The sequence below is a fragment of the Pararhizobium antarcticum genome (assembly GCF_001885585.1).
GTDB lineage: Bacteria > Pseudomonadota > Alphaproteobacteria > Rhizobiales > Rhizobiaceae > Pararhizobium > Pararhizobium antarcticum.
The window spans coordinates 55,264-111,927 of the sequence record NZ_LSRP01000074.1 but is presented as its reverse complement, the minus strand read 5'-3'; the positions used below and the strand labels follow the sequence as shown (position 1 = coordinate 111,927).

Below are 56,664 nucleotides of genomic sequence, written 5' to 3'. Positions count from 1 at the left end.
CCGGCAGACCCTGGATCGCCACGTCGTGCACCACCTGGTCGTAGCCGCGCTGCAGGAAGGTCGAGTAAAGCGCACAGAAGGGCTTGTAGCCTTCGGAGGCGAGGCCGGCGGCAAACGTCACCGCGTGCTGTTCGGCAATGCCGACATCAAAGCAGCGCGAGGGGTGGGCGAGCGCAAACTTGTCGAGCCCCGTGCCGGACGGCATGGCCGCGGTGACCGCGACGATCTTGTCGTCGAAGCCGCCTTCCTGCGTCAGCGCTTCGGCAAAAACCGAAGTATAGGCGGGTGCGTTCGGCTTGGCCTTGGCCTGCGCACCGGTGATCACGTCGAACGTATTGACGCCGTGATACTTGTCAGCCGCAGCTTCCGCCGGTGGATAACCCTTGCCCTTTTGCGTCACGACATGGATCAGCACCGGGCCCTTGGAATTGTCGCGGACATTGCGCAGGACCGGCAGCAGGTGTTCGAAGGAATGCCCGTCGATCGGGCCGATATGGTAGAAACCCAGTTCTTCGAACAGGGTACCGCCGGTGACGTAGCCGCGCGCATGTTCGACGGCGCGGGTGATCGCCCGGTCCACCGTCTTGCCGAGATAGGCGGTCAGCTTTTTGCCGAGATCGCGGAAGCCCATATAGGTCCGGCCGGAGGCAAGCCGCGCCAGATAGGCGCTCATCGCACCGGTCGGCGGCGCGATCGACATGTCGTTGTCGTTGAGGATGACGATCAGCCGTGCATCGAGCGCGCCGGCATTGTTCAGCGCCTCATAGGCCATGCCGGCCGACATCGCACCGTCGCCGATGACGGCAATGACGTTGCGATGCTCACCCGACAGGTCGGCTGCCACCGCCATGCCGAGGCCAGCGGAAATCGATGTCGACGAATGGGCGGCACCGAAGGGATCGTATTCGCTCTCGGCGCGGCGGGTAAATCCGGACAGGCCGTTTTCCTGGCGCAACGTGCGGATCCGGTCGCGGCGACCGGTCAGGATCTTGTGTGGATAACACTGGTGGCCGACATCGAAGATCAGCCGGTCATGCGGCGTGTTGAACACCTTGTGGATGGCGATTGTCAGTTCGACGACGCCAAGCCCGGCGCCCAGATGCCCGCCGGTGCGCGACACCGCATCGACCATTTCGGCGCGCAGTTCCGTCGCCAGCTGCGGCAGATCCTTGTCGTCGATTTTCTTGAGATCATCAGGAATGTGCACCTGATCGAGCAGAGGGGTCGCCGGCATCGGATTGACTGGCAGTTGTGTCACGCTGAAAGGCCTTCATTCCCGCGCCTTTCATGAGACGCGTTTCCTGATGAATATCCGCAAAAAGCGTCTTTAAACACAATCACCATCGATTGCAAAAGCGGTTTTTTGTCGCGATACAAACAGGGAGTTTAACGAATATTACCGTTCGGGCAAAGGGATAAACTCGTCTTCGTCTCCGGGCACGATGTCGAAGCGGCCGCTGCGCCACTCTTCCTTGGCCTGCTCGATCCTCTCCTTGGAGGAAGAAACGAAATTCCACCAGACATGCCGGGCCGAGCCCATGGCCGCGCCACCGAACAGCATGATGTGACACCCCTGCGCACCAGCGGTGACGGTAATCTCGTCGCCCGGGCGAAAGACGAGAAGCTGGTTGCTGGCGAAATGGTCGCCGGCAATGATCGCCTCGCCCTCGAGAATATAGAGCGCACGTTCCTCCCACTGTGCAGCAAACGGCGCGCTCCGGCCGGCTTCGATGGTCAGATCGACATAGAGGGTATCGGAAAACACCGAGACCGGCGATCCCATGCCCTCGAAGGAACCGATGACGATGCGGCCCTGCAGACCCCTGTCGGAAAACGCCGGCAGATCGCGTTTCTCTGTATGCGCGAAAATTGGGGCGATCTCTTCATACTGGTCGGGCAGGGCAAGCCAGGTCTGCAGGCCCGAAATCGATTGCGGTTTTCCGCGCAGGTTTTCCGGGGAGCGTTCCGAATGCACGATGCCGCGCCCGGCGGTCATCAGGTTGAGGTCGCCCGGCGCGATAACCATTTCCGTGCCGAGACTGTCGCGATGCTTGATCTCGCCGTCGAAGAGATAGGTGACTGTGGACAGCCCGATATGCGGATGCGGTCGCACGTCCAGCGCTTCGCCCGCTTTAAGAAGGGCCGGGCCCATGCGATCGAAGAAGATGAACGGCCCGACCAGCCGGCGCTTGGCCGTTGGCAGCGCCCGGCGCACCTGAAGATTGCCGATGTCGCTGGTGCGCGGAATGATCAGATGCTCGATCGCATCGCAGGCCGGTGCATCGCCGACGCTCGGATCGTTTCCGGGGAAGAAGGACATGGGTTACAACTCCTATTTTCCATTCGCAGCCATGGCCGTCTCTATATCGGTCAACAATGGTTGCAGTCGTTGACTGATCGTCTCCCAGATCATCGGGCGGCTGATCCGATCATAATCATGCCGAAGCATGTTGCCGATGCCTCATATTTGCGCGCCCGGCGTCTATCCCGCCGCCTTTTCCGTTCGCCGCATGATGCCGAGCGTCGCCAGCCAGAGAACGACGCCGAGCCCGATCAGGCAGGCGGCAATGAAATATTGCACCGGCTCGCGCCCTGTCCAGGGCCCGGCGAGGAACGCGCAGGTGATCGCACCGAGGATCGGCACGATCGTTGGCGTGCGAAAATGCTTGTGCTCGACCGTGTCCCTGCGCAGCACCAGCACGGCGATGTTGACCACAGCAAAGACGCAGAGCAGCAAAAGCGCCGTTGTGCCGCCGAGTTCCGGCACGCCGCCAGCAAGGGTGATCAGCGCAATGGCCAGCGCCGTCGTGAACAGGATCGCGATATAGGGCGAATGGCGGCTTTTGTGGACCCGCCCGAGCACTGCCGGAATGACGCCCTCGCGGCCCATGCCGTAAAGCAGGCGGCTTGCCATCATCATGTTGATGAGTGCCGAATTGGCGACGGCGAGCATGGTGATCAGGCCGAAAATGCTGATCGGAAAGCCGGGTGCCCCGGCCTGAACCACCTTCAGCAACGGCGTTTCGCCTTCGCCAAGATCTTCAGCCGAAACCAGCGTGATCGCCGAGATCGAGACAAGCATGTAGATCGCACCGGTGATCAGCAGACCGCCCAGCAGCACCTTCGGGAAGATCTTGCTGGGGTTCTTGCACTCCTCCGCCATGTTGACGGAGTCCTCGAAGCCCACCATGGCGAAAAAGGCGAGCGTGGTTGCCGCGACGACGGGCCAGAAGACGCCGCTGCTGCCTTCCGGCGGCACGAAGGTCCAGATCCGCGAGACATCGCCCTGGCCATGGCCGATCGCCCAGAAGCCGATGGCGATGATCAGCAAAAGCCCGCTCAACTCGATCACGGTCAGCACGACATTGAGCTTAACGCTCTCGCCGACGCCGCGAAAGTTGATCGCCGCAACAAGCGCGATGAAAAGCACCGCAACCGCAATGACACCGGCTTCGCCCATGTCCATTCCAAGGCCGGCAGAGAAATTTGCGGCAAAGGCCCGCGATGCGGTCGCAGCCGATGTGATGCCGGACGACATCACGGCAAAGGCGACGATGAAGGTCAGGAAATGGACGCCGAAGGCCTTGTGCGTATAGAGCGCTGCACCGGCTGCCTGCGGGTATTTCGTCACCAGTTCGAGATAGCTGAAGGCCGTCAGAAGGGCGACGACAAAGGCCACCAGAAAGGGCAGCCAGACGACACCGCCGACTTCGGCAGCAACCTGTCCCGTCAGGGCATAGATGCCGGTGCCGAGAATGTCGCCGATGATGAACAGCAGCAACAGCCCCGGGCCCATCACCCGTTTCAACTCAGGTTGTTTTCCCGCTGTGCCCGATTCCGTCGTTGCCATTTGTATCTCCCTTCACATGCCGATCATGACCGGCACGGCTGCTCACCTGATGGGAACTAGCCTTTTGAAATGCAAAGTGAAGGAGGCATTCGAACAGAGGTCCGGGATTTTCCCGGACCGCCCCTTAGGCCCCGTCGAGCGGTTCCACTCCAGCAGGTTTGCCGGCCCTGTCGAGGCGGATCTTCTCGATGCGGTTTTCGGCAGCGTTCAGCAGGGCCTCGCAATGTTTCTTCAGCGCTTCGCCGCGCTCGTAGATCTCGATGGATTTGTCGAGCGCCACGTCGCCGCGCTCGAGCGCCGAGACGATCGCCTCAAGTTCCTCGACGGCCTTTTCGAACGAGAGGGTGGAAACATCGATTTGCGGTGCGGTGGTCATGATTACCCTCTCATCAGGCGCAGGATGTGGATGGCGGCCGATTCGGCCAGTCCCTCGAGGTCATAGCCGCCTTCGAGCAGGCTGACGACCCGGTTTCCGGCCGTGCGATCGGCCAGTTCCATCAGCCGCGCCGTGACCCAGTCGAAGTCGTCGGCCACCAGATTGATCTGTGCCAGCGGATCGCGGTGGTGGGCGTCGAAGCCGGCCGAGATCAAAATGAAATCGGGCTTGAAGTCCGTGAGCGAACTCAGCACCCGCGATTTGAACGCCTCGCGGAAATGGTCGCTGCCGGTATTGGCCGACAAAGGCGCGTTGACGATGTTCCCGGCGCCGGTCTCGTGCTTGGCCCCGGTGCCGGGATAAAGCGGCATCTGGTGCGTCGAGCAGAACAGCACCGACGGATCGTCCCAGAAGATATCTTGCGTGCCGTTGCCGTGATGCACGTCCCAGTCGACGATGGCGACACGCTCGGCGCCGTGTTTCTGCTGGGCGTGGCGGGCGGCAATCGCCACATTGTTGAAGAAGCAGAAGCCCATGGCCTTGTTCTTCTCGGCATGGTGGCCAGGCGGGCGCGACGCGACGAAGGCGTTGTCGGCCTTGCCGGAAAACACCGCATCCACGGCGGCGATCGCTCCGCCGATACCGGTCAGTGCCGCCTGCAGGCTGGCGGGGCTTGCATGGGTGTCTGCCTCGAAAGAATTGATGCCCTCTTCCGGAATGACCGACATGACGGTGCGCAGGTGCGCTTCGGGGTGCGCCAGAAGCACATAGTCCTCGTTCGCCTGCGGCGCTTGAAGGCGCGTCAGGGGCTGGAAATTCTCGTGCTCCAGCGCAAGATTGAGCGCCTTCAGCCGGTCCGGCCGCTCCGGATGGCCGTCCGGCACCTTGTGTTCCAGGAAGATCGGGTTTTCGTAGAGGATGGTTGTCATGGGGGAAACCTAGGCGCTGGGGGTTTCAAGGTCCATGGGATAGGTAGAACGGCCGGCTGTTTTCAACAGGGGAAGACGACAAACCTGCATTCTGTGCGCCGCAATGTCTGGTGATTGGAAAAGAGACATTCTCCAATCTCCGTCATTCCTGTGCTCGTCACAGGAATCCAGTCGCCCCAGTCTTTGGGCGAAAAGAGTCTTTTGACCCGACAGACGTCGGGTCGCTGGATCCCGGAACAAGTCCGGGATGACGGAAAGCAAGGCCGCCAAACATCGACCATCAAGCCCGGTGAGGAAGCAACGGATAGCCGGCCAGAACCGCGCGGGCGGCGAGCGCGGCGATGCCCGCCTTGAGGATATCGCCCGGAACGAAGGCCAGCGTACCGATCGTTGCCTTGGTGAGGCCGAGACCTGTCGGGCCGTAGGCGAGCCAGAGCACACCCATGAGATGGTCCACCAGAATGCCGCCGACGACCGCGGCCAGAAAAAAGCCGCTGATCTGCGCAAACCCCGACTGGCGGGCGTTAACGAAGCGCTCCGACAGGAACCCCGCGACGAATGCAGCAAACGCGAAGCCGACGAGATAGCCGGCCGGAGGAGCCACGAAGACGCCAAGCCCGCCCCGTCCGCCTGCAAGAACCGGCAGCCCGATCGCAGCCAGAAGCAGGAACAGGAGAACGGCGGCTGTTCCGCGCTTGGCGCCGAGGATCAGCCCCGCCAGCATGACGCCGAGCGATTGCGCATGGATCGGCACGGGCACCAGCGACACGCTGACCGGAGGCACGAGGCCGAGAGCGACGATGATGGCGGTGAAAAGGGCGGTCAGAACGAGGTCTCTCGTGCTCATAAAAGCGATTCCTTACGTTGCAGGTCTATGCCTTTTGATTTCTTATGCCCCGCGCGTCAATGGCGCCCGCCACCTCATCGGCACTCTTCAGGGTCAGAATGATTAGCGGAACCACCACCGTCAACGGCCGTAGCTTGATGCCCCGCGCCAGATGGGCGTCGCGGACCGACTGGTAATGACCCGTGATATCCGGCACGAAGCGGATCACCAGCCCGATCGCAAGGCCGATATCGGCCGCGTTGACGAGACCCATGCGTTCCAGCGGCCGCGCGGCCTCCGTCGCAACCTCGATAAAGGCGCTGACCGTCGTCGTCGCGGTCACGGATGCGGCCAAAAGCATCAGCACGCTCAGCCGCAGCAGCGCGACGGTGGCTTCTTCGGCGGACTGGACGAGAAAACTGAACAGCGCGACCACGGCGATCGTCCACAACACCGGACGTAGTCGATGCAGCGACACTTTGAACCCGAGCGGCAGCATGGCGTAGAGATAAATCGCAAGCGCCAGCGCCGTGCCGAGCGCAAGCGGCGAGCGTGTCAGGAACAGAAGGATGCTGGCCAGCATCAGCCCGGCGAGTTTCACCCGCGGCGACAGCCTGTGCAGGGCGGTGTTGCCGTCCACGTAAAGTGTCTTCATGCCGCGATCTCGCGATAAAGTTCAACCATCTTCGCCGGCGGCCCGTCCCCGCACAGCCGGCCCTCGTGAAACAAAAGCACCCTGTCGAAATCGGCGATCAGGTCGAGATCGTGGCTGATGACGATGACATGCTCGTCCAGCCCGTCAATGGTTCTGCCAACCAGAGCGCGGTTGCGGATGTCGAGCTGGTTGGTCGGCTCGTCCATGATCAGGATATCCGGTGCAGTCACAAGAACGGACGCCAGCGCGGCAAGCTGGAGCTCGCCGCCGGACAACTCATGCACCCGCCGCGACCCGAGATGGCCGATGCCGAACCGCAGGAGAACGGCTTGCGTCCGCGCTTCGATCTCCGCCTTTGAAAGCCCGCGTCCCTTGAGCCCGAGTGCAATGTCCTCGGAAACGATCGGCAGGATGAGCTGGTTCTGCGGGTTCTGGAAGATGAAACCGGCCTGTCCGAGCACCGCCTTGTCGTCCGTGACGGTATCCAGTCCGTTGACCGTGACCGAGCCGGAAGTCGGCTTCACGAGACCGTTGATCAGCCGGGCAAAGGTTGTCTTGCCGGAACCGTTGAGACCGATGATGCCGATGCGCCGCTCGCGCAATGTCAGCGTCAGCGGATGGAGCGCGATGCGATCCCCGAAACGGACCGTGGAATCGGCAAAGCATATGTCCAACCGTGATCTCCCGCGCGATATCGGGGCTCTATAGGACGAATTTTCACCGAATGGAAATCGGCCATGCATCTTGCCGTAAACCGATATGTCTTGCTCTTGAACAAAAAGTGAACATCTGCGTAGATTGCACATATGTCGATTCTCGTCTCCAACCGCGATGCGCGCCTGATCTTCCTCAACCGCCAGGGGCTTGCGGCCGCGCCCAACCGTGCGCTTGGCAAGCAGGGCCTGCTGGCGCTCATCCAGGATCTTGGTTTCGTCCAGGTCGACAGCATCCAGACGATCGAGCGAGCCCATCACCAGATCCTGTTTTCCCGCAACCAGACCTATCGCCGCGAGGACCTGAGCGAGCTTCTGGAAAAGGACGGTGCGCTTTTCGAACACTGGACGCATGATGCCTCGATCATCCCGAGCGCCTTTTTCGCCTATTGGAAACATCGCTTTGTCCGCCGCGAACTGGTTCTGCGGGAGCGCTGGCGCAAGTGGCACGGCGAGGGTTTTGACGCGGCCTTCGAGGAGACCTTGCAGCGCATCACGGACAACGGACCCACCATGTCGCGCGATATCAAGGTCGCCGACCACAAGTCCGGCGGCTGGTGGAACTGGCACCCCAACAAGACGGCGCTTGAATTCTACTGGCACACCGGCAAGCTCGCCATCGCCGGCCGCCGCAATTTCCAGAAGGTCTATGACCTTGCCGAGCGCGTTCTGCCCGCCCATCACTATGCGCCGGAAGTCAGCGAAGCCGCCTTCATCGACTGGTGCTGCCGCGCAGCGTTGACCCGTCTCGGTTTTGCCACCCATGGCGAGATCGCGGCATTTTTTGCGCTTGTGTCGCCCGAAGAGGCCAAGGACTGGGTGGTGGCCCATCGCGACGAACTCTGCGAGGTGCTGATTGCGCCGGCCGACGGCGGCAAGCCGCGCCCGTCCTATGCCTTCCTGGGGTTCCCGGACACGCTCGGCACGCTGGTCGATCCGCCCGCCCGGATCCGCGTTCTCAGCCCCTTCGATCCCCTGATCCGGGACCGGAACCGCACCGAACGCCTGTTCGGGTTTTTCTATCGCATCGAGGTCTTCGTGCCAGAGGCCAAGCGCGAATACGGTTATTACGTCTTTCCGCTGCTTGAAGCCGACCGCCTCGTTGGCCGCATCGACATGAAAGCCGATCGCAAGGCCGGCACGCTGGATGTCAAGCGCCTCTGGTGGGAGCCCGGCGTCAAGCCATCCACCGGGCGCCTGGATCGGCTCGCGGCAGAGCTGGCGCGGCTGGCAAAATTCACCGGCGTCGAGAGCGTTCGCTTTCTCGACGGCTGGCAGGGGTAGCATGTTCTACAGGAACGGCTGCAATGCCTCTTCCACCCGGCCGTAATCCGTGGACGACAGCGGCAATACGGGACGCGGCGGCGCGCACCGACACAGATCGAGACAGGCGGCGATCGCATACATCACCCGGAAGCTGCCGAATTCCCTGAACAAGGACCAGAGCGGCTCGAAGGTCGCGTTCAGGCGCTGTGTTTCCGCAGCATTGCCGGCCTGTGCGGCGCGCGTCAATTGCAGCGCAGGCGTGGGAAGCAGACCGGCCACGACGCTGTACCAGGCGTCGGCGCCGGACAACAGGGCGTCTGCGGCCCCCCAGTCGCCGCTGTAGCCGATGCTGAAATCCGGCCGGGTTTGCGCGCGCAGCAGGGCCAGTTCGCCGGAAAAATCCGCGTCGGCCGGCAAGGGCATTTTCACGGCAGCAATGCCGGGAATGGCCGCGAGACGGGCGATCAACGCCGGGCGGAAGGTGAATTTCGTTGTGCCCGGATTGTTGTAGATGCAGATCGGCAGGCTGGTGACGCCAGCGACGGCGCAAAAGTGCTGGAACACCTCTTCCTCGGTGAGCGGCGTGTAGGACATGGGCGCAAGCAGCAGACCGTCTGCGCCGGCCGCGCCGGCATCCCGTGCCAGCGCCTGAACCGCGTCGGTCCTCAAAGCCCCGATGCCGACGATGACAGGCTTGCGGCCGGCAACGCAATCGACGGCGGCCTGAACGGCGCGGCTGCGTTCGTCGCGCGACAGATAGGCATAACCGCCGGTGCTGCCGAGGAGGCCGATCGAATCCGCGCCGGACGTGTAGATTCGGTCCAAGAGACCGTGCAGCGGTTCGATCTCGACCCGCCCTTCTGTATCGGTCGGCGTCGGTGGAAAGGCGCAGAGGCCATGAAACAGTTTCAAGATCTACTCTCCATGATGGTCGCTGGCATGTCGGCGGAAAGCCGGAGCCGATCTCCGATGACGGCATGCCGCTTTTACTTGCCCGCCGCATAGAGGCTTCGGCTGATCCCGTGGCGCTGCAGCTTGTCATAGAAGGTCTTGCGCGGAATGCCCAGCGCCTCGAGGGTGCGGCGCACGTCGCCATCATGGGCCGACAGGGCCTCGCGCAGCATGTCGGCCTCGTAGCGTTCGAGCCGTTCCGGCAGGGTTCCTGCGGATGGTTCGGGCGCGGCGGGTGCAGCTTTGCCGCCCTCCAGCCCCAGCACGACGCGATCAGCGAAATGCGAGAGTTCACGGACATTGCCCGGCCAGGCATGCGTCATCAGATGCTGGCGCACGGCATTGGAGACGTCCGGGATATCCCGGTTGAAGCGGGCGGCGGCGCGGCCGGCGAAATGCAGGAAGAGCAACGGTATATCCTCGCGCCGTTCGCGCAGCGGCGGGATGGAGATCGTCACGACATTCAGCCGGTAGTAGAGATCCTCGCGGAAATCGCCGCGCAGGGCCGGATTGCCGAGATCGATCTTGGCGGCTGCGACGACACGCAGGTCGACCGGCCGCACCTCGTTGACGCCGAGTGGCGAGATCTCGCGCATTTCCAGCACGCGTAGCATCTTCACCTGTGTCGCGGCCGGCATGCTTTCGATCTCGTCGAGAAACAGCGTGCCGCCGCTGGCATGCTCGATCCGGCCGATGCGCCTTTTCTGCGCACCGGTGAAGGCGCCGGCCTCATGGCCGAAAAGCTCGCTCTCGATCACTGTCTCGGGCAGCGCGCCGCAGTTGAGGGCTACGAAATGGCCGCGCCGGCGCCGGCTCCACTGATGCAGCGTCTGGGCAACGACCTCCTTGCCGCTGCCGGTTTCGCCGGCCACGAGCACGTCGACATCGGTATCGGCAATGTGGCGCAGGATGCTGCGCAGGTTTTCCATCGCCGGCGTCTGGCCGATCAGCGGCAGGCCATCCTGCGCAGCCTCGGCCGCATGGCGCAGCGCCCGGTTTTCCAGGACGAGCCGCCGCTTCTCGGCCGCCCGTCGCACGCTCTGCACCAGCCGTTCGGCCGGAAACGGCTTGGCGATGAAATCATAGGCCCCGGCCTGCAGCGCCTGCACGGCCATCGGAATATCGCCATGTCCGGTCATCAGGATTACAGGCAGATCCGCATCCATGGCCTTCAGTCTGGCAAAGAGCTGCAGCCCGTCGATTTCAGGCATGCGGATATCGCTGACGACGGGCCCCTCGAAATCCGGCGACAGCATCTCTAAGGCTGCCTTGGCGCTGGCAAAGGACGAAACCGAGAACCCGGCGAGTTCCAGCGTCTGCATGGTGGCGCGGCGCAGGTCCCGGTCATCGTCGATCAGCGCAACGGGAATTGGCGTGTCCATGGTATCAGGCCCTCTTCAGATGAATGGCAAAGCGGCTGCCGTCGCTGTCGCTCGAAACGTCGATCCGGCCGCCATAGTCCTCGACAATGTCCTTGGCGATCACCAGCCCGAGCCCCAGCCCGCTTTCCTTGGAGGTGTTGAACGGCGTGAACAGGTTGTCGCGGATGGTGGCCGCGATGCCGGGGCCATTGTCGGATACCGTCACGGTCACGCTGTCCCCGTCCTCGTCGACGGTGATGGCGACCCGCCCGTCGGCTGCCTTGGGCGCCACCGCTTCCAGCGCGTTCTGGACGAGATTGATCAGCACCTGCTCCAGGCGAATGCGGTTGCCCATCACTTTCAAATCGGGCGAGGGCCGCGCGATGTCGAGCCTGTCCATGCGCCCGGCAAAGCGGCTGCGCAGCAGCATCAGGGCGCCATCGATGATGTTGCCGATGTCGGTCGGCGCAGCGGCGATGCGTCCCTTGCGGGCAAAGGTCTTGAGATCGTCGGTGATCGTACCGATCCGCTCGGTCAGCGCTGCTATGCTTTCGAGATTGTCCACGGCCGGTGTCAACTGGCCGCGATCGATAAAGGTCCGTGCATTGTCGGCAAAGGCGCGGATCGTCGCCACCGGCTGGTTGATCTCATGCGCGACGCCAGCCGCGACCTGACCAAGGATTGACAGGCGGTTGGCCTGGACGAGATCCTGCTGCACCGCCTGCAGGCGGCTTTCGGTGCTGCGATGGTCGTTGATTTCCGCTTGCAGCCGGTCGCGCGCCCGGCTGAGATCGATCGTCCGTTCTTCGACGCGACGTTCGAGTTCAGCCCGCGTCCGTTCTTCCCTGTCGAGGCGCAGCGCGGTGGCATGGCGCCGGCGCAAAAGCAGGGCAGCCCCCGCCACAACAGGCAGAAGGGCCAGCATCGCCAACAGGCGCGCCTCGCGCATGCCGGCGTCGATGGTCGGTCCGAGCGGCGCCAGGTGCTGCAACTGCCAGGGCGTTTCCGCCACGGGCAGGCCGACCTCGAGAAAGCGGGTCTTTCCAGTATCGCCGGGCATAACGATGCGCACGCGCTCGGCTTTGCCGGTATCGCCGGGCATGACGATGCGCACGCGCTCGGCCCGCTCGTCTAGAGACCCATCCGTGTCGAATGGCAGCGGCTGCAGCGGCGCATCGCCGAACTGCAGGCTTTCGCGGATCGCCACGAGACGCGTGTTGGGGATCTTGCCGATGGTCATAAAGCGCCAGGAGGGAATGCTGGTGATCAGCACGATGCCGCGATCGTCGATCACATAGCTTGGCGTGCCGGATGCGGCCCAGTCGGCCTCGACGGCATCGAACTCGACCTTGACGACGACGACGCCGAGCGGCGTTTTTTTACCCTCGCGTTCCCCGTCGATGCGCTGCGAGATGTAGAGCCCGGGTTTCTTGCTGACGCTGCCCAACGCGAAATGCTCTGCCCGGCCGTCGTTCAGGGCGCCCTGGAAATAGGCCCGGAAGCGATAGTCATTGCCGACGAAGCTCGTCGGTTCGCGCCAGTTGCTGGCCGACATCGCGATGCCATCCGGCCCGATGACATAGATGACGGACTCCTGCGTTCCCGCCGACAGCGTTTCGAGCTTGCGGTTGAGCTGATCGCGCTCGCCTGCGCTGCCGCCGGCAAGGGTCGCCGCAAGGTCCTTGTCCCTGGACAGGACGAAGGGCAGGGCCCGGTATTTTTCGAGCACCGTCCGCAACAAAGCGGCATTCAGGCTTGCATCGATCCGCGCCTGCTGCGCCACCGATGTCTCGGCGCGGCGCTTTCCGATCTCGCCGCTGACCGCAAGGCTCGCGACGACGGCCACCAGGCAGACAAGGCCGAAGATGATCCACGAACGGCGAATGCCTGTGCGCAAGGGATCGGGTGGCGAGAGCCGGGCGGGGAGGGAAAAAAACATGGGAGATTTGTGCATATTTCTGCACGGACTGTAAATAGTCGTGTGCGGATTTCCGCACGAATGAGCTCATCGGAGATTTCGATGTCTGGTTAAAGCATTTATTTTCAGATGCTTAGAGGATCTGCAGAAACTGGCACGGCGCTTGCGAATGGTTTTGCCAACAACGGCTTCGTCGTTGGATTTGAAGCAAATGGCCCGGGAGGCCGGAATTCGTTCCGGACGGGTCTCATGGAGGACATCATGATTGCAGCATTCGATGCGGCCGCAAAGCCGGCAGAAAAGACACCCTTCTACCGCCATCTCTATGTGCAGGTTCTGGTCGCGATCGCCGCCGGCATTCTGCTTGGCCATTTCTATCCGGAATTCGGCACGCAGCTGAAGCCGCTCGGCGATGCCTTCATCAAGCTGGTGAAGATGATCATCGCGCCGGTCATCTTTCTCACGGTCGCCACCGGCATCGCCGGCATGAGCGACCTGCAGAAGGTCGGCCGCGTCGCTGGCAAGGCCATGCTGTACTTCCTGACCTTCTCGACGCTTGCGCTGATCATCGGTCTGATCGTCGCCAATGTAGTGCAGCCCGGCGCCGGCATGAACATCGATCCGGCCTCGCTCGATCCTTCGGCGGTCGCGACCTATACCGAAAAGGCCCATGAGCAGAGCATTGTCGGCTTCCTCACCCATATCATCCCGACAACGATCGTCGGCGCCTTCGCCGATGGCGACATCCTGCAGGTGCTGTTCTTCTCCGTCCTGTTTGGCCTGTCGCTGGCCATGGTCGGCGAGAAGGGCGAGCCCGTCGTCAACTTCCTCAACGCGCTGACGGCGCCGGTGTTCAAGCTGGTCGCCATTCTGATGAAGGCCGCCCCGATCGGTGCCTTCGGCGCCATGGCCTTCACCATCGGCAAATACGGCGTCGGCTCGATCGCCAACCTTGCCATGCTGATCGGCACCTTCTACGTGACGGCGCTTCTGTTCGTCTTCGTCGTGCTCGGCGCGGTTGCCCGTTACAACGGCTTCTCGATCGTCGCCCTCCTGCGCTACATCAAGGAGGAACTGCTTCTGGTGCTCGGCACGTCGTCGTCGGAAGCGGCCTTGCCGGGCCTGATGGACAAGATGGAAAAGGCCGGCTGCAAGCGCTCGGTTGTCGGTCTGGTCATACCGACCGGCTATTCCTTCAATCTCGACGGCACCAATATCTACATGACGCTGGCGGCCCTGTTCATCGCCCAGGCAACCGGCATCGAGCTGTCCTGGGGCGATCAGATCCTGCTGCTGCTGGTGGCCATGCTCAGCTCCAAGGGCGCTGCCGGTATCACCGGCGCTGGCTTCATCACGCTGGCCGCCACGCTTTCGGTCGTGCCGGCCGTGCCGGTCGCCGGCATGGCGCTGATCCTCGGCATTGATCGCTTCATGTCGGAATGCCGGGCGCTGACCAATCTCGTCGGCAATGCGGTTGCAACCATCGTCGTCGCCCGCTGGGAAAACGAACTCGACACGGTGCAGCTGGCAGCAGCCCTGGGCGGCACGCGCGAGGACGAGGTGCCGCTGGCAGGCCTTCAACCGGCCGAATAACGCCACGTTTCGATAAAAGGGGGCGGCTTGAGTCTGTTCAGGCAGACCAGCCGCCCTTTGCTGTTTTCGACAATAGCGGCGTTGAAAATGCGCCAAGGGTGCGGTCCGGCCAATGCGCGCCCCGCTCTGCAAGCCGCGCCCGCCAGCGGTCCGATTGCAGCATGGCGGCGCCGATGCCGACAGGCTCGATGCCGGCGATCGCCAGAAGCGAAAGCCCGGCGACGATCGAGCTGCCACTCGAAATCACGTCGTCGACCAGAACCACGCGGCGGCCCTGCAAGAGCGGCAGCATGCGCGGATCGATATAGAGCCGCTTGACCTGGTCCGGCGTGGTGATCGACGACATCGGCACCGAAAGGTCCGCGTCGTACCAGAACTTCTTCGACGTGCCGAGCGGTACGTAGCGGCTGTGGCCGAGCGCGCGGGCAACGCCGCTGGCAAGCGTCAGCCCCAGCGTCGGAAGCCCGACGATCACGTCCGGCCGAAACGCGGTGAGCCTGTCCGCGAGTTGCTCCGACAGCGCATCCTGTACGGCAAAGCTCGCCTGGTTGATGATCAGCGATGCCAGCGCATGATGGCCATCCGCAAGCGGCCGGATCGGCAGGCGCAAGTGCCGCCCGTCGCCAAGCGTTGCGGGATAGAAATCCCGATGCTCGGCCAGCGGATCGACGGTCGCGGGCGGATGCAGTTCCTGCCAGAAGTCATGCGGCTGCATGGTATTTCCCCTTTTCAGCGAAGGCCACGAATATCCATGCGATAACAGCAGGATCGGCCTTCGATTCCGGCTGGTTTTCCACTATACCGGCAGGGCGTCAAGTCGAAGCATGCGCTCAGTGTCCGGGTATACGGGCAAGGCGCCCGTTCCAGCCTCCAAGAGTGACAGCCCTTCAAGGAATTGCCCGACCGATGAACCTGCCTGACCTTTTGTCCGCCGACCTGCCGTTCCTGACCGCGCTGCGCCGTGACCTGCACGCCCATCCCGAGCTTGGCTTCGAAGAGGTCCGCACCGGCGGCATCGTCGCCGATATCCTCGAAGATGCAGGCATAACAGTGCATCGCGGCCTTGGCGGCACCGGCGTGGTCGGCACGCTCACGGTCGGCAAGGGGCCGCGGACCATCGGCCTTCGCGCCGATATGGATGCGCTCGCAATGCCGGAAACAGCCGATCGCCCCCATAAGTCCACGGTTGATGGCCGGATGCACGCCTGCGGCCATGACGGCCACACGGTGCTGTTGCTGGGCGCCGCCCGCTATCTGGCGCAGACGCGGAATTTTTCCGGCACGGTGCATTTCATCTTCCAGCCGGCGGAGGAGGGGCGTGGCGGCGCGCGGCGCATGGTCGAGGACGGCCTGTTCGATCGTTTCCCCTGCGATGCCGTCTATGGCCTGCACAACATGCCGGGCCTTGATCCCGACGAAATCGCCGTGGTCGAGGGGCCGCAGCTGGCCTCGTCCGACAGCTGGCGCGTCACCTTTCGCGGCACTGGCACGCATGGCGCCAAGCCGCATCTCGGCCGCGACCCGATCACTGCCGCCGGCACGTTTCTGGCATCGCTGCAGACGATCGTCGGCCGCGTCGTCGACCCGCTGCAGCCCGCTGTCGTCAGCGCCTGCTCGGTCCAGGCCGGCAACCGCGAGGCGCTCAACGTCATTCCGGATAAGGTCGAGATCGGCGGCACGGCCCGCGCCTATGCACCGGAGGTGCGCGACCAGCTCGAAACCGAAATCGGCCGTCTGGCCAAGGGCACTGCCGCCATGTTCGGCATCCAGGCCGACTATGCCTTCGAGCGCCGGATTCCGCCCGTCATCAATGATCCGGACGCGACTGCAAGGGCGTGCAAGGCTGCCTCGACGGTCTTTGGCGGACGCGTCCGCACGAAGTTCCCGCCGTCGACAGCCGGCGACGACTTTTCCTTTTTCGCGGACAAGGCACCCGGCTGCTATGTCTGGCTCGGCAATGGCCCGGCCATCGACGGCGCGCTGCATCACAATACGGCCTATGACTTCAACGACGCAGCACTCGGCCCCGGCATCGCCTTCTGGACGGCATTGGTCGAGCAGGAGCTGCAGCCGGAATGATCAGGCTTTCGCAAGCATTGTGGCGGATGCCGCCCTATATAGGGGCGGATGGGCAATGGCCCTTTGTAATGCGCCGCTTTCGGCGCGCCGGAATGGAGTTTTGAAGTGAGTGTCGCCTTCACCAAGGAAGAAAGTTCGGAAACGGCTGCGGAAACCATGCTGCCTGACCGTCCCGTCTCACCGCACCCGAACCTTGTCACCGAGGCCGGGTTGAAGGCGCTTCAGCAGCAGCTGGGCGAGGCCAAAACGCTCTATGACGCGTCGAGCACGATCGAGGATGTCAACGAGCGGCGACGACAGGTTGCCGGCCCGCTGCGGGACGTGCGCTATTTTGCAGCACGGGTTCACACCGCCCAGCTGATGGCCGATCCGGCATCGACCGACATTGTCGCCTTCGGCAGCACGGTGACCTTCAGCCGCGACGACGGCCGCGTCCAGACCTATCGCATCGTCGGCGAGGACGAGGCGGATCCGAAGGCCGGCTCGATTTCCCACATGTCCCCGGTCGCCCGCGCGCTCCTCGGCAAAACCGTCGGCGATGAAGTCGAAACCGGCGGCCACGACATCGAGATCGTTGCAATCGGATAGAGCCTGGCGCGTGTGACAGCGCGCAGCCCTTGCCGCGTTGGGAAATGCGGCGGTCGCGGGTTGAGATGTGCGTCGGCAAAGACTATCTGAGGGGACATTGTAAAAAGCGGCGCCCGCGAACACAAAGGCACATCCCGGCATGACCCCAGATTTTCTCGTGACCCATTCCGGCGGGTTCCATGCCGACGAACTGCTGTCGAGCGTAATCCTCACCCGGCTGTTTCCACAGGCCCGGATCATGCGCAGCCGCGCGCCGGAGTGGATCACCCCTGCTGCAGACCGCATCATCTATGATGTCGGCGGCGCCTATGATGCGGACCGGCAGATCTTCGATCACCACCAGCGCGGTGCGCCGCTGCGCGCCGATGGCCAGCCCTATAGCTCGTTCGGACTGATCTGGAACCATTATGGCCGCGCCTATCTTGCAGCGACCGGTCTGCCGGAGGCGCATATTGACGCCGTGCATGCGTCGTTCGATGCTGGCTTCGTGCTGCCGATCGATCTGATGGACAATGGCGCGCTCAATCCAGCCATTGCCGGCCCGCTCGCCGGCCTGACGCTGCCGGTGCTCCTGGAAACTCTGAAGCCGGTTTTCGATGCCACCGATCCGGAAGCCGAAAACAGCGCCTTTCACATGGCGCTCGCCATCGCGCGCAGTTTCGTCGAGGCGAAGCTCGCCCAGAGTGCTGCCAAACTGCGGGCTGAGGGCCTCGTCCATAAGGCGATCGAGACGGCAGGCGAGGGGCGCATTCTGGAGCTGCCGCTCGGCATGCCCTTCCGGGCCGCTGTCGTCAAGGCCGGCGCCGATCACCTGCTGTTCGTCGTCCATCCCCGTGAAAAAGACTGGTGTCTGACAACGATCCGCCGCGCCGACGAGGGGTTCGAGGTGCGGGCCGACCTGCCGGCCGCATGGGCCGGACTGACCGGCGCAGATCTCGAGACCGCGTCCGGTGTGGACGGCGCAAGCTTCTGCCACAATGGACGCTTTGTCGCAGCAGCAAAAACCCGTGTGGCCGTTCTGGCCATGGCGGAACTTGCCGTCGCGGACGCGCTCGCCGGCGGTGCCGGCAACTCATAGCGGGCGAATAACGCTTCGAAAAACGGATCAGATCGCGGCGAGCACGGGGCTTTCCAGCAGGCGCCCCGTCACAGCATCCGCTAGGCCGCGATCGGTCTGGTGCGGCCCGGCATTGCAGGCCAGTGTCGCCCCGAAACAGGCCTTGAAGATCAGATAGGGCGGATGCCAGTCGACGATCCTGCCGGTGGCGCTGCGCAGCGCGGCAAAATTGCGGGCAACCACGTCAAGCGGTTCCCCGGAAACAAGGCCCGACAGCGGCAGCGGCAGCAACGCATCGATCTTGCCGCTTGAAGCAACGGCCATGCCGCCGCCAGCGGCAATCACGGCATTGGCCGCGACCGCCATGTCTTCGGGCTCGCTGCCGAAGATCGTCAGGTTGTGGCTGTCATGGGAGACCGTGGTCGCGAAAGCGCCCCGCCACGCGCCCCAACCCGTCAAAAAGCCAAGGCGTGGCCGGCTGTCGGCCCGACCATGACGGTGGGCAACGGCAATCATCGTCGTGCCCTCCGGCGGCACCACGAAGCCATCGCGCACATCCGCATCCATCTGCCCCCATCGCGTAAAGCGCGGCTGGTCGATCGTCGCGATGCGAATGCTTTGTGCTGCCGAGGCGATCCGAAAATCATCGGCCGACAGCGGTGCGATCTTCATCGAGCCGAGCAGCGGCGTGGCGTCGATCGTCGGCAGGGCCTGCAGCATCCGCCCATCACGGGCGACGGTTTCGCCATTGGCAATCACCAGACGGGTCCGAAACGCTATCAGGTCCTCGAAGACGACGATATCGGCGCGGCGACCCGCAGCAATCAGGCCGAGATCGCTGCGGCGCAGGCGCTGCGCGGCATTCAGCGTCGCGGCCCGCAGCGCCCATTGCGGCGGCAAGCCATAACGCACCAGCCGGCGGACCACGTCGTCGAGACCGCCACCATGAGCGAGATCGTCGGGAAAGATATCGTCGGTGCACAGCGTCACGGTCTGCGGCAGGTGGCCAAGACCCTTCAGGGCCGCGACGAAATCCGGCAGGAGATGGTCATGCGAGCCGCGCAGCTCGATGGTCAGGCCGGCGCGCAGCTTGGCAATCAGGTCGTCGCCGGAGATGAGTTCGTGATCGGAGGAGACGCCGGCCGCCATGAAGGCGGCAAGCTCGCCATCCTCAAGCCCGCGCGCATGGCCGCAGACGGGTTTTCCGGAGACAAGGCCGGCCTGCAGGATGGCAGCCATGCGCGGGTCGCGGTCGATGACGCCGCGCATGTTCATGACCTCGGCAATGCCGCCGATCTCCGGCCAGGACAGAAGCCCGGCGATCACGCCAGCGTCGAAATCGGCACCTGAAAGCTCCAGTCCGGGCGCCGAGGGCACGCAGGATGGCGCCAGCAGGATCATGCGCAAGGGCAGGCCGCGCGCAGCGTCGGCGGCATAACGAACACCGGCCAGACCATGCACATTGCCGAATTCGTGCGGATCCCAGACCACGGTGGTGACACCGCGCGGCAAGACGGCGCAGGCGTAGTTCGCCGGCGTCACCATCGAGCTTTCGATGTGCATATGGGTGTCGATCAGCCCCGGTGAGACAAAGCCGCCGTCAGCATCAATGATCTTAGCCGCGTCGCGCCGTGTGCCGGCCGCATGCACGCTGGCAATCAGCGGGCCGACCAGCCCGATATCGGCAGCCCGAAGCTCGCCTGTCACCATGTCGACCAGCGTGCCGTTGACGATCAATGTGTCGAAGGGGGCCTTGCCGCCGGCGGCAGAAACTGCGCGGCTGCGCAGGTCGGGATCATCCAGGTCTGGCATGTCTGCGCCGTTCATTTTCGCGCTTCCCATGCCAGCGCCTCGAAGATCACGCGCTTGATCGCTGAAGTATCACCATCGGCCGCGAAGCTGGCGTTGAAAGCACCTTGCGTCGGCCGCGTTTCGACAATGGTGCGGCCGCGCGTCAGCGATCCCGCGCATTCCATGTCGATGCGGGCGGGCTGGAAGCGGACGAGATCGGGTCGGACGAAGGCGACCGCCGCCGAGGGATCGTAGACCGCCATGGCCGGCCGGCCGCGACTGGTGCCGATGGCAATGTAGCCGGCCATCATATCGGCCCGCAGTTCGGCATTGTCTCCGCCCGCTGCCCGGATCGGGGCGGCATCCTCGGGCATCGCCAGGATCGTCCGGCAGAAATCGAGATCGACCATACGCAGCTTCAGGCCGTGGGCGAGAATGATGGCGACGGCTTCCGGATCGGCAAGAGCATTAAATTCCGCAGACGCCGTGTGGTTGCCGCGCGTCAGCCCGCCGCCCATCCAGGTCAGGTCATCGATCCTGTCCGCCAGATCCGGACGGGCAAGCGCAAGCGCCGCGATATTGCTCAGCGGGCCGAGCGCCAGGATTCGACGCGGCGAAGGGCTCGTCTCCAGCCAGCGGCAAAGGGCTGTGAACGCATCGTCCTTGAAATGTTCGTCCGCCTCGGGAAGCGTGCGGCTTGCCGTCGGGATGCCGGTTTCGCCGAGGATCGCCTGCGCCGTTTCGAGCGCCCCCATCACCGGTCGCGCCCGGCCGGCATGGATCGGAAAGGTCCAGCCGAAGGCTTTCGTCGCACCCGCTGCATTGCGGCGGACCTGGTCGATCGGCGTGTTGCCGAAGACAAGTGAAACGCCATCGATTTCAAGCTCCGCATGGCGCACGACCAGAATGGCGGCGATGTCGTCAAAGCCCATGTCGGTATCGATCCAGACACCCATGATGATCACCCGAACCGTCTGAGGGAAGCGGCACCGGCCACCGGCAGGTCGAAGGCGACGGTTTGTCCAAGTCCATGGGCAGGCAGGGCGGCATCGACCTCCGCCTTGATCGTGCCGAGCGGTGTTTCCAGCACATATTCGCGCGTGCCGCCTGCAAAGGAGACACCGCGCACCGTGCCGGACAGCGGACCTGAGCCGAGCGACACGGAGCGTGGCCGCCAGGCAAGCCCGGCCACATCGGGAAGCGCGCCCGACAGCATGACACCTCCGGCCGCCGTCACCAGCCTGCCATGGCGCACGGCAAAGATGTTTTCAAAGCCGACGAAATCGGCAACAAAAGCGGAGACCGGGTGATTGTAGATCGCCTCGGGCGTGCCGATCTGTTCGATGGCGCCGTTCTTCATCACCACGATCCGGTCGGCCAGCGCCAGCGCCTCGACCTGGTCATGGGTGACGAAGATCATCGTCACGCCGCTTTCCTTCTGAACGCGCTGCAGTTCGGTGCGCATTTCCAGCCGCAGCCGGGCATCGAGATTGGAAAGCGGTTCGTCGAGCAAAAGCACTTTCGGTTCCATGACCATCGAGCGGGCCAGCGCCACGCGCTGCTGCTGGCCACCGGACAGCTCCGGCGTCTTGCGGTTGGCAAAAGAGGACAGCCCGACGGATTTCAGGCCGTTTGTGACCCTGGTTTCCAGCTCCGTGCCGCGCATTCCCTTCAGCTTCAGGCCAAAGGCAACGTTTTCGAACACGCTCAGATGCGGAAACAGCGCGTAGGACTGGAACACCAGCCCGACAGCGCGTTTGTTGGCCGGCATGCGGGTAATGTCGGTGCCATCGAGATGGATGCGCCCCCCTACCGGGGTCATCAGGCCGGCGATCGAGCGCATGGTCGTGGTCTTGCCGCAGCCGGACGGGCCAAGCAGCGCCAGAAGCTCGCCCTTGCGGATCTCAAGGTCGAGATCCCGAACGGCAACCGTGTTGCCATAGGCGAGCGAAAGTTTGTCGAGGGCGAGGAAACGATCAGACATAACGGGAGAACCCCAGGAAACGTTCGGCGGCAAAGACGATGCCGATGGACAGGAAGGCGAGAAGCGAGGAGAGGGCGGCGATCGACGGGTCGAAGACGATCTCCATATAGCCGAGCATGTCGATCGGCAGCGTACGCACGCCGGGGCCGGAGAGAAACAGCGACACCGGCACCTGGTTGAAGCTGGTGACGAAGCCGAGGATGAAAGCCGACAGGATGCCGCCGCGGATATTGGGCAGAACCACCCGGAAAAAGGCCCCGAGCCGCGAGGAACCCAGCAGCACGGCGGCTTCCTCGATGTCCGGGCGCAGATTGTTGAGGCTGGCGGACACGACGCGCACGGCATAGGGCAGCACCAGCGCCGTATGGGCGAGAAATAGGGCCAGCGTGATCGGCACCCCGATCGGCACGACGAAATAGCGCAAAAGCGCCAGCCCGACGATGATGCCGGGCACGATGATCGGCGCCGAAACCACGGTGCGCACCGTCTCCGAAAACGGCAGCCTGTATCGCGACATCGCATAGGATGCCGGAATGCCCATGATTAGTGCTGCAAACGTGCCGCCGATGGCCAGAAACATCGACATCACGAAGCTGTCGCGAAAACTCTCGACCGTGAAGACCTTGAGGATCCACTTGAACGAGAGGCCCTGCGGCGGAAAAGCCAGCGTGTCGCCCGCCGAAAACGAGGCGGCGACGATGATCAAAAACGGGCCGATCAGGAAGACCAGCACCAGAAGCAGGGTCAGCGGTGCAAACAGTCTCCGGGTCATGACCGGTTCCTCGCCGTTGCGATGCGTTTCAAGAGGATGTTGGCGGCAAAGCTCATGACAACAAGGATGAAGGCGATGACGCTGGCGGCAACGAAATTGTTGGCGACGGTCACCTGCTGGTACATCAGCGTTTCCAGCATCAGCACCTTCGAGCCGCCGAGAATGGCCGGCGTGATATAGGCGGTCATCGAGCCGGTGAAGACCAGCGTGCCACCGACGACCAGGCCCTCGCGGGTGAGCGGCAGGATGATTTTCCAGAACACCTGCAGCCAGTTGGCACCGAGCACGCGGGCGGCCGGCACCACATCCTTCGGCAGGTTTTCAAGCGCGCTGACCAGCGAGATGATCATCAGCGGCAGGAACAGCTGCAACAGGCCGATGAACACGGCTGTCTCGCTGAACAGGATGCGGATCGGCGCGTCGCTGAGGCCGACCGCCATCAACGCGTGGTTGACGATGCCGGTGCGGCCGAGGATGACGATCCAGGCATAGGTGCGGGCGACCGGCGAAATCATCAGCGGCAGCACGACGAGACCGATCATCCGCCCCTTGGTTCCCGCCGGCAGGCTGACGATGGCATAGGCGGCGGCATAGCCGATGATGGCAGCCACCAGTGTCACCAGTGCGCCCAGTTTCAGCGTGCGCAGGAAGACCGTGCGGTTGAGCGGCTGCGCGAAGAAGTCGGCATAGGCGGAAAACGTCCAGCTGTCGGCGACCCGAAACCCCTCGGAAAGCAGCAGGATGACCGGCACGAGAAAGACCAGCGCCGCAAAGATCGCGGCCGGCAAGGCAAGCGCCAGTGCTTCTGTCCGGTTCTGGAACATAAAACGTCGTCTCCGTGATTCTCAAGGATCAGTCGGGACGCGGCGGTCGCCATTCGGCTCTGCGCCGCGTCCCTTGCCTTGGGAGGCATTCGTGTTACTGGCCGACCCGGGCGTTCCACTCCGACAGCCAGCCATCGCGGTTGTCGAGCGCTATGGCGGAGGGAATAAGCTTCAGGCTCCTGGCTGTGTCCTCGCCATAGGTGATGTCGGCAGCGACCGCATCGGACACCTGCACATCCTTGTTGGCGGGGCTGTCGATCAGCTTTTCGGCGAGTTTGGTCTGGATTTCGGTCGACAGCCAGAAATCCATGAACTGCAGCGCCAGGTCGTGGTTTTTCGAGCCCTTGGTCAGAACCATGACGTTCATGCCGCCGGTCTGGCCTTCCTTCGGCGTCGCCCAGCCGAGCGGCAGGTCGAGCTTGGTGAATGGCGCCCAGGAGAAGCGGCCGATCGGTGCGGCCCAGATTTCCTCCTGCTGCATCAGCTGCACGAGTTGCGAGGACTTGACGTAGAATGTGACGATATCGTCCTTGGCGGCACCGACCGCCTCGATCGCGCCCTTGAGATCCGGCGTATCCTTGCCCAGCGCCTGGCCGAGCATGTAGAGCGCCGGCGGCCCCTGGTTGGTGGTGACGTTCGGGAAGGCGACGTGACCGGCATATTCCGGCTTCAGCAGGTCGGCCCAGCTGTCGATCGTCATCTTGTCGGTGCGGTAGACGATCGAGGTCGCATAGAAGGTATAGCCGACGCTCATGCCGTCGCCGTTCGGATCCTTGGCAATGTCGTAGAGCTTGTCGAAGCTTGTCAGCTTGCTCGTGTCGATCTTTTCAATCAGGCCGCTGCGCGCAGCCGACAGCGCATCGGCCATCGAGACAACCGCCATGTCGATAACAGGGCTTGCCTTGTTGGCCTCGATCTTTGCCAGCCGTTCGACGCTGTTGCCGGTCTCGACGACCAGCGTGCAGCCGCAGAGCGCTTCGAAGGGATCGTAGACGATCGCCTTGAAGTCGTCCTGCGCAAAGGCATAGACGGAAATGGTCAGGGTCTTGTCCTGCGCCTGGGCAAAGCCCGCTGTCAGCATCAGGGCCGTGGTGGAAATCAAGAGCATCTTGGTCATCTGCGTTCTCCTTCAGGCGGTGTTTCTGGTTCCGAATTGGAAACGGTGCCGGCCGAGGCCGCCATCCGGGCAGTGGTCTGGCGGATCACCAGTGTCATCGGCACGCTTGGGCGGTCGGCTGCCACCGCCGTTCCGGCTGCATCGGTTTCGATGACACGCACCAGCGCCTTGATGGCGATGTCGGCGATCGTCGCCATGTCCATGCGCAGCGTCGTCAGGCCCGGCGTAATCACCGACGACCAGACGAGATCGTCAAAGCCGGTGACACTGGCGGCCTCCGGCACGGCGATGCCGGCGCGCTGCAGTTCGGTGAGCGCTCGCAGCGCCTGCAGGTCGGAAACGGCGCAGAAGGCGGTAAAGCCATCCGCCACCCTTTCGGCAAGCCCGAGCAGGCCGCCCTTGCCGAACTGCGCCTCATGTCTTTCGATCCACATCACCTCGGCATGGCCACCCTGCGGAAGCCGGGATTTCATGCCGCCGATGCGATCGTTCTGGACGTTGGAGGCGGCGTTGTTGCCGATCAGCAGGAACCTGCGATGCCCAAGCCCGGCCAGGTGCTCGACGACGGCCTGTCCGCCCTGCCAGTGATCGGCCGAAACCGTATTGCCCGGCGTCGACGGGCTGTCGATGACGGCGACCGGGCAGCCGATGTCGGTGATCCGCGTGCCGCGGCGCGGAACGATGACGATGCCGTCGACGTCGCGCTCGACCAACCTGCTGATCGCGTCCGTCTGCATGGCAACGCTGCCGCGCGAATCGGCGATCAGCACGCCATATCCGGCGCTGCTGGCGGCAAATTCAATGGCCTGGGCGATCTGCGGAAACAGGGGATTGGCTATATCGGGCAGGACCAGTCCAAGCACGCCGGTGCGGCCGGTCCGCAATGCCCGTCCCGTGAGGCTCGGCACATACCCGATCTCCGCCGCCGTCGCGCGGATCTTGTCGACAAGCTCTGCGGAGACGCGACCCTTGCCGGACAGCGCGTTTGACACCGTCGCTGCGGAGACGCCGAGCAGGGCGGCGATCTGGCTGAGGTTCGATCCCGAGCGGACAAAGGCCATGAAATCCGACACCAATGATTAAACGATTAATCATTGGTAGTACGACGCTGCGCCTTTGTCTATCGCCCTTTCGGTCAAAAACGGAAAAGACGGGTCCTGGTATCTGGACATCCGCGCCGGCACGGCAGGCTGGCGAAGGAGGGACTAGGCCGCAGCAGGGGTGCCGCCGAAGGCCTTGTCCTTGATCTCGCGAAACTTCTCGGAGGCGGAAGACAGTTTCGCATCCCACTCCGCATTGGGCACCTGTCCCTCGATCACCTTGAAATAGACGCTCATCAGCGCGGCAATCGCGAAGGGTTCAAGCACGGCGGCCTTGAATGACCAGGCAAAGACGATGGCGAGCACGAAGGCATAGCCGGCCCATTCGCCGGGGAAGACGTAGAGAATGGCCGCAGCCGGGGCGAGCGCCAGCACGAAGACGATGATGGCGAGCAGATAGAGGAAGATCGACAGCCAGACGGCGTTGCGGATCATCGTCTTGCCGTTCTGGGCGTAGAGGACAAGGCCCTGCCGCGAGCTTTCCCAGGGGTTGCGGCTGTCGATGCGGATATTGTAGCCGAGGATGATCTCGTCGACATAGGTCAACGAAATGCGGATCACCGTGTTTGCAAATCGCGCAAGGGTATCCAGTCCCGGGATCGGCAGGAAGGCCGCAATGCCGCCGATCAGCCCGGTCGCCACCGAGATCACGCCCTTGATCAACTGGTCGAGCGCAAACAGCACGTTCGTTTCGCCGAACCGCGCGGCCACGGTCTCGCGCCCATGGGTGATCTGGCTTTTGCCATCAGGCATCGGCTGGCCATCGATCAGCTTGACCATGACGGCGATATGGGCGGCCTTGACCATGTAGAGCAGCCATTCCCGCACCCAGTAGATCGCACCGGCAACGAGGCCGAAGCCGAAAATGCCACCCCAGACGGTGAAGGATTCCGCATCATTGCTCCAGGCGCCGAGCCCGTATCCGATGCCCGCGCCGGTCCCGGTCGACAGGATGAAGGCGATGGTGATGCCGAAATAGATCGCCATGCGCATCAGGATGAAGGGCATTGTGCGCAGGAGTATGCCGATGGTCCTGCAGATTTCGAAATCCCACATGCGCCATTTCCCTCCCCGGAGTGCCATCCGAATGCCGGTTCGACCGTTGTCGTCGTGCCGAAATCCGATGCCGCATGCCGGCATGATAGGAAAGCGCCGGCATTTGTCCACAGGGGACGCGCGAGACGCGGGATCTATTCACCGCCTCCACGCGTGTCCTTGCGAGACAGGCATGGCAATGGTCCGGCCATGGCTGGCGCGGGCTTTGGGGCAGGGCAGGGACAGGACAGGCAGGACAGGGCAGGGACAAGGGGCGTCGATTAAAGCCCTAGGCGTTCAAATACCCGGCGACCGGTCAGGCCGCCATATCCTCGATTTCCCGCGCCTGGAACATCCGGCTCAGATTGAGAAAGCAGATCATCCCGTGATCATGGGTGATGATGCCGTCGGCAATGCTCTTTTCATACGCCGACGTCACCTCCGGAACCGGCTGGATCTGTTCGCCGCGCACCGTCAGAATGTCCGACACGCTGTCGACCAGAAGGCCGATCACCATGGAGTGGACTTCGGCCACCACGATGGCGCTGCGCTCGTTGGCCTGCGTGCGCGGCATGCCGAGTTTGGTGGCGAGATCGATGATCGGGATGACGGAGCCGCGCAGGTTCATCACGCCCAGGACATCATGCGGTGCGTGCGGGATTGGCGTTGCAGGTCCCCATCCGCGAATTTCGCGGATGGTTGTCGTCCGGACGCAGAATTCCTGATCATGCAGGCGGAACGCAATGATCTCGAACGATGTATTCTCAAAACGCGGCTGTGTGTCGGCAAGGCTCATCAGAACTCCTCCCATGTATCCTGCGACGGTGCCGTCGCGGCATTTCCAGAAAAGGCACGGCTGACCTGGCTGGCCATCTTGCGGGCCGGGGATGCGACAGGTCTTGAATCATGTCGTGCTTCGGCGATCCGTGGCGAGGGCGAATGGTTGCCGACCTTGAATTGTCCGATCAACTCGAAGAGCGATTCCGCTTCGCGGGCCAGCCCATGGCTGGCGGCGGTCGATTCCTCGACCATGGCCGCATTCTGCTGCGTGCCCTGGTCCATGGTGTTGACCGCCTTGTTGATCTCCTTCAGGCCGACGGCCTGTTCCTTTGCGCCTTCGACGATGGCGGCGACATTGGTGTTGATCTCCAGCACCTGGCCAACGATTTCTTCCAGCGCGACGCCGCTTTTCACCTGTTCGCTCGAGGTGTTGATCAGCGCCTTGATCTCTTTTGCCGCCTTGGCGGAGCGCTGTGCCAGTTCGCGCACTTCCTGGGCAACGACGGCAAAGCCCTTGCCCGCATCGCCCGCCCGTGCCGCCTCGACACCGGCATTCAGCGCCAGCAGGTTGGTCTGGAAGGCGATTTCGTCGATGACGCTGATGATATTGGAAATCTCGCGCGACGAATTTTCGATCTGCCCCATGGCTGATACGGCAGACTGGACGATCACACCGGACTGTTCGGCGTTCTGCCGCGTCTTGCGGACGAGATTGCCTGCTTCTTCGGCGCGTCGGCTGGAATCGGAGACGGTCGTGGTGATCTGTTCGAGTGCCGCAGCGGTCTCCTCGATCGAGGCGGCCTGCTGCTCGGTGCGCCGGGCCAGTTCATCGGAGGCGGTGCGGATCTCCTTCGATCCTGCGGTAATCGCCTGTGCATTGGTGGCAACGGTGGTCATGGCCGACTGAAGCTTGCCGACCGCCGAATTGAAATCCTGCCGGATCTTTTCCAGCGCGGGAATGAACGGCCGCTCGATGCGGTGTTGCAGATCGCCGTCAGACAGACCCTGAAGCGACGTTGCCAGCTCCTCCACGGCCCGCACCCGTTCGGTGACGTCGGTCGCGAACTTGACGACCTTGATGACGTTTCCGTTCATGTCGAAGATCGGATTGTACGATGCCTGGATGAAGACCCGCTTGCCGCCCTTGCCGATCCGCAGGAATTCGTCGGCAATGAACTCGCCTTGCGAAAGCTTCTGCCAGAAGGACCGATAGTCTTCGGTTCGGACGAATGCCGGATCGCAGAATATCGAATGATGTTTGCCCTGGATCTCCGCAAGCTGGTAGCCAAGCGCGGACAGGAAATTCTCGTTTGCGGTCAGAATTTCGCCCTTTGGCGTAAATTCGATCATCGCCTGTGCCCGCGACAGGGCGCTCAGCTTGCCAGCATCCTCGGCCGCCTTCAGCTTGCTCGCTGTTACGTCCGTCGCAAACTTGACGACCTTGTAGGGTTTCGACCCTCTGAAGATAGGATTGTAGGAGGCCTCGATCCAGATCTCCCTGCCGCCCTTGCCGATGCGCCTGTATTGCCGCTGGTCGAGCTCGCCCTTATTCAGTCTTTCCCAGAAGGCGCGATAATCCGGGCTCGCGGCATCCGCTGGATCGATGAACAGGCTGTGATGCTGCCCCTGGATTTCAGAGAGCTCGTATCCCATGGCGCGACAGAAATTCGCGTTCGCCGTCAGGATCTTGCCCTTCATGTCAAATTCGATGATTGCCTGCGACTTGTTCAGGGCGGCCTGAATAGCGCTGGAATCGGATGTTAGTGAAAAAATGCTCATGAGCCTTCCCATCTGATTGCCGGGATATTAGGCGTCAACGGGTATCCGGACGCTTCGGGTTCGGCACAATGCCAAACAGACAATCCGGCCGCCTGATCGATGGTGAAAATCGGCGCGGATTTTCTCGAAAGCGGACTTCCAATCAGCTGAGCATGTGCTCCGAAGCCTTCGTCATGTCGGCAATGGCATAACCATGCCCATCGGATACCCGAAAAATAGCAGGTTTCAGTTTAGAAAGTGTGAATGTATGAAGGGGTTGACGACGATTGTTCGCCTATCGATGCACGTGGCGTGTATGGCCATGTCGCCGCCATTCACCGTATTTTCGGCAGCGCTCTGATGGGGCGGGCGTGGCATGTGTTGCCGGTCAGTCATGCCAAGGCGGATATGGAAATATCAACAAATTGAAACAGTTAGAGACAGGCGCCTGTAGTCTGCGCGCAGCCTACAGGATATCCGTCGAGGTGATTGCGATGCCGAAGCCCTCCAGCCCGACATAGTGGCGCTCGCGCGAGGCGATGAGCTTGATCGAGGCGATGCCGAGGTCTTTCAGGATCTGGGCGCCGAGACCGATTTCCAGCCATTCGCTTTCGCGCGCCTGCGCTTCGCCATGGCCTTCGCGCTCGTGTTTGGCGGGGCGGGCCGTCGTGGAAACGCCAACGCCGACCGAGCCCTCGCGCAGGTAGACGATCACGCCGCGGCCCTGATCGGAAATGCGTTTCATGATCTGGTCGACCTGGCAGTCCTTGCCGAACACGTCGGCACCGACATTTTCCAGATGCAGCCGCACCGGAATATCGACCCCGTCTCGGATATCGCCGAAGACGACGGCCAGATGCTGCATCGGATCCCAGGGCAGCGAATAGGCATGGCCCTTGGCCTTGCCATAGGGTGTTTCGATGTCGAAGCTGTTTTCCAGCTCGATCAATTTGTCCTTGCGCTGCCGGTAGGCGATGAGATCGGCAACGGAAACCTGCCTCAGGCCGTGCGTCTCGGCAAAACCGGCCACCTGCGGCCCGCGCATCACGGTGCCGTCGTCGTTGACCAGTTCGCAGATCACGCCGATCGGCGGCAGGCTGGCGAGCCGGCAGAGATCGACGGCGGCTTCGGTGTGGCCCGAACGCATCAGCACGCCGCCTTCGCGGGCAATCAGCGGAAAGATATGCCCGGGGCGGGTGAAGTCGGAAGCGCCGACATTCGGATTGGCAAGGTTGCGCACCGTCAGCGTCCGGTCTTCGGCAGAAATCCCCGTTGTGGTTCCATGCTTGAAATCGACGGTGACGGTAAAGGCGGTGGTGTGGGCGGAATCATTGTCCGCGACCATGGCATTGAGGTTGAGGCGTTTTGCCTCTTCCCTCGGCATCGGCGTGCAGACGATCCCGGACGTGTGGCGCACGATGAAGGCCATTTTTTCCGGGGTGCAATGCACGGCTGCGACGATCAGGTCGCCTTCGTTCTCGCGGCCGTCATCATCGGTGACAACGACGATTTCGCCGGCTTCGAAAGCCCTGATGGCATCGGCAACGCGCTTCTGGTCGAACATAAGGCTGTTTCCTCTGTTATTTCAGACGACCGGTCATTTCAGGCGACCTGTCTGGCCGCGGTCGCGCAGATAATGGTCGGCAATGGTGCAGGCCAGCATGGCTTCGCCGATCGGCACGGCGCGGATGCCGACACAGGGATCGTGGCGGCCCTTGGTGCGCACGTCGACCTCCTGTCCGTCGCTGTCGATCGAGCGGCGCTCGGTGAGGATCGAGGAGGTCGGCTTGATGGCAAAGCGCGCCACGACCGGCTGGCCGGTAGCGATGCCGCCCAGAATGCCGCCGGCATTGTTGGACAGAAAGATCGGATCGCCGGACGCGCTGACGCGCATCTCGTCGGCATTTTCCTCGCCGGTGATTTCCGCAGCTTCAAAGCCGTTGCCGATCTCGACGCCTTTGACGGCATTGATCGACATCAGGTTGGAGGCGATGTCCTGGTCGAGCTTGGCATAGATCGGCGCGCCGATGCCGGCCGGCACGCCGTCGGCAACCACTTCGACGACGGCACCGATGGACGAGCCCGCCTTGCGGATGCCGTCGAGATAGTCTTCCCAGATGGGCACCATTTTCGGGTCAGGGCAGAAGAACGGATTGTTGCCGACCTCGTTCCAGTCCCAGTTGTCGCGGTTGACCTTGTGCTTGCCGATCTGCACCAGCGCGCCGCGGACCAGAAGACCGGGCACCACCTTGCGCGCCAGACCGCCGGCAGCGACCCGGGCCGCAGTCTCGCGAGCCGACGATCGCCCGCCGCCGCGATAGTCGCGAATGCCGTATTTGACGTCATAGGTATAGTCGGCATGGCCGGGACGGTAGCGCTTGGAAATCTCCGAATAGTCCTTGGAGCGCTGGTCGGTGTTCTCGATCATCATCGAGATCGGCGTTCCCGTCGAAATCATCGTCTCGCCGTCGTCATCGAGCATGACGCCCGAGAGGATGCGAACCAGATCATCTTCCCGCCGCTGCGTCACGAAACGCGACTGGCCGGGCTTGCGCTTGTCGAGCCAGGACTGAAGCTCGGCGAGCGTGAAGCGAATGCCGGGGGGGCAGCCATCGACGACGCAGCCAAGCGCGATCCCGTGGCTTTCGCCCCAGGTGGTGACGCGGAAGAGGTGACCGAAGGTGTTGTGCGACATGGCGAGCAGGACCGACTGTTGAAACGCTGCGGGCAGATGGCGGCAAGCGGCCATCGCCTTCGGTCGTGACTACTAGAGCGTTTCGTCTCCGAACGGAAGCCATTCTGTTGGCGCAAACGGCCGTTTGAAGACGAACCGCTCCCGAGTGCGCGCGGTAAAAGTAAAATCGGTTTCGTTGCCACACCGCGTTAAACGGTCTGTGTCAGAGGCAGCCTGCTGCTCAGGATGCCAGTTGCAGGAGCTGGTTGCGGGCGAAATGTGCGAAGTCGTCGGCGCTCAGCGGCTTGGCAAATGCGTAGCCCTGCAAGAGGTCGCAGCCGAACAGGCCGAGCATCTCGGCATGTTCCATGGTCTCGACGCCTTCGGCCACCGTCTCGATGCCGAGCGAACGGCCGATCTCGATGATCGAGCGGATCAGGGCCTGTTCGCTGCGGGCGCGCAGAATCGGTGCCACGAGCTGCCGGTCGATCTTCAGGCGTTTCGGCTTGATCTTCAAAAGGCTGACGATGGAGGTGTGGCCCGTGCCGAAATCGTCGATTTCGATGTCGATACCGAGTTTCTTGATGCCTTCGATATTGGCAAGGACGATATCGTCGCTTTCGTCGAGGAAGATCGATTCCACCAGTTCGAAGGAAATCTGTCCGGGACGCAGGCTCAGTCCCTTCAGCGAATTGACCAGCGTTTCGTCACGCAGGCGCTTGGCCGAGACATTGACCGAGATCTTCGGCACGATGATGCCTTCGGCGGCCCAGCGCATGCCGTCGATCAGCGCCCGGTCGAGCACGATGCGGTCGAGCGTCGCCATGGCGTTCATTTCCTCGGCGATCTTCAGGAACTTGTCAGGCGTCAAAAGCCCCTCGCGGGGGTGGTTCCAGCGGATCAGCGCCTCGACGCCGGCGAGCTTCAGGGTGCCGGCTTCCAGCTGCGGCTGGTACCAGGCGACAAACTCGTTTTTTTCGATACCCTCGAGGATCTCGTCGGCGATCCGCTTGGTCTTGATGATCTCCGCCTGCAGAACCTCGGTGAAGAATTCGTGGCGGTTGCGGCCATTCTCTTTCGCGCGGTACAGCGCGATGTCGGCATTGACCAGGAGCTTGTGCTCGTCGACGGCCTTTTCGCGGGCAACGGCGATGCCGATGCTGACGCCGAACCGGCAGGGAAAACCGTTGTAATCGACGGGCTGGCGCATCTGGCTGATGATCCGCTCGCACAGTTGCGACAGGAAGACATTGCCCGGTGGATTGCTGACGACAATGACGAATTCATCGCCGCCGATGCGCGCGACTATGTCGTTGTCGCGGATGTTGGAGCGCAGGATTTCCGATGCGTGGACCAGCATCGCGTCGCCGGCAGCGTGGCCAAGAGTGTCATTGATCTGCTTGAAGCGGTCGAGATCGATGTGCAGGATGGCGATGTCGACGAGGCCGGCGTCGCCGGACAGCCCCTTCAGCTCCTTGTCGAGCATGCGCCGGTTGCCCAGGCCCGTCAGCGGATCATGCAGGGCGTTGTGCTCGATGCGATCCTTCGCCTGCGCCAGTTCGTCATTCTTGAGGTCGGCCAGGGCCTTGGCGGCGCGCAGCTCCTCGGTCATCAGCACGTCATCGGTGACATCCCAGCTGATACCCGTGATCTTGGCCTTGCCGTCCGGCCCTTCATGGGTGGAACCGACATTGCGGATGTGCCGGAAGGTCCCGTCAGGCAGGGCGACGCGGTATTGCGAACGGTATTCAAGGCCCTCATCCAGCGTCTTGAACAGGGAAAGCGAGGCCGACCTGATGTCATCGGGATGGACGGTCCTGCGCCATGTTTCATAGGTCGGCTGGCTCGCCTGCGCCGACATGCCGTGCAGATGGGACATGCGTTCGTCCCAGGTGCGGGACTGTGTTTCAAGGTCGATTTCCCAGATGCCGATCTTGGAGGATTCGAGCGCAAGGTTGAGCCGGTGCGACACGGTCAGCAATTCGTTTTCGCGGGCCCGGATCTTGGCACGGTTGCGCTGGCGTTCACTGACGAGGCCGCCGGTGAGGAAGATCGGGATGATCACCACGGCGGCGGCAACCAGAATGGTGATGCGCAGGCCGTTGCTGTTGCCCGGCTCCTGTGCCCAGCCCTTGGCCGGGATCGCCGCCAGTTCCCAGACGCCGCCGGGAAGGGCCAGTCTGCGGATCACCGGCTCTTCCTTGAAGATTTCAAAGTCCCCGAAGAAAGGATCCTGAATGCTGTTGGCGACAGAAATATCCCGGATCGCCAGGTGCAGATCGATGTGGCGATGGTCTGACGACACGCCACCTTCATTCTCGGTCTTCTCTATCAGGCTGGCATTCGCATAGAGTTTCTTCTCGTCGACGATCGCTTCGATAAAGCCCCAGAAGCCGGTATGGCCGCCGACCTTGGAGAACACCGGAAAAAACAGGTTAAAGCCGGTCTTGCCGCTGGGAAGCCGGACGGGACCGGCGATAATTGGCTTGGCCTTCGATTGTGCCCGGTCCGTCGCCAGCCGCGACGAGCCGAACCGCTTGAAATCGGTGCCGATCAGGCGTTCGTTGCCCTGCCGCGGGTAGGTCATTTTCACGACAGCATCGGGTGCCGCGCTGACACGCACCATCTGCGGATTCTGCAGCAGCATCTTGGCTGCCAGGCGGTCGAAATTTTCGACACTCATGTCGGGGGCAACGGACACGCTGTTTGCAAGACCGCGCAGTGCGGCGATGGTGGTGTTGATCTCGCCCTGCAGGCGGGTTGAAATCAGATTGAGTTCGTTCTGGACGCTGATCTCAAGATCGCTGCCGAAATTCTCGCGGTTCTGCTGCTCGAAGAAATAACCACCGGTAAACACGACTGCCGCTGCGATGAAGGCTGGCACGAGAGACGGTTTTGCCAGACGGGCAATGGTGCTGGCGTGGCGACGGATTGTGACGATCATACTCAATGTTCATGCACCCCAAAGCCCCCGCGGCCACAGTAGGACCGGAGTCTTAATATTGGCTTTAGAGCCTGTTCCTGTTATGAAATTCGTCATTTCCGCAGGGGCGGTTGTTAGGCCTTGAGACGGCGCAGCCACAGGCTGTGTTTTCTCAAGATCCGGAAATCACGCAGGCACGGGCAATTTTTGCCACAATCGGGGATCAAATGATCGGAACAACAAAATTGATCGAGTCGTTGAAGAGGGCAGGACAGATGCGTTTCGTCGTTGTGGCACTTTTGGCCGCTGCCGGGTTGTTCTCACCGCTGAGTGCGTTTGCCGAGAGCGCCGATGTCGAGGCCGTTATCACAGGCGTCGATACCGAGAGCCTGAGCCTCTCCCTGGATGATGGCAAGAACTATCAGGCACCGGAAGAATTCAACTTCGATGGCCTCAAGGAAGGCGTCAAGGTCCTGGTCTTCTATACGGAAGTCGACGGCAAGCGCGTCATCAACGATCTCGAGATCGTGCAGTAATCCACCCCTGCAGACTGGCAGCGGCCCACACAGGCCCTGCCGACCCTATAGCCAGTCGATCATGCCATTTTCCAGCTTGAGGATCCGGTCCTGCGGAATGGGGCCGACCGACGCCTCATCCTGCGTCATCACACCGCAAATCCTGAACAGCACCCGGATGACCCCGCCATGGGCAACGCAGACCGTCGGTGTCGTCACATCTTTCAGCCATGCCGAGACGCGCCAGGACAGGATCTCGTAGCTTTCCGCGGTTTCGCCCGGCGGGATAAAATCCCATTTAGAGACCTCGCGCTCCGCCACACGCTCCGGCACCTGCTGTTCCAGCTCGGCCATGGTGTGGCCTTCCCAGTCGCCGAAAGAGACTTCCATCAGGCGTTCGTCGGTTCGGTAGGCGGAGGGTTCGAGCGCCATGGCGAGACGCATGCGCTCCATGGTTTCGCGTGTCCGGTGAAGCGGGCTCGAGACGAAATCGAAGTGCCTGGCCTTTGCGCCGAGACGGGCGGCCAGCGCCTGGCCGTTTCCGGTCGCCTGCTGGCGGCCGGTGTCGTTGAGCGGAATGTCCTTTTGCCCCTGCAGGCGGAGTTCGGCATTCCAGTCGGTCTGGCCGTGGCGGATCACATAGATGAGCACGGGAAACCCCTGTAAGTCCGTCAGTCCTTGACGACGGAAATATCCGGCGCGTCGACGGCCTTCATGCCGATGACATGATAGCCGCTGTCGGCGTGGTGGATTTCGCCGGTTACCGAGCGCGACAGGTCGGACAGCATGTACATGCCGACATCGCCGACCTCTTCGATCGTCACGGTGCGGCGCAGCGGTGCGTTGTACTCGTTCCACTTCAGAATATAGCGGAAGTCGCCGATGCCGGAGGCGGCCAGCGTCTTGATCGGGCCGGCCGAGATCGCATTGACGCGGATGTTCTTCGGGCCGAGATCGACCGCCAGATATTTCACGCTCGCCTCGAGTGCTGCCTTTGCAACGCCCATGACATTGTAGTTCGGCATGACCTTTTCGGCGCCGTAATAGGTCAGCGTCAGCATTGAACCGCCATCCGTCATCAGCTTTTCGGCACGCCGTGCAACCGATGTGAAGGAATAGACGGAAATCTGCATGGTCTTGGCGAAATTGTCGGCGGATGTGTCGACATAGCGGCCGGTCAGTTCGTCCTTGTCGGAAAAGCCGATGGCGTGAACGATGAAATCGATCTTGCCCCAGGTTTTTTCCAGTCCGTCGAACACGGCATCGATGGTTGCTTCATCGCTGACGTCGCAATGGCCGGCAAGAAGGCCGCCGACTTCCGCGACGAGAGGCTCGACACGCTTTTTCAGCGCCTCGCCCTGATAGGTGAAGGCGATCTCGCCGCCTTGCGCATGGATCGCCTTGGCGATGCCCCAGGCGATGGAACGGTTGTTTGCGACGCCCATGATGAGGCCGCGCTTACCCTTCATCAATCCGGATGTTTGCGACATGGTATGCCCCCGCTATTGCCTGTGCTTTTCGTCAGCCAGGGCCGATCGGAAAGTCCGCATGTGTTGAACCTGCTGCGAGCGCCATTGTGACTGTCAAATCACGGCGGCCCGTCTTTTGGAGCATTGCCTATGGCATAGCCACCCCGGTGGTTCAAGCACGGCGCGGATCAGGAACTGTTAGTCCCCGTAATAATGGGTCAGACCGTCAAGAATCCGTTACAGGAACAGGCCCTGCTGGCGGCTGCGCATCAGGTCGGTGATCTTCTCGTCCGGGTTCTCCCAGAGCATCAGCCGAAGTTCGACGAGAAGGTCGGCGCGCTTGCCGTCGGCATCGGCAAGGCCGTGCCCGGCAAGCCGGATGACCCTGTCGGACCCGGACCAGGCCGGCACGGTAACATCGACGGGACCGGTCAGGGTCATGACCTTTGTTTCCCAACCGAGCACGGCATTCTGGATGTCGATCGGCAGCGTCGTGCGCAGGTCGAGGCCCTCGGTGCGCATAGCCCCGTCCTGGCGGACCCGCACGGTCACGACGATATCGCCGCGCAGCATGCCGTTGAGGCGGTAGCCCAGTTCTTTCATGCGCAGGAGGCTGCCATCGGTGGTGCCGCCGGGCAGGGCGACCTTCAGTGTCTGGCCATCCGGCAATGTCGCCGTCGCCTTGGTGCGGTTGAAAAGGTCCTCGACCGAAACGGTCACTTCGCAGGCGATGTCCGGGACCTTTTCGACGGCCTTGCTGGCCGCGCCGCGGATGCGTCGCACGATCGCCGAGACGAGTTCGGCTGCCGGCGCCGCAGACCGTGGGAAAATGGCGAAGGGCGCCGGTTTCTCGACGATGTCGACTTTTGTCTCCAGCTTGGTCTCGGGCCTGGCGTCTGCGGCGATGTCGGGCTTAGCCTCGGCTTTCGGCTCCGGCTTGGCGTCCGGCTTCGTCGGTGTCTTCGGGCGCACTGGCGCGCTGGCAGTTGCCGCCGGTTCTGGCTTTCGGGCGCGCGGTTCGCTTCCGAAAATACGAGAAACCATTTCCTCCGCCGTTTCCGGATCGACGTCGCCGATCGGCTGCTCGGGTTCGCGCGGCTTGCGGTGCAATTCCTCCATGCGGCGCAGCTCGGCCTCGCGGCGCGCGTCGTCATAGCGGCTTCTGAGCTTGGGGTTTTTCAGCACTTCATAGGCGCGACCGGCCTCGGCGAAACGCGCCGTTGCCATCGGGTCGTCGCGGTTCTGGTCGGGATGCACGGCCTTGGCCATGGCGCGCCAGGCGGCCTTGATCTCGTCCGGGCCGGCATTCCGCCGGACGCCAAGAATAGAATAGGGGTCGCGCATCGTTGTCATCGGCTCTGAGCTCCCGAAAGCCGCATCCAGCGACCCTTCCAGCCTGTTGAAAAGAGGACGCAAGGCCTGATCGGCGTTCCGTTTCTCGAGAGGCGATGATGCAAAGGAGTTGCTAAATATCAGTTAGCCGCAAGCGCTTAGGCGGGCTGGAACAGGCTTTGAACGGCAATCTGGGGGATGTTTGCGAAACTGTGGTTAACGTCAGGTTTCAGCTGCGTTTGCCAAAGCGCGTCAGATACCATTCGCCATTGCCGAGCAGGCAGGTGTTGCCATCGAACTTGGCTATGCCCTGGTAGGAGTGGCGTGTCGTGGTGAACCGCCGGCAGACCTGGCCGTTCGAGCGGTCTTCCTCGATGCTGCTGATGACGCCTGCGCTACCCGAATTCGAGTTGGCCCAGGGGATCGGATTGCCGCCGGTTGTTTCAACGTCGGCCGATGACACCGCATTGCGCACCGTGACTTCGTCGGACAGGCTGTCGCGATTGACGGACTGGGGCACCGAGCCTGTCGAAAGCGAGGTATCGACACTGGCCGTGTCGGCGAGATCAAGCCCGGCGCTCATGCAGCCCGAGAGACAGAGCGTGATCAGGCACAGCGTAGCGAGGCTTGCCCTGCGACGGGATAGCCCCTTTGTGTGATCACTACACTTTGCTATGTCTTGCACGGCATACCTGTAAGACTCGGAGAAAAGGTCGCAAGGGCCCGGTCAAGGCGCGATCTGCGGGGCCTCACTGTTCACACTGGGCGAACAATCCGGAGATCCGGATTGCAGGCCGCACAACACGTCACGGCATTGGAAGACAATATGAGCGAGACTGGGTTAACAACTGGTGACTTCACAGAGCAAAGCGAACCATTTTCGCTTTTTGGCACATGGATGGACGAGGCCAAGGCCAGCGAGATCAACGATCCCAACGGCGTGGCACTGGCAACGGTGGATGCCGATGGCCTGCCGAATGTCCGCATGGTGCTGCTCAAGGACTTTGATGAACGCGGCTTTGTCTTCTACACGAATTTCGAAAGCCAGAAGGGGCAGGAGCTCCTCGGCAGCATGAAGGCGGCCCTCTGTTTCCACTGGAAATCGCTGCGGCGGCAGGTGCGCCTGCGCGGCCCAGTGGAGATCGTCAGCAACGAGGAAGCCGACGAGTACTACAAGACCCGCCCGCGCGGCAGCCGCATCGGCGCCTGGGCTTCGAAACAGTCACGCCCGCTGGAGAGCCGTTTTGCACTGGAAAAAGCGGTTGCGGAATTCGGCCTGCGCTATGCCGTCGGCGAGATTCCGCGCCCCGATCACTGGTCGGGTTTCCGCATAAGGCCGACGTCGATCGAGTTCTGGAAGGATGGCGCGTTCCGGCTGCACGACCGCATCGAATTCCGGCGCAGGGACGGCGATGTCAACTGGGAAAAACTGCGCATGTATCCGTAGCGCCATGGCGATGACGGCGCGGTTCAGCCGCGCCGCATCATGCGGAAGGCGATACCGGAAGCGAGCGCGCTGACATAGGCCGGTTTCTGGTAGAAGCCGTTGAGCGAGATGCGGGGCAGGGCGGTCTGCGGCGCATCGGAGGCGAGCGTTCCCGGCTGTGTCGTCACCGCGACGGCAAGCCCAAGCGCTTCTGCAAGCCGGGTTTCGCGCGCCGAAACCGCGAAACGCTCTCCGTAGGGATAGGCCAGTGTGCGCGGCCGCTGGCCGATGATCCGTTCGACCCGCGCAACGGAAGCGGCGATCTCATGGCGTGCTTCCTCCTCAGTCAGTCGCGCCAGTGCCCGGTGGCTGATCGTATGCGCGCCAAGGCTTGCCAGCGGGTTTTCCACCAGTGTTCGAAGGCCCGCCTCCCCCAGAGTCAGCCTCTCCGTGATGCCGAGCGGGTCGATGCCCTGGCCTTCCGCCAGGCGGTTCACTTGCGCCACGGCAAGCGCTTCGCTGCCCTCATGGATGAAGGCGGCGATGCGGTCGAAGGCCGCCTGTTTTTCCGACTGGTTCGACAGGGGCAGCGTCGTTTCGCCGGTGCCAAAATCGAAATTGAGGTGTTGCCTGCTCTCGATCAGGTCTGCCAGCGTCTCCCACCACAGCGTGTGCGTGCGATCGATGAAGCCGCCGGTCACGAAGACGGTGAAGGGTACGGCTTGGCGGGCAAAGACCGGGGCGGCAAATTCCAGATTGTTGCGGTAGCCATCGTCCAGGGTGAAGACTGCAACGGGCTGCGGATCGCGGGACGCAAGATGGCCGGGGAGTGCATCCAGCGCGATGAAGCGGTAGTTCTCGCGCTTCAGGCGCAGGATGGTGGCCTCGAGAAAATCCGGCGTGATCTCGAGATGGGCATTCGGATCGAACAGGCGTGCCTGTTTTGGTCGGACATGGTGCAGCGTGAAGATGGCGCCGCGACCGCGCGCCGACCGCATGACGCCCGCTGCGCCAAGAAGCCCTGCAGCAACCAGACCGCTGGTGATGACGACGCGCTTGACGATCCTGGCAACCATTTAGAAATCCCGACGCTGTTGCCCGCCGTTGGCAAGGCTGCTCAGCCGACTTTAGACGTCAGGGCGTTAAACCTTGTTGAACGGAAAACGGCGGCCCGCTGTCGCGAACCGCCGTTTTCCAAAGTTTTTGATCGTGTGGGCGGTCTAATTAGCCCTTGATGAAGCTTTCATCGATCACGTCGCGCTCACGGCCGCCGAGGGCCGCACTGACGCCGGCGATGAAGGCACCGACCAGAAGAGACAGCGCCGTCAGCAGGGCAAACGTCGCACCGGCCTTGCGGGCGGTGTCGGCTGCTTCCTGTGCTGCAACCTTGGCGTCCTCGATGCTCTTCAGCACCGTGTCGACACGGGCATTGGCATCGGCTTCGGAAAGCCCGGTGCGGACAGCAACGAGACGGCCGAGATAGGCACGGTCGTCGGCCGGGATTTCACCGGCGGTGGCACCATTGATCAGGATACGCGACACCTGTGCTGCATCCTGCGCATTGGTTTCAGCCGTCGTTGCACCCGGATCGGCCGGACGCAGCAGCGAATCGACGAAATAGGCTGTCGGGCCGCTGTCAACATTGGCGGCCGCGGACGCTGTGGCCACTGCCGCACCGGAAGTCACGGTCGAGGCAGCCTGAACGCCGCTGTTGATCGTCGACGTCACGGCAGAGGTCAGCGTGCCCGCAATGATCAGCGTCGACAGGGCCCATGCCAGGATGCCATGCGCCGTATCGCGGAAGAAAACCTCGTCTGTCTGCGTTCCGGTCCAGCGGGTCCGCAGCCGGCCGGTGATATAACCGCCCATGCCAGACGAGAGCCACTGTACGATGACGATCCAGATCGCCGTCGAGACTGCGAATGTGGTGGCCGACACGCCTTCGGACGCCCAGGGCGATACCATGGTCAGGCCAAGGCCCGAGCCGAGTAGCGTCAGAAGCAGGGTGATTGCCGCAGCCGCAACCGCACCGGCGATGATCGCGCCCCAGCTGACGGCGGACCGTGAGGATTCAACGTGTGACGACAGAGGCGAACCATGTCCCGAAGAAACCGCCCCGGAGGAAACTGGCATTGTCATGCGCTTCCCCTATCGGAAAAAGAGAGCGAGAAGAATGATGATGGGGATCGGCACCCCGATAAGCCAGAGCAGAATTCCACGTCCCATGATGTCTCTCCTTTATGATAAACGCTGCCAATTCGAACAAGTGTGGCAGCTTGGACGCATAACTCGGAGGGAGAGATTTGGTTCCAACGGGGTGGGAATGAACGCAGAAAGTGTCACGGCTATCGTCGCGAAGTGTGCGACGCCGTCACTGTTCTGCCTTGCTGGGGCAGACAGGCATTTAAGGCTTCAAGCGGGCCCAGATCGGTCTGTAAGGTCTCGATCCTCGGGTCAGGAGCAGGCGATAGCGCAGCGCCGCCGGTTTGACGGCAGCGTTGCATAGCTCACAGGCAGCCTGAAATCTTCAGGCCCGCGTGCCGCCGACGGTCATGTCGTTCATGCGCAGGTGCGGCTGGCCGACGCCGACGGGCACCCACTGGCCGCCCTTGCCGCAATTGCCCATGCCGGTATCGAGCTTCATGTCGTTGCCGATCATCGAGATGCGCTGCATGGCCTCCGGGCCATTGCCGATCAGCATGGCGCCCTTGACGGGTGCGCCGATCTTGCCGTCCTCGATCAGGTAGGCCTCGGTGCAGCCGAAGACGAACTTGCCCGACGTGATGTCGACCTGTCCGCCGCCGAAGGAGACGGCATAGATGCCCTTCTTCACGGAAGCGATGATCTCCTCCGGCGTCTTGTCGCCGGAGAGCATGTAGGTGTTGGTCATGCGCGGCATCGGCACATGCGCGTAGGATTCGCGCCGGCCGTTGCCGGTCGGCGTCATGCCCATCAGTCGGGCGTTCTGCCGGTCCTGCATGTAGCCAACCAGCTTGCCGTCGTCGATCAGCACGTTATAGGCCGACGGCGTGCCCTCGTCGTCGATGGTCAGGGAGCCGCGCCGCTGCTCGATCGTCCCGTCGTCCACGACGGTTACGCCCTTGGCGGCCACCTGGCTGCCGAGCAGGCCGGCAAAGGCCGAGGTCTTCTTGCGGTTGAAATCGCCTTCCAGTCCATGGCCGACCGCCTCGTGCAGCATCACGCCGGGCCAGCCGGAGGAGAGCACGACGTCCATCGTTCCGGCCGGAGCGTCGATGGCCTCGAGGTTGACCAGCGCCTGGCGCAGCGCCTCGTCGGAACCGTGGCGCCAGTTGTCGACGGCAATGAAATCGCCAAAACCGCGCCGTCCGCCGACGCCGTAGGAGCCGGATTCCTGCCGGTCGCCATCGCCGACGACAACGGAAATATTGAGCCGCGTCATCGGCCGCACGTCATGCATGCGGTGGCCGTCGGCGCGCAGGATATCGACCACCTGCCAACTGGCGGCGATCGAGGCGGAGACCTGCCGCACTTTCGGGTCCTTGGCGCGCAGATAGGCGTCGATGTCGGAAAGCAGCGCGACCTTGGCCTCGAAACTCGGCTCACCGATCGGGTTCTCATCGCCATAAAGGCGCTTGTTGGTGCCCTGGGGGGCTGCGGCATAGGAGCCGGAATAACCGCGCGTGACGGCACCGACGGCATCGGATGCGCGCTTCAGCGCCGACAGCGACAGCTCGCCCGCATGGGCATAGCCGACCGCTTCGCCGGCAACCGCGCGCAGGCCAAAGCCCTGGTCCGTGTTGAAGCTTCCGCCCTTCAGGCGGCCATTGTCGAAGGCAAGCGATTCCGACTGGCCATGCTCGATGAACAGTTCGCCGTCATCGGCCCCCTGAAGCGTTTCCGCCAGAACCCGCCGCACCGCGTCTTCATCACTGTCGAAGAGTTTGATCAGATCGGTGTTCATGAAAGTGGCTCCTGCAGCTCGCGGTTCCGGCCTATGTAGTGATTTGGCGGGGAGGGGGCAAGCATTACCAAGGCGGCTTTTTGTTCTGTTCGACGCCGAGCCGGATGCGGAGCACCCCTTGGCCGCAGGGGTGTCGGGCGAAAACGTCGGCAAGACGCAAAATGGCCGGGCGAAAACGCGGATGCGCATCTGTTAACGAAAAGGGGGAGGCTGGATCTCCAGCCTCCCCCTTTAGGATAGAGCAAGTTCGGCGCTCAACCTATTCAGATGAACCACGAACCGGACAGATCGCCCTCGACGATGATCTTGGCGTTGTCCAGGAGGTTGGTGACGATGAATTCGCCACCACCCTGATCGACCGCGGTCCAGTTGGCTGCGACGCCATAGAGGTCGAGCTTGTCGTTAACACCAAAACCGGTGATGACGTCGGCCGTCGAAAGCTTGGTGCCGGTGTCGCCAACGGCGAAGACGAAGGTGTCGACGCCACCGCTTGCCATCATGAGATCGGCACCCTTGCCACCGGTCACAAAGGATGCCTTTGCGGAGATGGCGGAGAGGTCGATCGTGTCTACGCCCGTGCCGGAATTGATGGTGAAGGTGGTCAGCGAACCGTTCGTGACCCCCGCACCGGCGACACCGGTGTTGCCTGCGCCGATCACGATATTGTCGTCGCCGCCGTTGGTGTTGATGGTGAACGCGTTGCTCCAGCCGGCATCATTTGTCAGGGTCGTCAGATTAACGGTGTCATTGCCCTGGCCGGTCACCACATTGCCGCGCTTGGCATCCATGATATTCACGGTCGATGCTTCTACGCCCCCGAGGATGACATCGACATGCACGAAATTGCTGAAGGTGACGTTTTCCGAGTCATCCGAAACGGCCTTGACGTTCTTGACGCTGTTCCAGGCGGAGGTGACGTCGAAGTCATAGGCATTGGCCGACGGATCGAACTCGATCTTAACCGTACCGCCGGTCCCGGAGCCGGCAGAGCCAACGGCGCCAACGGCAACGCTCTGGGTCAGGATCGAGGAACCGATGGTATCGCTCGCTTCGCTGACATCACCGTCCTGCAATGCTCCGACCTGCGCCGCCAGCGCAGCTTGTGTTGCATCGACGAGCGAGGACAATGTCGACGCGCCGCCATTACCAAATTCAACAACCAGTGCCATTTTGATCTCCATATTGGTTTTACGGCAGCGCCCTTCGCAAAGCCCCTGTAGGGCTGCGGGCGAGTCCGATTTTATTTAATGAACAATTACAATAAGTTGTATTTGAATTCTTCACTGAGGTTATTGGGATTTACGCAAAGTGACACTTCAAAAGGAATTTGCACGCAGTGCTTAATTTTAGAACAATCTGTTTACGAACCTAATATGTGCCAAATCGGTCAATCGCGGTCATATGTCGGTTAATTTCTTCAAAATGTCCAGAGCATCGATGGCCCAAATTTGGACTGGTCCTGTAATTAGGTGGTTTCCTATCATGAAAATAGGCACCTGGGAGTGTAACGTCACCGTCAACTTGCGATTGCGGCTCCCGGTCGCGGAAATCCAGCGCCAGGAGAGCCATCCTCTGGGCGGGCGGTGTGCGTTGGTCGCATCAAAGACGGCGAATGCAGCCATGACGGGGCCAAACAAACGGCGGATGGAGTGTGCAGTCCCCGATAAAACGAAAGGTTTACGGCAGCGCGTCGTAACCCTCGCCGAACCCTTTGAGGTCGACCGGAATGCCGATGCCTTCTTCCGGGGACTGGAAGACGATGAAGGTTGCCGTCGCGCCGCTGCGGAAGGTTTTCAGAAGTTCCTCTTCGAGCACGACTTCGGCATAGCAGCCATCGGAGAAGCAGCGGACGAAATAGGCGCGGCCGATATCCTTCCCGTCCACATTCAGCCCGAGCCCGTTGGGCAGGAGCACACCGAGCGGCGCAAGCACACGCAGGATCTTCGCCTTGCGGTCGGCTGTCTTGAGTACGACGACGGACAAGCCCACCTCCGGACGATCCTCGGCGATGACATTCTGCATCAGCGCGCATTGTTCGGCGGCAGCACCGGCTGGCTGGTCGCAGACGATCGACCACGCGCCATGGTTCGACTTGACGGTACCCGGCGTGCCGGGCTGCTGCTGGGCGAAGGCCGATTGCGGCAGTGCTGCAGCCGAAAAGCTCAATGCTGCGATCAACAACAGGGCCAGGACCGGCAGACGGGAAACGAGGGACAGGCCCATGAAAACCTCAAAACGTAAGAATCAGTGCGGCTATTCTTGAAGCGCACGGGCGGAAATGAAAAGCCCTGAGTCTCCTTTCAGCCGGGTATGGCCGAAATTGGGCCGCGACAGAAGCCTTCGCTGCCGTTTTGTGCATGCCGGCTCCCACTTCGCGCCGACACGCGGATGGATCAAGCCCATATATAAGGGCTTCGATTGCGCAGGCCTTGCATTTACAGGCGAAACGGTTTCGTCACGATGTGCGCCTCTGCTTCGGCATCATTCCAGGAGAATGGCGGGCGGTATCGTTGGAGAATAGCGGCGGACAAACCATGAATGCGATTGGCCCTTGGGTGCCTTTTTGTGTTACAAAAACAGCGATCGATAACGCAGCTGACCGGGGAATACGCAGTTTGCGCAAAAATGCCGCACGGAGTGCCGTGGACAGATGTTGCGGCGACCTTCAAACTGTGGTTTGAAGCGCGACAGTATTGCAGGGATTCTGCGTTTTGGTTTGATCCCGATCAAGCGCATGTGGGAGACACGATTGTGAAAAACAAGGCTTATGCAGTTCTGGCGACGATGGCCTGTCTGCTCTTTGCTTCGAACGCCTGGGCCGACAAGCCTGTCGACTGGCAGATGACCTTCCAGAATGCCGCGACCGGCATCATGGAAGAAATTACATGGTTCGAGCAGTATACCCTCTGGTTCATCATACCGATCACCTTGTTCGTTCTCCTCCTGCTCGTGCTTGTTGTCGTCAAGTTTCGGGAGAGCAAGAATCCGGTCGCTTCCAAGACAAGCCACCACACCGGCATCGAGATCGCCTGGACGCTTGGTCCGGTCATCATCCTGCTTTTCCTCGCCATTCCATCCTTCCAGCTTCTGACGGCGCAGCTGACGCCGCCGCAGAACCCGGATCTGACGGTCAAGGCAACGGGCAACCAGTGGTACTGGTCCTATGAATACGAAGTCGGCGAAACGCCGCTGTCATTCGACAGCCTGCTGCTCAAGGACGAAGATCGCGCCAGCATCGGCAAGTCCGACGTCGAAGCCTATCCGCGCCTGCTGGCTGTCGACAACGACGTCGTTGTCCCTGTCGGCAAGACGGTCCGTCTTCTCGTGACCGCCGCCGACGTGATCCACGCCTTCGCCATGCCGGCTTTCGGTGTGAAGATCGACGCCGTTCCCGGCCGCCTGAACGAAACATGGTTCAAGGCTGACCGCGAAGGTCTCTATTACGGCCAGTGTTCCGAGCTCTGCGGCAAGGACCATGCCTATATGCCGATCGCCATCCGCGTTGTCAGTGAAGACAAGTATGCGACTTGGCTCGCTGCCGCCGCCACCAATGTCGGCGACGCCAACAAGGCGCTCATGGCTTCCATCGACGCTGCGGCAAAGTCCGTCGACGTCGCTGAAAACGCCGCACAGTAATTCGCCCTACAGAATTCGAAGGGGAGCACTATCATGGCCGGAACACCCGCTCATACCGATCATCTTCATGATCCTGCGCAAGACCACGCGTACGGCCATGACGACCACGCCCACAAGCCGCTGACGTTCTTTCAGCGCTGGTTCCTGTCCACCAACCACAAGGACATCGGCACGCTCTACCTGATCTTCGCGATCTTTGCCGGTATCATCGGCGGTACGCTGTCGGTGATCATGCGCATGGAGCTGCAGGAACCGGGCATCCAGATCTTCCACGGTCTGGCCTCCATGGTCTACGGCTTCGAGGGCGATGCTGCCATTGATGGCGGCAAGCACATGTACAACGTGTTCACGACTGCGCATGCGCTGATCATGATCTTCTTCATGGTCATGCCGGCGCTGATCGGCGGTTTTGCCAACTGGATGGTTCCGATCATGATCGGTGCTCCGGACATGGCCTTCCCGCGCATGAACAACATTTCCTTCTGGCTGATCATCCCCGCCTTCCTGCTCGTGCTTCTGTCGATGTTCGTCGAAGGCCCGGCCGGTGGCTTCGGGGCAGGGGGCGGCTGGACGATCTATCCGCCGTTCTCGACGTCCGGGCAGCCCGGACCAGCGATGGATCTTGTCATTCTCGGCCTGCATATCGCCGGCGCTTCCTCGATCCTCGGCGCGATCAACTTCATCACGACGATCCTCAACATGCGCGCTCCGGGCATGACGCTGCACAAGATGCCGCTGTTTGCCTGGTCGGTGCTGATCACCGCCTTCCTGCTCTTGCTCTCGCTGCCGGTTCTGGCGGGTGGCATCACCATGCTTCTCACCGACCGCAACTTCGGCACGGCGTTCTTTGCGCCTGAAGGCGGCGGCGATCCGATCCTGTTCCAGCACCTGTTCTGGTTCTTCGGTCACCCGGAAGTCTACATTCTGATCCTGCCCGGCTTCGGTATCGTCAGCCACATCGTCTCGACCTTCTCGAAGAAGCCGATCTTCGGCTATCTCGGCATGGCCTATGCCATGGTCGCGATCGGCGCCGTCGGCTTCATCGTCTGGGCGCACCACATGTACACCGTCGGCATGTCGCTCGACACGCAGCGCTATTTCGTCTTCGCGACGATGGTTATTGCGGTTCCGACAGGCGTGAAGATCTTCTCCTGGATTGCGACGATGTGGGGCGGTTCGATCCGCTTTGCGACGCCGATGGTCTGGGCGATCGGCTTCATCTTCCTGTTCACCGTCGGCGGCGTCACGGGCGTCCAGCTCGCCAATGCCGGCCTCGACCGCTCGCTGCACGACACCTATTACGTGGTTGCCCACTTCCACTACGTTCTGTCGCTCGGTGCCGTCTTCGCGATCTTCGCGGCCTGGTACTACTGGTTCCCGAAGATGACCGGCTACATGTATTCGGAATTCATCGGCAAGCTGCACTTCTGGGTCATGTTTGTCGGCGTCAACCTGGTGTTCTTCCCGCAGCATTTCCTCGGCCTCGCCGGCATGCCGCGCCGCTACATCGACTATCCGGATGCCTATGCCGGCTGGAATGCAGTGTCGTCCTACGGCTCCTATCTCTCGGCCGTGGCCGTGCTGATCTTCCTCTATGGCGTCTTCGAAGCCTTCTCCAAGAAGCGCGTCGCAGGTGACAATCCCTGGGGTGAAGGTGCAAACACTCTGGAATGGACGCTGCCATCGCCGCCGCCATTCCACCAGTGGGAACAGCTGCCGCGCATCAAGTAAGCGCCTGCCAGCTTTGGAAGCCGCCGGAAACGGCGGCTTCTGCAAAACCGGAAGACGGTTTTGCAGCGTGCCATGGCAATGCCCTGAAAATTCAAGGCCCGATCAGAGGGCCGGCGACGAAGGCCCAGGCTCTCGACTACCAGAAAGCCGGGCCAGACAAGCAAGGACGCAACATGTCGGTCATTGACCATCACGAAGCAAATGGCCCGGAGGCTGCCGTGCGTCTCTCGGAGGCCTCGGCGCGCGATTTCTTTGCGCTGTTGAAGCCGCGTGTCATGTCGCTCGTGGTCTTCACGGGGCTCGCCGGAATGGTGATGGCGCCCGGCCATATCCATCCTTTCATCGGTTTTATCGCGATCCTCTGTATTGCCGTCGGCGCGGGTGCGTCCGGCGCGCTGAACATGTGGTATGATGCGGATATCGATGCGGTGATGACCCGCACTGCGTCGCGACCAATCCCGGCCGGCAAGATCCGCGCCGAAGAGGCGCTGGCCTTCGGTCTGACGCTGTCGGCCTTCTCCGTCTGTATCCTCGGCATCGTCGTCAACTGGCTTTCGGCCGGGTTGCTGGCCTTCACCATCTTCTTCTATGCCGTTGTCTATACGATGTGGCTGAAGCGTTCGACGCCGCAGAACATCGTCATCGGCGGTGCAGCCGGTGCCTTTCCGCCAATGATCGGCTGGGCCTGCGTGACAAACGGCGTCGCCATCGAAAGCATCGTGCTGTTCCTCATCACCTTCCTGTGGACGCCGGCGCATTTCTGGGCGCTGGCTTTGTTCAAGATGCGCGACTATGGCGCGGTCGGTGTGCCGATGCTGCCGAATGTCAGCGGCGAGGCGACGACCAAGAACCAGATTGTCATCTATGCGGTTCTGACCGCGATCATCGGTGTCGTGCCCACGACGCTCGGCTTTTCGAGCGTGGTCTATGGCGCTTTTGCCGCACTGCTCGGTCTTGGCTTCATCTGGTATTCGATTGGCGTCTGGCGCATGCCTGATGGCGACGAGAAGATGGCGCCGGCCAAGAAGCTGTTTGCCTTTTCCATTCTCTACCTGTTTGCGATCTTCTCGGCCCTGATGATCGACCACCTGATTGCCACGCTGTGGCTCACCACCGGAGGCGCTGCCTGATGGATATGATCACACTCAACGAAGCACAGAAGAAATCGCGTCGCGGCCGCAACATTGCGCTTGGGGTCGTGCTGTTCGCGCTTGTCGTCGGATTCTACGTCGTGACGCTGGTGAAGTTTAGCGGCGGCATGGTCAACTGAGAGCGGAGGCTGGACACGTGGCAAAATCGACAGAGCACGGCAAGGACAGGTCGAATGGCGCGATCGTCGCTGCCTGTCTGACCTTTGTCGTCGCCATGACCGGCATGGCCTATGCTGCCGTGCCGCTCTACGACATGTTCTGCAGGGTGACCGGCTATAATGGCACGACAAAACGTGTCGAGCAGGCGTCGGAGATCATTCTCGACAAAACCATCAGGGTGACCTTCGATTCCAATACCGGCTCCGATCTCCCTTGGGACTTCAAGCCGGTAAAGCGCGAGATCGAGATCAAGATCGGCGAGACGGTTCAGGTCGATTTCACGGCCAAGAACCTGTCGAGCAAGCCGACCACGGGGCAGGCGGTGTTCAACGTCACGCCGATGGCCGCCGCAGCCTATTTCAACAAGGTAGAGTGCTTCTGCTTTACGGAAACCACCTTGCAGCCGGGCGAGCAGATGGAGATGCCGGTGGTGTTCTTCGTCGATCCCGAGATCGTCAACACCGTCGAGACCAAAAACATCCAGACGCTGACGCTGTCCTACACCTTCTACGCCCGCGAACCATCCAAGCCTTTGGTCTCGCTGAAGACGACGGCGGACGAGACAGACAAGAGACTTTGAATCATCACTGTTTTCGGCTATGCCGGAAATGACGACAAGAGCAGACATATCCGGGGATTGACCAAGATGGCCGAGGCGCACCAGAAAAACCACGACTACCATATCATCGACCCAAGCCCATGGCCTTTGCTTGCCTCGATCGGCGCGTTCATCATGGCGTTTGGCGGTGTCGCCTATATGCGCTACGTCTCCGGCGGTTCGTTCAAGATGTTCGGCCTCGAGCTTGCGAGCCCGTGGCTCTTCTACATCGGTCTCGCACTGGTGCTCTACACGATGTATGGCTGGTGGGCTGATACGATCAAGGAAGCGCATGAGGGCCACCATACCCGCGTCGTTTCCCTGCACCTGCGCTACGGCATGATCATGTTCATCGCTTCGGAAGTGATGTTCTTCGTGGCCTGGTTCTGGGCCTTCTTCGATGCAAGCCTGTATGCCGCCGAGCCGATCCAGACCGCACGGGCCGCCTTTACCGGTGGTACCTGGCCGCCAAAGGGCATCGAGGTTCTCGATCCCTGGCACCTGCCGCTTTACAACACGGTCATCCTGCTGCTGTCGGGCACCTGCGTCACCTGGGCGCATCATGCGCTGCTGCACGGCGACCGCAAGGGGCTGATCAACGGCCTGACGCTGACCGTCGTGTTGGGCGTTCTCTTTTCCTTCGTGCAGGCCTACGAATATGCGCATGCGCCGTTCGCCTTCAAGGATTCGATCTACGGCGCCACCTTCTTCCTGGCGACCGGCTTCCATGGCTTCCACGTCCTGGTCGGCACGATTTTCCTGGCGATCTGCCTGATCCGCGCGCTGAAGGGTGATTTCACTCCGAAGCAGCATTTCGGCTTCGAGGCTGCCGCCTGGTACTGGCATTTCGTCGACGTCGTCTGGCTCTTCCTGTTCTTCTCCATCTACATCTGGGGAAGCTGGGGCGCCCCGATCGCCCATATGTAATCGCATCAGAAATGGGCAGCGTCTTGCCTGCCGATACAATGAAGAACGAGGTGGTTGCAGTCATGCAGCCACCTCGTTCTCGTTTGAACACGGGATGATCGCCGATGAACCTGTGTCGCTTCTTCCTCCGCGTGCTGGTGGTTTGCCCCTGCCTCTTGTTACCCGATATGGCGATGGCGAGTGAGACGCTGGCAGACCGGGTCATGGTGTATAAGGAGCGCCGCCTTCTCCAGCTCTGGCAGAAGGATCGGCTTTTGGCCGAATATCCGGTCGTGCTCGGCGGGGATCCTGTCGGCCACAAGCGGCAGGAGGGCGACGAGAAGACGCCGGAAGGTCTCTATGTGCTGGACTGGCGCAACGACAGGAGCGCCTATTATCGATCGCTTCACATCTCCTATCCCGGACCGCAGGATGTCGTCTCGGCCAAAAAGGCCGGCATCGATCCCGGCGGCATGATCATGATCCATGGGCAACGCAACTATTTTGGCTGGCTGGCCTATTTGACGCAGTCGTTCGATTGGACCAATGGCTGCATCGCGGTTACCAATACGCAGATGGATGAAATCTGGGATAGGGTCCCGGATGGAACAGCAATCGAGATAAAACCATGACTGAAGACAGCGCCCATTATCCGCCGGTTGACCCGGTGTCGAGCGGCCTCAAGGGGCGCTGCCCGCGCTGCGGCCAGGGAAACCTGTTCGACGGCTTCATCAAGGTGAAACCGGCCTGCAGCAATTGCGCGCTTGACTACGGCTTTGCCGACAGCGGCGACGGACCGGTGGTGTTCGTCATCCTGATCGTCGGTTTTCTGGTTGTCGGCTCGGCCCTGTGGATGGAGGTCAATGTCAATCCGCCGCTGTGGGTGCATTTCATCCTGTGGATTCCGCTGGCGACCATTCTGACGCTGGGGATCATGCGCATGCTGAAAGGCGTGCTGATCAATCTGCAATTCCGCAACAATGCGCGGTCGGGTGAAATCGACCGTGGCTGAGGAACGGCAGGCTTCCACCCGCGGCAGGCTGGCGAGGCTGTGCGGCATCGTCGTCGTGCTCGCAACCCTTGCCGCCCTGATTTCGCTCGGCACCTGGCAGATGCAAAGGCTTGCGTGGAAAGAAGGCCTGCTGACCGCGATCGCCGAGCGCCGGTCAAAGCCCCCGGTGGATCTGGCGGCGATCGAGGCCCTCGTGGCCGAGGGTGGCGATATCGAATACCGGACGGTCACTGTCAGCGGGCGTTATCTCAACAACCGCGAACGGCATTTCTTCGCGACCCATCAGGGTCGCACCGGCTATTACATCTACACGCCGCTCGAACTGTCGGATGGCAGCTTCGTCTTCATCAATCGCGGTTTTGTGCCGTTTGATGCCAAGGAGCCGGAAACGCGAAAAGCCGGGCAATTGACCGGCGCGCAAACGGTCAACGGCCTTGCCCGCGCCCGTCTGGCCGAAAAACCCTCCTGGGTGGTCCCCGAAAACGATCTGAAGAAGAACATCTTCTACTGGAAGGATCTCGATGTGATGGCGCAGACCGACGGCCTGCCGGCCGGCAAGGTGCGGCCGTTCTTCATCGATGCCGACGCAACGCAAATCCCCGGCACGCTCCCGGTCGGTGGCGTCACCCAGTTTGAACTGCCCAACAACCATCTGCAATATGCCGTCACCTGGTACGGGCTGGCGGGTGCGCTCGTGGTCATCAGCGGCGTGTTTGTCTTCCGGCGGAAGACGCAAGGCCAGTAGTCAGAGGCTCTGGTTCATGCAAGATAAACGCACACGGCGCTGGTCTTGATCGGCGATTTCAGGCGCCGATGCTCCGGGGGATACCATGGCACTGATCGCAAATCTTCTCGTCGCTTTGACTGCGCTTGCCCATCTCGGCTTCCTGGTACTCGAGATGTTCCTGTGGACAAAGCCGCAGGGGCGCAAGGTGTTTCGCATGACGCCGGAAAAGGCGGAAACGACCCGGGTGCTGGCCGCCAATCAGGGGCTCTATAACGGCTTTCTCGCCGCCGGGCTGGTCTGGTCGCTCACGCACCCGCAGCCGGAATTTGCCGTCCAGCTGAAGCTGTTCTTTCTTGTGTGCGTGGTCATAGCGGCTATATATGGCGCGTTGACCGTCAAGCCGCGCATTCTTCTGGTGCAGGGTGGACCGGCCATCGCCGCCCTCCTTTTCCTGTTCCTGGCGTCCTGATTCATGGCTTCATCCCTTCCGGCAAAGACCCCGATCACGCTCAGGCTCTGCGGCCCGCGCGGTTTTTGTGCCGGCGTCGACCGGGCGATCCAGATCGTCGTGCTCGCGCTGAAGGAATTCGGGGCGCCCGTCTATGTCCGCCACGAGATCGTCCACAATCGCTTCGTCGTCGAAGGGCTCGAGGCCAAGGGTGCGATCTTCGTCGAGGAACTGGACGAAATCCCGCCGGAGCACCGCAAGCAGCCGGTGGTGTTTTCCGCCCATGGCGTACCGAAATCGGTTCCGGCGGATGCGCAGAGCCGCAATCTCTTCTATCTCGATGCGACATGCCCGCTGGTCTCCAAGGTCCACAAGCAGGCCATGCGCCACCAGAAGCTCGGTCGCCATGTTGTTCTGATCGGCCATGCCGGGCACCCCGAAGTGATTGGCACCATGGGACAATTGCCCGATGGCGCGGTTTCGCTGATCGAGACGATCGAGGATGCCGATGCCTATATGCCGCCGGATCCCGACAATCTTGGCTTCGTGACGCAGACGACGCTGTCGGTCGATGATACCGCCGGCGTCATCAGGCGGCTGCACGAACGCTTCCCGAACCTGACAGCACCGGCCGCTGATTCGATCTGCTATGCGACGACGAACCGGCAGGAAGCCGTGAAGCAGGCAGCCCCTGGCTGCGACCACTTCATCATCGTCGGCGCGCCCAATTCTTCAAATTCCAAGCGTCTGGTCGAAGTCGCGCTCCGGGCAGGGGCAAAAAAATCGGTGCTGGTGCAGCGCGCGGCGGAAATCGACTGGGATGATTTTGGCGATATCGCTATCGTGGGATTGTCGGCCGGCGCCTCGGCGCCCGAAGTCATCGTCGACGAGATCATCGAGGCGTTCCGTCTGCGCTATGAGGCGCGTGTCGAACTCGCCGATACCGTCGAGGAAACCGAGAATTTCCTCGTCAACCGCGAGCTTCGCCATGTGCCGCTGACAGCGCAGGACATGGCCTTCGTGAATGGAGAATAAGCAGGGGCGCCTCTTCCCCTTCTCCCCCGCGGGGAGAAGGGCCGAGCAAAGCGAGGCGATGAGGGGGGACGGCGCATTCGAGCGTCGAGGCTCCCCCTCATCCGGCGCGACGCGCCACCTTCTCCCCGCTGGGGAGAAGAGATAGGCCACCCTTGTGCCGGGATCGCGTGTTTGCCAAAACCGCCTGATAGACCGACGTTATGTTCATAGGATTTTGCTGACACATGGCCGTTTACACCGACATCTCCGAAGACGATCTCAGCGGCTTCCTGACGCAGTATGACGTTGGCGAACTGACCTCCTACAAGGGCATTGCCGAGGGCGTCGAGAATACCAATTTCCTGCTGCAGACCACCAAGGGCGCCTACATCCTGACGCTGTACGAAAAGCGCGTCGACCAGAGCGACCTGCCGTTTTTCCTCGGGCTGATGCACCATCTGGCCGGCAACGGCCTGTCCTGCCCGCTGCCGATCCCGCGTCTCGATGGCGCGCTGCTCGGCGAATTGTCGGGCCGGCCGGCGGCCGTGATTTCGTTCCTCACCGGCGTCTGGCTGCGCAAGCCCGATGCAAATCATTGCCGCGAAGTCGGCAGGGCGCTGGCCGCCATGCATGTTGCCGGCGACGGTTTTGATCTGACCCGCCGCAATGCGCTGTCGGTCTCCGGCTGGCGACCGATCTGGAACAATTCGGTGGCCCGCGCCGATGAGGTGCAGCCAGGTCTGGCCGACGAGATCGGCGCAGAACTCGATCATCTCGAGGCCCGCTGGCCGAAGACGCTGCCCTCGGGCGTCATCCATGCCGATCTGTTTCCCGACAATGTGTTCTTCCTCGGCGACGATCTTTCCGGCCTGATCGATTTCTATTTCGCCTGCAATGATTTCTTCGCCTATGACGTTTCCATCTGCCTGAACGCCTGGTGCTTCGAAAAGGACGGCGCCTTCAACATCACCAAGGGCATGGCGCTGCTGGCAGGTTATGAAAGCGTGCGGCAGCTCAGCGATGACGAAGTGGCGGCACTGCCGCTTCTGGCGCGCGGCTCGGCCATGCGTTTCTTCCTCACAAGGCTCTATGACTGGCTGATGACGCCGGCCGGCGCGCTGGTCGTGAAGAAGGACCCGCTCGAATATCTGAAGAAACTGCAATTCCACCGCTCGGTCGCCTCAGCCGCCGAATACGGTCTCGTGCGTGAAAGTCTCTCCCCATGAAACATGTCGATATTTTTACCGATGGCGCCTGCTCCGGCAACCCGGGGCCGGGCGGCTGGGGCGCCGTGCTGCGGTATGGCGAGGTCGAAAAGGACCTCTGCGGCGGCGAAGCCGACACCACCAACAACCGCATGGAGCTGCTTGCCGCGATCACTGCGCTCGATAGCCTGAAGGCCCAATGCGAGGTCGATCTCTACACCGATTCCAAATATGTCATGGACGGCATCGGCAAGTGGATCTTCGGCTGGAAGAAAAACGGCTGGAAGACCGCCGACAGGAAACCCGTCAAGAACGGCGAACTCTGGCAGGCGCTCGACGCTGCCAACCAGCGCCACAAGGTCACCTGGCACTGGGTCAAGGGCCACGCCGGCCACCCCGAAAACGAACGTGCCGACGAACTGGCTCGCAAGGGCATGGAGCCGTTCAAGAAGGGGCGGTGAGGGGGGGATGG

Annotated in this window: 55 protein-coding genes (1 of these 55 only partly in view); 21 read left to right on the top strand and 34 right to left on the bottom strand. The window is 62.0% G+C overall.

What is annotated here, in order from left to right:
* The 8 genes from dxs to AX760_RS07905 all read right to left on the bottom strand — a co-directional run.
* Window positions 1-1,234, bottom strand: the 5' portion of a protein-coding gene (gene dxs, locus AX760_RS07940; protein WP_071832440.1) for a 1-deoxy-D-xylulose-5-phosphate synthase. The gene continues 677 nt to the left of window position 1, outside the view; only the first 1,234 of its 1,911 coding nucleotides appear in the window; the start codon lies at window positions 1,232-1,234; its stop codon lies off the left edge, out of view.
* Window positions 1,235-1,396: 162 nt separating this feature from the next.
* Window positions 1,397-2,320: a pirin family protein gene (locus AX760_RS07935; protein ID WP_071832439.1), complete on the bottom strand. Its 924-nt coding sequence runs from the start codon at window positions 2,318-2,320 to the stop codon at window positions 1,397-1,399.
* Window positions 2,321-2,482: 162 nt separating this feature from the next.
* On the bottom strand, window positions 2,483-3,850 hold the full coding sequence (locus AX760_RS07930; protein ID WP_071832438.1) for an APC family permease: 1,368 nt from the start codon (window positions 3,848-3,850) through the stop codon (window positions 2,483-2,485).
* A gap of 124 nt (window positions 3,851-3,974) precedes the next feature.
* Complete coding sequence (locus AX760_RS07925; RefSeq protein WP_071832437.1) at window positions 3,975-4,226, bottom strand: exodeoxyribonuclease VII small subunit; 252 nt, start codon at window positions 4,224-4,226, stop codon at window positions 3,975-3,977.
* Between the two features lie 2 nt (window positions 4,227-4,228).
* Window positions 4,229-5,155, bottom strand: a complete 927-nt coding sequence (locus tag AX760_RS07920) for a histone deacetylase family protein (protein ID WP_071832436.1) — start codon at window positions 5,153-5,155, stop codon at window positions 4,229-4,231.
* Between the two features lie 280 nt (window positions 5,156-5,435).
* Window positions 5,436-6,002 carry a biotin transporter BioY gene (locus AX760_RS07915; protein WP_071832435.1) on the bottom strand — a complete coding sequence of 189 codons (567 nt, stop codon included), beginning with the start codon at window positions 6,000-6,002 and terminating at the stop codon, window positions 5,436-5,438.
* Between the two features lie 25 nt (window positions 6,003-6,027).
* The gene (locus tag AX760_RS07910) at window positions 6,028-6,636 is read right to left on the bottom strand and encodes an energy-coupling factor transporter transmembrane component T family protein (protein WP_071832434.1); all 609 of its coding nucleotides are present in this window, start codon (window positions 6,634-6,636) and stop codon (window positions 6,028-6,030) included.
* Window positions 6,633-7,310 carry an energy-coupling factor ABC transporter ATP-binding protein gene (locus tag AX760_RS07905; RefSeq protein WP_071832433.1) on the bottom strand — a complete coding sequence of 226 codons (678 nt, stop codon included), beginning with the start codon at window positions 7,308-7,310 and terminating at the stop codon, window positions 6,633-6,635. Before AX760_RS07905 ends, AX760_RS07910 begins: the two co-directional genes overlap by 4 nt.
* A 132-nt stretch (window positions 7,311-7,442) precedes the next feature.
* Between AX760_RS07905 and AX760_RS07900 the strand changes: the two genes are divergently transcribed.
* Entirely contained in the window at window positions 7,443-8,633 is a 1,191-nt protein-coding gene (locus AX760_RS07900) for a winged helix-turn-helix domain-containing protein (protein WP_071832432.1), read from the top strand.
* A 6-nt stretch (window positions 8,634-8,639) separates the two neighbouring features.
* Here the strand turns inward: AX760_RS07900 and AX760_RS07895 are convergent, their stop codons facing one another.
* The 3 genes from AX760_RS07895 to AX760_RS07885 all read right to left on the bottom strand — a co-directional run bounded on the left by AX760_RS07895 (window position 8,640) and on the right by AX760_RS07885 (window position 12,881).
* Entirely contained in the window at window positions 8,640-9,527 is an 888-nt protein-coding gene (locus tag AX760_RS07895) for a dihydrodipicolinate synthase family protein (RefSeq protein WP_071832431.1), read from the bottom strand.
* A gap of 74 nt (window positions 9,528-9,601) precedes the next feature.
* On the bottom strand, window positions 9,602-10,948 hold the full coding sequence (locus AX760_RS07890) for a sigma-54-dependent transcriptional regulator (protein WP_071832430.1): 1,347 nt from the start codon (window positions 10,946-10,948) through the stop codon (window positions 9,602-9,604).
* 4 nt (window positions 10,949-10,952) lie between these two features.
* A complete protein-coding gene (locus AX760_RS07885) occupies window positions 10,953-12,881 on the bottom strand; it encodes a sensor histidine kinase (protein ID WP_071832429.1) in 1,929 nt (642 codons plus the stop codon).
* Window positions 12,882-13,106: 225 nt separating this feature from the next.
* Here AX760_RS07885 and AX760_RS07880 point away from each other — a divergent pair, with 225 nt between their 5' ends.
* Window positions 13,107-14,438, top strand: coding sequence for a dicarboxylate/amino acid:cation symporter (locus AX760_RS07880; protein ID WP_071832467.1), 1,332 nt, complete (start codon window positions 13,107-13,109; stop codon window positions 14,436-14,438).
* 37 nt (window positions 14,439-14,475) lie between these two features.
* Here the strand turns inward: AX760_RS07880 and AX760_RS07875 are convergent, their stop codons facing one another.
* Window positions 14,476-15,153, bottom strand: coding sequence for a phosphoribosyltransferase (locus AX760_RS07875; protein ID WP_071832428.1), 678 nt, complete (start codon window positions 15,151-15,153; stop codon window positions 14,476-14,478).
* 191 nt (window positions 15,154-15,344) lie between these two features.
* Here AX760_RS07875 and AX760_RS07870 point away from each other — a divergent pair, with 191 nt between their 5' ends.
* The 3 genes from AX760_RS07870 to AX760_RS07860 all read left to right on the top strand — a co-directional run bounded on the left by AX760_RS07870 (window position 15,345) and on the right by AX760_RS07860 (window position 18,183).
* Window positions 15,345-16,517, top strand: coding sequence for a M20 aminoacylase family protein (locus tag AX760_RS07870; protein WP_071832427.1), 1,173 nt, complete (start codon window positions 15,345-15,347; stop codon window positions 16,515-16,517).
* 105 nt (window positions 16,518-16,622) lie between these two features.
* Window positions 16,623-17,105, top strand: coding sequence for a transcription elongation factor GreA (gene greA, locus AX760_RS07865; protein ID WP_071832426.1), 483 nt, complete (start codon window positions 16,623-16,625; stop codon window positions 17,103-17,105).
* Between the two features lie 139 nt (window positions 17,106-17,244).
* On the top strand, window positions 17,245-18,183 hold the full coding sequence (locus AX760_RS07860; protein WP_071832425.1) for an MYG1 family protein: 939 nt from the start codon (window positions 17,245-17,247) through the stop codon (window positions 18,181-18,183).
* Between the two features lie 27 nt (window positions 18,184-18,210).
* Here AX760_RS07860 and AX760_RS07855 read toward each other — a convergent pair whose 3' ends face one another.
* The 10 genes from AX760_RS07855 to AX760_RS07810 form a co-directional block, all read right to left on the bottom strand.
* Window positions 18,211-19,989 (bottom strand): adenine deaminase, encoded by a 1,779-nt coding sequence (locus AX760_RS07855; RefSeq protein WP_071832424.1) that lies wholly within the window; start codon window positions 19,987-19,989, stop codon window positions 18,211-18,213.
* Window positions 19,986-20,909, bottom strand: coding sequence for a nucleoside hydrolase (locus tag AX760_RS07850; protein ID WP_071832466.1), 924 nt, complete (start codon window positions 20,907-20,909; stop codon window positions 19,986-19,988). The genes AX760_RS07855 and AX760_RS07850 overlap by 4 nt, the downstream gene beginning before the upstream one ends.
* A gap of 5 nt (window positions 20,910-20,914) precedes the next feature.
* Window positions 20,915-21,937 (bottom strand): ABC transporter ATP-binding protein, encoded by a 1,023-nt coding sequence (locus AX760_RS07845; protein ID WP_071832423.1) that lies wholly within the window; start codon window positions 21,935-21,937, stop codon window positions 20,915-20,917.
* Complete coding sequence (locus tag AX760_RS07840; RefSeq protein ID WP_071832422.1) at window positions 21,930-22,709, bottom strand: ABC transporter permease; 780 nt, start codon at window positions 22,707-22,709, stop codon at window positions 21,930-21,932. The genes AX760_RS07845 and AX760_RS07840 overlap by 8 nt, the downstream gene beginning before the upstream one ends.
* Window positions 22,706-23,533: an ABC transporter permease gene (locus AX760_RS07835; protein WP_071832421.1), complete on the bottom strand. Its 828-nt coding sequence runs from the start codon at window positions 23,531-23,533 to the stop codon at window positions 22,706-22,708. Before AX760_RS07835 ends, AX760_RS07840 begins: the two co-directional genes overlap by 4 nt.
* Window positions 23,534-23,627: 94 nt before the next feature.
* Window positions 23,628-24,650 carry an ABC transporter substrate-binding protein gene (locus AX760_RS07830; protein WP_071832420.1) on the bottom strand — a complete coding sequence of 341 codons (1,023 nt, stop codon included), beginning with the start codon at window positions 24,648-24,650 and terminating at the stop codon, window positions 23,628-23,630.
* A complete protein-coding gene (locus tag AX760_RS07825; protein WP_071832465.1) occupies window positions 24,647-25,711 on the bottom strand; it encodes a LacI family DNA-binding transcriptional regulator in 1,065 nt (354 codons plus the stop codon). Before AX760_RS07825 ends, AX760_RS07830 begins: the two co-directional genes overlap by 4 nt.
* A gap of 144 nt (window positions 25,712-25,855) precedes the next feature.
* Window positions 25,856-26,806 carry a hypothetical protein gene (locus AX760_RS07820; protein ID WP_071832419.1) on the bottom strand — a complete coding sequence of 317 codons (951 nt, stop codon included), beginning with the start codon at window positions 26,804-26,806 and terminating at the stop codon, window positions 25,856-25,858.
* A gap of 295 nt (window positions 26,807-27,101) precedes the next feature.
* Window positions 27,102-27,581, bottom strand: a complete 480-nt coding sequence (locus AX760_RS07815; RefSeq protein ID WP_071832418.1) for a chemotaxis protein CheW — start codon at window positions 27,579-27,581, stop codon at window positions 27,102-27,104.
* Window positions 27,581-29,344, bottom strand: coding sequence for a methyl-accepting chemotaxis protein (locus tag AX760_RS07810; protein WP_071832417.1), 1,764 nt, complete (start codon window positions 29,342-29,344; stop codon window positions 27,581-27,583). Before AX760_RS07810 ends, AX760_RS07815 begins: the two co-directional genes overlap by 1 nt.
* A gap of 243 nt (window positions 29,345-29,587) precedes the next feature.
* Between AX760_RS07810 and AX760_RS27125 the strand changes: the two genes are divergently transcribed.
* Window positions 29,588-29,752 carry a hypothetical protein gene (locus AX760_RS27125; RefSeq protein ID WP_175552034.1) on the top strand — a complete coding sequence of 55 codons (165 nt, stop codon included), beginning with the start codon at window positions 29,588-29,590 and terminating at the stop codon, window positions 29,750-29,752.
* A gap of 37 nt (window positions 29,753-29,789) precedes the next feature.
* Here the strand turns inward: AX760_RS27125 and ribB are convergent, their stop codons facing one another.
* The 3 genes from ribB to AX760_RS07795 form a co-directional block, all read right to left on the bottom strand.
* The gene (gene ribB / locus AX760_RS07805) at window positions 29,790-30,887 is read right to left on the bottom strand and encodes a 3,4-dihydroxy-2-butanone-4-phosphate synthase (RefSeq protein WP_071832416.1); all 1,098 of its coding nucleotides are present in this window, start codon (window positions 30,885-30,887) and stop codon (window positions 29,790-29,792) included.
* A 33-nt stretch (window positions 30,888-30,920) separates the two neighbouring features.
* The gene (gene aroC, locus AX760_RS07800; RefSeq protein WP_071832464.1) at window positions 30,921-32,018 is read right to left on the bottom strand and encodes a chorismate synthase; all 1,098 of its coding nucleotides are present in this window, start codon (window positions 32,016-32,018) and stop codon (window positions 30,921-30,923) included.
* Window positions 32,019-32,238: 220 nt separating this feature from the next.
* The gene (locus AX760_RS07795) at window positions 32,239-34,941 is read right to left on the bottom strand and encodes a bifunctional diguanylate cyclase/phosphodiesterase (RefSeq protein WP_071832415.1); all 2,703 of its coding nucleotides are present in this window, start codon (window positions 34,939-34,941) and stop codon (window positions 32,239-32,241) included.
* A 254-nt stretch (window positions 34,942-35,195) separates the two neighbouring features.
* On the opposite strand from AX760_RS07795, the gene AX760_RS07790 reads away from it, so the two are divergent.
* Window positions 35,196-35,456, top strand: a complete 261-nt coding sequence (locus tag AX760_RS07790) for a DUF1344 domain-containing protein (protein ID WP_071832463.1) — start codon at window positions 35,196-35,198, stop codon at window positions 35,454-35,456.
* Between the two features lie 45 nt (window positions 35,457-35,501).
* Here AX760_RS07790 and AX760_RS07785 read toward each other — a convergent pair whose 3' ends face one another.
* The 4 genes from AX760_RS07785 to AX760_RS07770 form a co-directional block, all read right to left on the bottom strand.
* A complete protein-coding gene (locus AX760_RS07785) occupies window positions 35,502-36,086 on the bottom strand; it encodes a histidine phosphatase family protein (RefSeq protein ID WP_071832414.1) in 585 nt (194 codons plus the stop codon).
* A gap of 20 nt (window positions 36,087-36,106) precedes the next feature.
* Complete coding sequence (gene fabI, locus AX760_RS07780; RefSeq protein WP_071832413.1) at window positions 36,107-36,925, bottom strand: enoyl-ACP reductase FabI; 819 nt, start codon at window positions 36,923-36,925, stop codon at window positions 36,107-36,109.
* Window positions 36,926-37,141: 216 nt separating this feature from the next.
* Entirely contained in the window at window positions 37,142-38,248 is a 1,107-nt protein-coding gene (locus AX760_RS07775; RefSeq protein ID WP_071832462.1) for a DnaJ C-terminal domain-containing protein, read from the bottom strand.
* Between the two features lie 217 nt (window positions 38,249-38,465).
* Window positions 38,466-38,921 (bottom strand): RT0821/Lpp0805 family surface protein, encoded by a 456-nt coding sequence (locus AX760_RS07770; protein WP_071832412.1) that lies wholly within the window; start codon window positions 38,919-38,921, stop codon window positions 38,466-38,468.
* Between the two features lie 129 nt (window positions 38,922-39,050).
* Here AX760_RS07770 and pdxH point away from each other — a divergent pair, with 129 nt between their 5' ends.
* On the top strand, window positions 39,051-39,683 hold the full coding sequence (gene pdxH, locus AX760_RS07765) for a pyridoxamine 5'-phosphate oxidase (RefSeq protein WP_280950764.1): 633 nt from the start codon (window positions 39,051-39,053) through the stop codon (window positions 39,681-39,683).
* A gap of 23 nt (window positions 39,684-39,706) precedes the next feature.
* On the opposite strand, the gene AX760_RS07760 is transcribed toward pdxH, so the two are convergent.
* From AX760_RS07760 to AX760_RS07735, 5 genes are all read right to left on the bottom strand, one after another.
* Window positions 39,707-40,738, bottom strand: a complete 1,032-nt coding sequence (locus AX760_RS07760; protein ID WP_071832410.1) for a polysaccharide deacetylase family protein — start codon at window positions 40,736-40,738, stop codon at window positions 39,707-39,709.
* 148 nt (window positions 40,739-40,886) lie between these two features.
* Window positions 40,887-41,795: a hypothetical protein gene (locus AX760_RS07755; RefSeq protein WP_071832447.1), complete on the bottom strand. Its 909-nt coding sequence runs from the start codon at window positions 41,793-41,795 to the stop codon at window positions 40,887-40,889.
* Window positions 41,796-42,189: 394 nt separating this feature from the next.
* Window positions 42,190-43,605, bottom strand: coding sequence for a metalloprotease TldD (tldD, locus tag AX760_RS07745; RefSeq protein ID WP_071832408.1), 1,416 nt, complete (start codon window positions 43,603-43,605; stop codon window positions 42,190-42,192).
* Window positions 43,606-43,868: 263 nt separating this feature from the next.
* Window positions 43,869-44,774: a hypothetical protein gene (locus tag AX760_RS07740; RefSeq protein ID WP_071832407.1), complete on the bottom strand. Its 906-nt coding sequence runs from the start codon at window positions 44,772-44,774 to the stop codon at window positions 43,869-43,871.
* Between the two features lie 508 nt (window positions 44,775-45,282).
* On the bottom strand, window positions 45,283-45,828 hold the full coding sequence (locus AX760_RS07735; RefSeq protein WP_071832406.1) for an invasion associated locus B family protein: 546 nt from the start codon (window positions 45,826-45,828) through the stop codon (window positions 45,283-45,285).
* 528 nt (window positions 45,829-46,356) lie between these two features.
* On the opposite strand from AX760_RS07735, the gene coxB reads away from it, so the two are divergent.
* From coxB to rnhA, 13 genes are all read left to right on the top strand, one after another.
* Complete coding sequence (gene coxB, locus AX760_RS07730) at window positions 46,357-47,241, top strand: cytochrome c oxidase subunit II (RefSeq protein ID WP_087149190.1); 885 nt, start codon at window positions 46,357-46,359, stop codon at window positions 47,239-47,241.
* A 33-nt stretch (window positions 47,242-47,274) separates the two neighbouring features.
* Window positions 47,275-48,972 (top strand): cytochrome c oxidase subunit I, encoded by a 1,698-nt coding sequence (ctaD, locus tag AX760_RS07725; protein ID WP_071832405.1) that lies wholly within the window; start codon window positions 47,275-47,277, stop codon window positions 48,970-48,972.
* Between the two features lie 173 nt (window positions 48,973-49,145).
* A complete protein-coding gene (locus tag AX760_RS07720) occupies window positions 49,146-50,102 on the top strand; it encodes a heme o synthase (protein ID WP_071832460.1) in 957 nt (318 codons plus the stop codon).
* A complete protein-coding gene (locus AX760_RS26460; protein WP_087149189.1) occupies window positions 50,102-50,242 on the top strand; it encodes a hypothetical protein in 141 nt (46 codons plus the stop codon). Before AX760_RS07720 ends, AX760_RS26460 begins: the two co-directional genes overlap by 1 nt.
* A gap of 17 nt (window positions 50,243-50,259) precedes the next feature.
* A complete protein-coding gene (locus AX760_RS07715) occupies window positions 50,260-50,862 on the top strand; it encodes a cytochrome c oxidase assembly protein (protein WP_071832404.1) in 603 nt (200 codons plus the stop codon).
* Between the two features lie 66 nt (window positions 50,863-50,928).
* Window positions 50,929-51,807 carry a cytochrome c oxidase subunit 3 gene (locus AX760_RS07710; RefSeq protein WP_071832459.1) on the top strand — a complete coding sequence of 293 codons (879 nt, stop codon included), beginning with the start codon at window positions 50,929-50,931 and terminating at the stop codon, window positions 51,805-51,807.
* A gap of 104 nt (window positions 51,808-51,911) precedes the next feature.
* The gene (locus AX760_RS07705; protein WP_071832403.1) at window positions 51,912-52,418 is read left to right on the top strand and encodes a L,D-transpeptidase family protein; all 507 of its coding nucleotides are present in this window, start codon (window positions 51,912-51,914) and stop codon (window positions 52,416-52,418) included.
* Window positions 52,415-52,798 (top strand): DUF983 domain-containing protein, encoded by a 384-nt coding sequence (locus AX760_RS07700; protein ID WP_071832402.1) that lies wholly within the window; start codon window positions 52,415-52,417, stop codon window positions 52,796-52,798. Before AX760_RS07705 ends, AX760_RS07700 begins: the two co-directional genes overlap by 4 nt.
* Window positions 52,767-53,543 carry an SURF1 family protein gene (locus tag AX760_RS07695; RefSeq protein WP_071832401.1) on the top strand — a complete coding sequence of 259 codons (777 nt, stop codon included), beginning with the start codon at window positions 52,767-52,769 and terminating at the stop codon, window positions 53,541-53,543. Before AX760_RS07700 ends, AX760_RS07695 begins: the two co-directional genes overlap by 32 nt.
* A gap of 85 nt (window positions 53,544-53,628) precedes the next feature.
* Window positions 53,629-53,994 (top strand): DUF1304 domain-containing protein, encoded by a 366-nt coding sequence (locus AX760_RS07690; protein ID WP_071832400.1) that lies wholly within the window; start codon window positions 53,629-53,631, stop codon window positions 53,992-53,994.
* 3 nt (window positions 53,995-53,997) lie between these two features.
* The gene (gene ispH, locus AX760_RS07685; RefSeq protein WP_071832399.1) at window positions 53,998-55,008 is read left to right on the top strand and encodes a 4-hydroxy-3-methylbut-2-enyl diphosphate reductase; all 1,011 of its coding nucleotides are present in this window, start codon (window positions 53,998-54,000) and stop codon (window positions 55,006-55,008) included.
* 224 nt (window positions 55,009-55,232) lie between these two features.
* The gene (locus AX760_RS07680; protein WP_071832398.1) at window positions 55,233-56,213 is read left to right on the top strand and encodes a homoserine kinase; all 981 of its coding nucleotides are present in this window, start codon (window positions 55,233-55,235) and stop codon (window positions 56,211-56,213) included.
* A complete protein-coding gene (gene rnhA / locus AX760_RS07675; RefSeq protein WP_071832397.1) occupies window positions 56,210-56,653 on the top strand; it encodes a ribonuclease HI in 444 nt (147 codons plus the stop codon). Before AX760_RS07680 ends, rnhA begins: the two co-directional genes overlap by 4 nt.
* Window positions 56,654-56,664: the final 11 nt, after the last annotated feature.

Excerpts from the sequence above, each read along its gene's own strand:
- AX760_RS07900 (WP_071832432.1), top strand. The coding sequence starts at position 7,443 with ATGTCGATTCTCGTCTCCAACCGCGATGCGCGCCTGATCTTCCTCAAC.
- AX760_RS07760 (WP_071832410.1), bottom strand. The coding sequence starts at position 40,738 with ATGGTTGCCAGGATCGTCAAGCGCGTCGTCATCACCAGCGGTCTGGTT.
- AX760_RS07855 (WP_071832424.1), bottom strand. The coding sequence starts at position 19,989 with ATGAACGGCGCAGACATGCCAGACCTGGATGATCCCGACCTGCGCAGC.
- AX760_RS07690 (WP_071832400.1), top strand. The coding sequence starts at position 53,629 with ATGGCACTGATCGCAAATCTTCTCGTCGCTTTGACTGCGCTTGCCCAT.
- AX760_RS26460 (WP_087149189.1), top strand. The coding sequence starts at position 50,102 with ATGGATATGATCACACTCAACGAAGCACAGAAGAAATCGCGTCGCGGC.
- AX760_RS07890 (WP_071832430.1), bottom strand. The coding sequence starts at position 10,948 with ATGGACACGCCAATTCCCGTTGCGCTGATCGACGATGACCGGGACCTG.
- AX760_RS07875 (WP_071832428.1), bottom strand. The coding sequence starts at position 15,153 with ATGCAGCCGCATGACTTCTGGCAGGAACTGCATCCGCCCGCGACCGTC.
- AX760_RS07705 (WP_071832403.1), top strand. The coding sequence starts at position 51,912 with ATGAACCTGTGTCGCTTCTTCCTCCGCGTGCTGGTGGTTTGCCCCTGC.
- AX760_RS07925 (WP_071832437.1), bottom strand. The coding sequence starts at position 4,226 with ATGACCACCGCACCGCAAATCGATGTTTCCACCCTCTCGTTCGAAAAG.
- AX760_RS07720 (WP_071832460.1), top strand. The coding sequence starts at position 49,146 with ATGTCGGTCATTGACCATCACGAAGCAAATGGCCCGGAGGCTGCCGTG.
- AX760_RS07835 (WP_071832421.1), bottom strand. The coding sequence starts at position 23,533 with ATGTTCCAGAACCGGACAGAAGCACTGGCGCTTGCCTTGCCGGCCGCG.
- AX760_RS07880 (WP_071832467.1), top strand. The coding sequence starts at position 13,107 with ATGATTGCAGCATTCGATGCGGCCGCAAAGCCGGCAGAAAAGACACCC.
- AX760_RS07735 (WP_071832406.1), bottom strand. The coding sequence starts at position 45,828 with ATGGGCCTGTCCCTCGTTTCCCGTCTGCCGGTCCTGGCCCTGTTGTTG.
- AX760_RS07820 (WP_071832419.1), bottom strand. The coding sequence starts at position 26,806 with ATGTGGGATTTCGAAATCTGCAGGACCATCGGCATACTCCTGCGCACA.
- AX760_RS07810 (WP_071832417.1), bottom strand. The coding sequence starts at position 29,344 with ATGAGCATTTTTTCACTAACATCCGATTCCAGCGCTATTCAGGCCGCC.
- AX760_RS07845 (WP_071832423.1), bottom strand. The coding sequence starts at position 21,937 with ATGTCTGATCGTTTCCTCGCCCTCGACAAACTTTCGCTCGCCTATGGC.
- tldD (WP_071832408.1), bottom strand. The coding sequence starts at position 43,605 with ATGAACACCGATCTGATCAAACTCTTCGACAGTGATGAAGACGCGGTG.
- AX760_RS07830 (WP_071832420.1), bottom strand. The coding sequence starts at position 24,650 with ATGACCAAGATGCTCTTGATTTCCACCACGGCCCTGATGCTGACAGCG.
- AX760_RS07740 (WP_071832407.1), bottom strand. The coding sequence starts at position 44,774 with ATGGCACTGGTTGTTGAATTTGGTAATGGCGGCGCGTCGACATTGTCC.
- ribB (WP_071832416.1), bottom strand. The coding sequence starts at position 30,887 with ATGTTCGACCAGAAGCGCGTTGCCGATGCCATCAGGGCTTTCGAAGCC.
- AX760_RS27125 (WP_175552034.1), top strand. The coding sequence starts at position 29,588 with ATGTATGAAGGGGTTGACGACGATTGTTCGCCTATCGATGCACGTGGC.
- AX760_RS07775 (WP_071832462.1), bottom strand. The coding sequence starts at position 38,248 with ATGCGCGACCCCTATTCTATTCTTGGCGTCCGGCGGAATGCCGGCCCG.
- ctaD (WP_071832405.1), top strand. The coding sequence starts at position 47,275 with ATGGCCGGAACACCCGCTCATACCGATCATCTTCATGATCCTGCGCAA.
- AX760_RS07850 (WP_071832466.1), bottom strand. The coding sequence starts at position 20,909 with ATGGGTGTCTGGATCGATACCGACATGGGCTTTGACGACATCGCCGCC.
- AX760_RS07680 (WP_071832398.1), top strand. The coding sequence starts at position 55,233 with ATGGCCGTTTACACCGACATCTCCGAAGACGATCTCAGCGGCTTCCTG.
- fabI (WP_071832413.1), bottom strand. The coding sequence starts at position 36,925 with ATGTCGCAAACATCCGGATTGATGAAGGGTAAGCGCGGCCTCATCATG.
- AX760_RS07920 (WP_071832436.1), bottom strand. The coding sequence starts at position 5,155 with ATGACAACCATCCTCTACGAAAACCCGATCTTCCTGGAACACAAGGTG.
- AX760_RS07710 (WP_071832459.1), top strand. The coding sequence starts at position 50,929 with ATGGCCGAGGCGCACCAGAAAAACCACGACTACCATATCATCGACCCA.
- AX760_RS07795 (WP_071832415.1), bottom strand. The coding sequence starts at position 34,941 with ATGATCGTCACAATCCGTCGCCACGCCAGCACCATTGCCCGTCTGGCA.
- ispH (WP_071832399.1), top strand. The coding sequence starts at position 53,998 with ATGGCTTCATCCCTTCCGGCAAAGACCCCGATCACGCTCAGGCTCTGC.
- aroC (WP_071832464.1), bottom strand. The coding sequence starts at position 32,018 with ATGTCGCACAACACCTTCGGTCACCTCTTCCGCGTCACCACCTGGGGC.
- AX760_RS07700 (WP_071832402.1), top strand. The coding sequence starts at position 52,415 with ATGACTGAAGACAGCGCCCATTATCCGCCGGTTGACCCGGTGTCGAGC.
- rnhA (WP_071832397.1), top strand. The coding sequence starts at position 56,210 with ATGAAACATGTCGATATTTTTACCGATGGCGCCTGCTCCGGCAACCCG.
- AX760_RS07915 (WP_071832435.1), bottom strand. The coding sequence starts at position 6,002 with ATGAGCACGAGAGACCTCGTTCTGACCGCCCTTTTCACCGCCATCATC.
- AX760_RS07815 (WP_071832418.1), bottom strand. The coding sequence starts at position 27,581 with ATGAGCCTTGCCGACACACAGCCGCGTTTTGAGAATACATCGTTCGAG.
- AX760_RS07935 (WP_071832439.1), bottom strand. The coding sequence starts at position 2,320 with ATGTCCTTCTTCCCCGGAAACGATCCGAGCGTCGGCGATGCACCGGCC.
- AX760_RS07930 (WP_071832438.1), bottom strand. The coding sequence starts at position 3,850 with ATGGCAACGACGGAATCGGGCACAGCGGGAAAACAACCTGAGTTGAAA.
- AX760_RS07860 (WP_071832425.1), top strand. The coding sequence starts at position 17,245 with ATGACCCCAGATTTTCTCGTGACCCATTCCGGCGGGTTCCATGCCGAC.
- AX760_RS07840 (WP_071832422.1), bottom strand. The coding sequence starts at position 22,709 with ATGACCCGGAGACTGTTTGCACCGCTGACCCTGCTTCTGGTGCTGGTC.
- AX760_RS07825 (WP_071832465.1), bottom strand. The coding sequence starts at position 25,711 with ATGGCCTTTGTCCGCTCGGGATCGAACCTCAGCCAGATCGCCGCCCTG.
- AX760_RS07695 (WP_071832401.1), top strand. The coding sequence starts at position 52,767 with ATGCGCGGTCGGGTGAAATCGACCGTGGCTGAGGAACGGCAGGCTTCC.
- AX760_RS07885 (WP_071832429.1), bottom strand. The coding sequence starts at position 12,881 with ATGCACAAATCTCCCATGTTTTTTTCCCTCCCCGCCCGGCTCTCGCCA.
- AX760_RS07790 (WP_071832463.1), top strand. The coding sequence starts at position 35,196 with ATGCGTTTCGTCGTTGTGGCACTTTTGGCCGCTGCCGGGTTGTTCTCA.
- AX760_RS07910 (WP_071832434.1), bottom strand. The coding sequence starts at position 6,636 with ATGAAGACACTTTACGTGGACGGCAACACCGCCCTGCACAGGCTGTCG.
- AX760_RS07870 (WP_071832427.1), top strand. The coding sequence starts at position 15,345 with ATGAACCTGCCTGACCTTTTGTCCGCCGACCTGCCGTTCCTGACCGCG.
- AX760_RS07755 (WP_071832447.1), bottom strand. The coding sequence starts at position 41,795 with ATGCCAGTTTCCTCCGGGGCGGTTTCTTCGGGACATGGTTCGCCTCTG.